General features: G+C 67.6%; 40 protein-coding genes and 2 rRNA genes (2 of these 42 running past the window's edge). 26 read left to right on the top strand and 16 right to left on the bottom strand.

The features are described from left to right. From OV287_RS35205 to OV287_RS35185, 5 genes are all read left to right on the top strand, one after another. Window positions 1-1,174 (top strand): 23S ribosomal RNA (locus OV287_RS35205) (it extends 1,795 nt beyond the left edge of the window). A 168-nt stretch (window positions 1,175-1,342) separates the two neighbouring features. Next, window positions 1,343-1,459: ribosomal RNA gene (gene rrf, locus OV287_RS35200) — 5S ribosomal RNA — on the top strand. A gap of 374 nt (window positions 1,460-1,833) precedes the next feature. Continuing rightward, entirely contained in the window at window positions 1,834-4,677 is a 2,844-nt protein-coding gene (locus tag OV287_RS35195) for a serine/threonine protein kinase (protein ID WP_267538420.1), read from the top strand. Between the two features lie 98 nt (window positions 4,678-4,775). Next, window positions 4,776-6,149: a KamA family radical SAM protein gene (locus OV287_RS35190; protein ID WP_267538419.1), complete on the top strand. Its 1,374-nt coding sequence runs from the start codon at window positions 4,776-4,778 to the stop codon at window positions 6,147-6,149. After that, window positions 6,149-7,360, top strand: coding sequence for a KamA family radical SAM protein (locus OV287_RS35185; protein WP_267538418.1), 1,212 nt, complete (start codon window positions 6,149-6,151; stop codon window positions 7,358-7,360). Before OV287_RS35190 ends, OV287_RS35185 begins: the two co-directional genes overlap by 1 nt. A gap of 10 nt (window positions 7,361-7,370) precedes the next feature. On the opposite strand, the gene OV287_RS35180 is transcribed toward OV287_RS35185, so the two are convergent. Beyond that, the gene (locus tag OV287_RS35180; protein WP_267538417.1) at window positions 7,371-7,904 is read right to left on the bottom strand and encodes a hypothetical protein; all 534 of its coding nucleotides are present in this window, start codon (window positions 7,902-7,904) and stop codon (window positions 7,371-7,373) included. A gap of 561 nt (window positions 7,905-8,465) precedes the next feature. Then, complete coding sequence (locus OV287_RS35175; protein ID WP_267538416.1) at window positions 8,466-9,005, bottom strand: hypothetical protein; 540 nt, start codon at window positions 9,003-9,005, stop codon at window positions 8,466-8,468. A 71-nt stretch (window positions 9,006-9,076) separates the two neighbouring features. Between OV287_RS35175 and OV287_RS35170 the strand changes: the two genes are divergently transcribed. The 6 genes from OV287_RS35170 (at window position 9,077) to secF (ending at window position 16,104) form a co-directional block, all read left to right on the top strand. After that, a complete protein-coding gene (locus OV287_RS35170) occupies window positions 9,077-10,183 on the top strand; it encodes a SpoIID/LytB domain-containing protein (protein WP_267538415.1) in 1,107 nt (368 codons plus the stop codon). A gap of 49 nt (window positions 10,184-10,232) precedes the next feature. After that, entirely contained in the window at window positions 10,233-11,318 is a 1,086-nt protein-coding gene (gene queA, locus OV287_RS35165) for a tRNA preQ1(34) S-adenosylmethionine ribosyltransferase-isomerase QueA (RefSeq protein ID WP_267538414.1), read from the top strand. A gap of 13 nt (window positions 11,319-11,331) precedes the next feature. Beyond that, on the top strand, window positions 11,332-12,516 hold the full coding sequence (gene tgt / locus OV287_RS35160) for a tRNA guanosine(34) transglycosylase Tgt (RefSeq protein WP_267538413.1): 1,185 nt from the start codon (window positions 11,332-11,334) through the stop codon (window positions 12,514-12,516). A gap of 275 nt (window positions 12,517-12,791) precedes the next feature. Continuing rightward, on the top strand, window positions 12,792-13,145 hold the full coding sequence (gene yajC / locus OV287_RS35155) for a preprotein translocase subunit YajC (RefSeq protein WP_267538412.1): 354 nt from the start codon (window positions 12,792-12,794) through the stop codon (window positions 13,143-13,145). After that, on the top strand, window positions 13,145-14,911 hold the full coding sequence (secD, locus tag OV287_RS35150) for a protein translocase subunit SecD (protein WP_267538411.1): 1,767 nt from the start codon (window positions 13,145-13,147) through the stop codon (window positions 14,909-14,911). The genes yajC and secD overlap by 1 nt, the downstream gene beginning before the upstream one ends. A 20-nt stretch (window positions 14,912-14,931) precedes the next feature. Next, complete coding sequence (gene secF / locus OV287_RS35145) at window positions 14,932-16,104, top strand: protein translocase subunit SecF (protein ID WP_267538410.1); 1,173 nt, start codon at window positions 14,932-14,934, stop codon at window positions 16,102-16,104. Window positions 16,105-16,190: 86 nt separating this feature from the next. Here the strand turns inward: secF and OV287_RS35140 are convergent, their stop codons facing one another. Beyond that, window positions 16,191-16,778 (bottom strand): outer membrane beta-barrel protein, encoded by a 588-nt coding sequence (locus OV287_RS35140; RefSeq protein ID WP_267538409.1) that lies wholly within the window; start codon window positions 16,776-16,778, stop codon window positions 16,191-16,193. Window positions 16,779-16,991: 213 nt separating this feature from the next. Between OV287_RS35140 and recJ the strand changes: the two genes are divergently transcribed. Beyond that, complete coding sequence (gene recJ / locus OV287_RS35135) at window positions 16,992-18,704, top strand: single-stranded-DNA-specific exonuclease RecJ (protein ID WP_267538408.1); 1,713 nt, start codon at window positions 16,992-16,994, stop codon at window positions 18,702-18,704. A 4-nt stretch (window positions 18,705-18,708) separates the two neighbouring features. Here recJ and OV287_RS35130 read toward each other — a convergent pair whose 3' ends face one another. Further along, window positions 18,709-18,930: a YHS domain-containing protein gene (locus OV287_RS35130; RefSeq protein WP_267538407.1), complete on the bottom strand. Its 222-nt coding sequence runs from the start codon at window positions 18,928-18,930 to the stop codon at window positions 18,709-18,711. 279 nt (window positions 18,931-19,209) lie between these two features. Between OV287_RS35130 and OV287_RS35125 the strand changes: the two genes are divergently transcribed. Next, complete coding sequence (locus OV287_RS35125) at window positions 19,210-19,845, top strand: tetratricopeptide repeat protein (RefSeq protein ID WP_267538406.1); 636 nt, start codon at window positions 19,210-19,212, stop codon at window positions 19,843-19,845. A 126-nt stretch (window positions 19,846-19,971) separates the two neighbouring features. Here OV287_RS35125 and OV287_RS35120 read toward each other — a convergent pair whose 3' ends face one another. The 3 genes from OV287_RS35120 to OV287_RS35110 all read right to left on the bottom strand — a co-directional run bounded on the left by OV287_RS35120 (window position 19,972) and on the right by OV287_RS35110 (window position 22,862). Beyond that, the gene (locus OV287_RS35120; RefSeq protein WP_267538405.1) at window positions 19,972-20,817 is read right to left on the bottom strand and encodes a hypothetical protein; all 846 of its coding nucleotides are present in this window, start codon (window positions 20,815-20,817) and stop codon (window positions 19,972-19,974) included. Then, window positions 20,814-22,091: a hypothetical protein gene (locus OV287_RS35115; protein ID WP_267538404.1), complete on the bottom strand. Its 1,278-nt coding sequence runs from the start codon at window positions 22,089-22,091 to the stop codon at window positions 20,814-20,816. Before OV287_RS35115 ends, OV287_RS35120 begins: the two co-directional genes overlap by 4 nt. A gap of 144 nt (window positions 22,092-22,235) precedes the next feature. Continuing rightward, on the bottom strand, window positions 22,236-22,862 hold the full coding sequence (locus tag OV287_RS35110; protein ID WP_267538403.1) for a hypothetical protein: 627 nt from the start codon (window positions 22,860-22,862) through the stop codon (window positions 22,236-22,238). Between the two features lie 54 nt (window positions 22,863-22,916). On the opposite strand from OV287_RS35110, the gene aspS reads away from it, so the two are divergent. The 4 genes from aspS (at window position 22,917) to OV287_RS35090 (ending at window position 30,389) form a co-directional block, all read left to right on the top strand. Next, on the top strand, window positions 22,917-24,737 hold the full coding sequence (aspS, locus tag OV287_RS35105) for an aspartate--tRNA ligase (RefSeq protein ID WP_267538402.1): 1,821 nt from the start codon (window positions 22,917-22,919) through the stop codon (window positions 24,735-24,737). 96 nt (window positions 24,738-24,833) lie between these two features. Beyond that, the gene (locus OV287_RS35100) at window positions 24,834-25,751 is read left to right on the top strand and encodes a diacylglycerol/lipid kinase family protein (protein ID WP_267538401.1); all 918 of its coding nucleotides are present in this window, start codon (window positions 24,834-24,836) and stop codon (window positions 25,749-25,751) included. A gap of 307 nt (window positions 25,752-26,058) precedes the next feature. Further along, a complete protein-coding gene (locus tag OV287_RS35095) occupies window positions 26,059-27,243 on the top strand; it encodes an efflux RND transporter periplasmic adaptor subunit (RefSeq protein ID WP_267538400.1) in 1,185 nt (394 codons plus the stop codon). Between the two features lie 11 nt (window positions 27,244-27,254). Continuing rightward, complete coding sequence (locus tag OV287_RS35090) at window positions 27,255-30,389, top strand: multidrug efflux RND transporter permease subunit (RefSeq protein WP_267538399.1); 3,135 nt, start codon at window positions 27,255-27,257, stop codon at window positions 30,387-30,389. Window positions 30,390-30,412: 23 nt separating this feature from the next. On the opposite strand, the gene OV287_RS35085 is transcribed toward OV287_RS35090, so the two are convergent. From OV287_RS35085 to thiM, 3 genes are read right to left on the bottom strand one after another with little or no spacing between them, the layout of a single operon-like run. Next, a complete protein-coding gene (locus OV287_RS35085; protein ID WP_267538398.1) occupies window positions 30,413-32,038 on the bottom strand; it encodes a HEAT repeat domain-containing protein in 1,626 nt (541 codons plus the stop codon). A gap of 24 nt (window positions 32,039-32,062) precedes the next feature. Continuing rightward, window positions 32,063-32,719 carry a thiamine phosphate synthase gene (gene thiE, locus OV287_RS35080; RefSeq protein ID WP_267538397.1) on the bottom strand — a complete coding sequence of 219 codons (657 nt, stop codon included), beginning with the start codon at window positions 32,717-32,719 and terminating at the stop codon, window positions 32,063-32,065. Window positions 32,720-32,732: 13 nt separating this feature from the next. Continuing rightward, on the bottom strand, window positions 32,733-33,527 hold the full coding sequence (gene thiM, locus OV287_RS35075; RefSeq protein WP_267538396.1) for a hydroxyethylthiazole kinase: 795 nt from the start codon (window positions 33,525-33,527) through the stop codon (window positions 32,733-32,735). A gap of 301 nt (window positions 33,528-33,828) precedes the next feature. On the opposite strand from thiM, the gene OV287_RS35070 reads away from it, so the two are divergent. The 3 genes from OV287_RS35070 to OV287_RS35060 all read left to right on the top strand — a co-directional run bounded on the left by OV287_RS35070 (window position 33,829) and on the right by OV287_RS35060 (window position 35,535). Then, window positions 33,829-34,884, top strand: coding sequence for a DUF72 domain-containing protein (locus OV287_RS35070; protein WP_267538395.1), 1,056 nt, complete (start codon window positions 33,829-33,831; stop codon window positions 34,882-34,884). A gap of 86 nt (window positions 34,885-34,970) precedes the next feature. Next, window positions 34,971-35,219 carry a hypothetical protein gene (locus tag OV287_RS35065; protein ID WP_267538394.1) on the top strand — a complete coding sequence of 83 codons (249 nt, stop codon included), beginning with the start codon at window positions 34,971-34,973 and terminating at the stop codon, window positions 35,217-35,219. Then, complete coding sequence (locus tag OV287_RS35060) at window positions 35,209-35,535, top strand: Smr/MutS family protein (protein ID WP_267538393.1); 327 nt, start codon at window positions 35,209-35,211, stop codon at window positions 35,533-35,535. The genes OV287_RS35065 and OV287_RS35060 overlap by 11 nt, the downstream gene beginning before the upstream one ends. Here the strand turns inward: OV287_RS35060 and OV287_RS35055 are convergent. Continuing rightward, window positions 35,517-38,285: an SNF2-related protein gene (locus tag OV287_RS35055; protein WP_267538392.1), complete on the bottom strand. Its 2,769-nt coding sequence runs from the start codon at window positions 38,283-38,285 to the stop codon at window positions 35,517-35,519. The genes OV287_RS35060 and OV287_RS35055 overlap by 19 nt on opposite strands. A 504-nt stretch (window positions 38,286-38,789) precedes the next feature. On the opposite strand from OV287_RS35055, the gene OV287_RS35050 reads away from it, so the two are divergent. From OV287_RS35050 to OV287_RS35030, 5 genes are all read left to right on the top strand, one after another. Then, window positions 38,790-41,075 carry an McrB family protein gene (locus OV287_RS35050; RefSeq protein ID WP_267538391.1) on the top strand — a complete coding sequence of 762 codons (2,286 nt, stop codon included), beginning with the start codon at window positions 38,790-38,792 and terminating at the stop codon, window positions 41,073-41,075. 372 nt (window positions 41,076-41,447) lie between these two features. Next, a complete protein-coding gene (locus OV287_RS35045) occupies window positions 41,448-42,698 on the top strand; it encodes a DUF2357 domain-containing protein (RefSeq protein WP_267538390.1) in 1,251 nt (416 codons plus the stop codon). Beyond that, on the top strand, window positions 42,695-43,024 hold the full coding sequence (locus OV287_RS35040; RefSeq protein WP_267538389.1) for a hypothetical protein: 330 nt from the start codon (window positions 42,695-42,697) through the stop codon (window positions 43,022-43,024). The genes OV287_RS35045 and OV287_RS35040 overlap by 4 nt, the downstream gene beginning before the upstream one ends. Continuing rightward, window positions 43,011-43,352, top strand: a complete 342-nt coding sequence (locus tag OV287_RS35035) for a hypothetical protein (RefSeq protein ID WP_267538388.1) — start codon at window positions 43,011-43,013, stop codon at window positions 43,350-43,352. The genes OV287_RS35040 and OV287_RS35035 overlap by 14 nt, the downstream gene beginning before the upstream one ends. 228 nt (window positions 43,353-43,580) lie before the next feature. After that, window positions 43,581-43,733: a hypothetical protein gene (locus OV287_RS35030; protein WP_267538387.1), complete on the top strand. Its 153-nt coding sequence runs from the start codon at window positions 43,581-43,583 to the stop codon at window positions 43,731-43,733. Window positions 43,734-43,828: 95 nt separating this feature from the next. On the opposite strand, the gene OV287_RS35025 is transcribed toward OV287_RS35030, so the two are convergent. From OV287_RS35025 to OV287_RS35005, 5 genes are read right to left on the bottom strand one after another with little or no spacing between them, the layout of a single operon-like run. Beyond that, window positions 43,829-44,278 (bottom strand): DUF4265 domain-containing protein, encoded by a 450-nt coding sequence (locus OV287_RS35025; protein WP_267538386.1) that lies wholly within the window; start codon window positions 44,276-44,278, stop codon window positions 43,829-43,831. Window positions 44,279-44,295: 17 nt separating this feature from the next. Then, window positions 44,296-44,832: an HNH endonuclease gene (locus OV287_RS35020; RefSeq protein ID WP_267538385.1), complete on the bottom strand. Its 537-nt coding sequence runs from the start codon at window positions 44,830-44,832 to the stop codon at window positions 44,296-44,298. A gap of 43 nt (window positions 44,833-44,875) precedes the next feature. After that, on the bottom strand, window positions 44,876-46,201 hold the full coding sequence (locus tag OV287_RS35015) for a DUF58 domain-containing protein (protein ID WP_267538384.1): 1,326 nt from the start codon (window positions 46,199-46,201) through the stop codon (window positions 44,876-44,878). Beyond that, window positions 46,198-47,166: an AAA family ATPase gene (locus OV287_RS35010; protein WP_267538383.1), complete on the bottom strand. Its 969-nt coding sequence runs from the start codon at window positions 47,164-47,166 to the stop codon at window positions 46,198-46,200. The genes OV287_RS35015 and OV287_RS35010 overlap by 4 nt, the downstream gene beginning before the upstream one ends. Continuing rightward, window positions 47,163-48,212, bottom strand: a complete 1,050-nt coding sequence (locus tag OV287_RS35005; protein WP_267538382.1) for a hypothetical protein — start codon at window positions 48,210-48,212, stop codon at window positions 47,163-47,165. Before OV287_RS35005 ends, OV287_RS35010 begins: the two co-directional genes overlap by 4 nt. Before the next feature lie 83 nt (window positions 48,213-48,295). Here OV287_RS35005 and OV287_RS35000 point away from each other — a divergent pair, with 83 nt between their 5' ends. Further along, window positions 48,296-48,357 carry the 5' end (the start) of a peptidylprolyl isomerase gene (locus tag OV287_RS35000; RefSeq protein WP_267538381.1) on the top strand. It continues 1,996 nt past the right edge of the window, so only the first 62 of its 2,058 coding nucleotides appear in the window; it begins with the start codon at window positions 48,296-48,298; its stop codon lies off the right edge, out of view.

Genomic DNA, 48,357 nt, shown 5'->3' with positions numbered 1-48,357 from the left:
TACAGCCGAAGCCGAGAGAGGTTGCAGAGAAATGGCGGTAGCGACTGTTTACCAAAAACACAGGACTCTGCGAAGGCAAGAAGCCGACGTATAGGGTCTGACTCCTGCCCGGTGCTGGAAGGTTAAGGGGATTCGTCAGCCGCAAGGCGAAGCGATGATCCGAAGCCCCAGTAAACGGCGGCCGTAACTATAACGGTCCTAAGGTAGCGAAATTCCTTGTCGGGTAAGTTCCGACCTGCACGAATGGAGTAACGACTTCCGCACTGTCTCGGAGAGGGACTCAGCGAAATTGAAATAGCTGTGCCGATGCAGTTTACCCGCAGCAAGACGGAAAGACCCCGTGAACCTTTACTACAACTTGACAGTGACACTAGGGTTCGACTGTGTAGGATAGGTGGGAGCCTTTGAAGCCGGGCCGCTAGGTTCGGTGGAGGCAACGGTGAAATACCACCCTGTCGGATTCTGGTGTCTAACCACGCCCCCTTAACGGGAGCTGGGACACTGTCTGGTGGGTAGTTTGACTGGGGCGGTCGCCTCCCAAAACGTAACGGAGGCGCGCGATGGTTCCCTCAGCCCGATTGGAAACCGGGCGTCGAGTGCAATGGCATAAGGGAGCTTGACTGCGAGACCGACAGGTCGAGCAGGTGCGAAAGCAGGTCATAGTGATCCGGTGGTCCTGAATGGAAGGGCCATCGCTCAACGGATAAAAGGTACTCCGGGGATAACAGGCTTATCTCCCCCAAGAGTTCACATCGACGGGGAGGTTTGGCACCTCGATGTCGGCTCATCGCATCCTGGGGCTGGAGCAGGTCCCAAGGGTTTGGCTGTTCGCCAATTAAAGCGGTACGCGAGCTGGGTTCAAAACGTCGTGAGACAGTTTGGTCCCTATCTGCTGTGGGCGTAGGATACTTGAGAGGCTCTGACCTTAGTACGAGAGGACCGGGTTGGAGACACCGCTGGTGTACCAGTTGTCTCGCCAGAGGCATCGCTGGGTAGCCATGTGTCGATTGGATAACCGCTGAAAGCATCTAAGCGGGAAACCGACCTCAAGAACAGGTATCCCGGGCGCAAGCCCCTGAAGACCCGTCGAAGACTACGACGTTGATAGGCCGGGTGTGTAAGCGCGGTAACGCGTTGAGCTAACCGGTACTAATTGGTCGTGAGGCTTACTATACCTCAATCTCTCACAGGCTCCACCCCACCAGGGGAGAGCTGAGGGATTCGAGTCCAAGGTCGAGGCCCCGAGCGCGCTCCAAAGAGAGCGGCGCCGGCCCGGAAGAAGGCACAAGCTTCTCTAAAGCAGAATTGAAAACTACCCTTTGTATGCACGAGTCACTCAGTTTCCGGTGGCAATGTCGGAGGGGTCCCACCCGTTCCCATCCCGAACACGGAAGTTAAGCCCTCCAGAGCCGATGGTACTCCGCGGGAAACCGCGCGGGAGAGTAGGTCGCTGCCGGATTTTTTTTGAAGGCCCCGAGTCCTCACACACGTGAGGACTCGGGGCCTTCGCCTTTGCGGGCTATGGGTCATCGTGCCCAGGCCGACTTCGTCCAGCCAGGCGTGGCGCGACGTGCCGCTTCGGCCAGGCCCGATTCCGGGAGCTCTCGAGCCGTGTGAGGGAGTCCGGTTGCTGCGGCTGGTGCTGCGTTCGCGGGCGACCCTCGAGCGCCGGCTTGCATGGCTCAAGTGGCTGGAACTCTTGAGGAATCCGCCATCCGGGGTGGTTTGACTCCCCGTCCGTGCTCCGACTAAAGTCCCGGATTCGTCCGGTTTCCCACCCAATGCTCCCCCCGAGCGGAACTGTGGCCTTCCGGGTGCGGGCGGATCCACGCAATGAAGAAGCCGACCTCATTTGGGAAGTACCTCCTCCTCGAGCGCATCAACGTTGGCGGCATGGCGGAGGTCTTCACGGCCAAGGCCTTCGGCGTCGAAGGGTTCGAGCGGATCCTCGCGATCAAGAAGATCCTCCCGACGATGGCGGAGGATGAAGAGTTCATCACGATGTTCATCGACGAAGCGCGGATCAGCGTCGAGCTGAACCACGCCAACGTCGTGCGCATCGACGAGCTCGGGAAGCACGAGGACACCTACTTCATCGCAATGGAGTACGTGGCCGGGCGGGATCTGCGCACGCTCCTGGAGCGCTACCGGCGGCGCAAGGAGATCATGCCTACCGCCCAGGCCGTCTTCATTGCTTCGAAGATGTGCGAGGGCCTCGACTATGCGCACCGCAAGAAGGATGCGCGCGGGCAGGACCTGGGCATCATCCATCGCGACGTCTCTCCGCAGAACATCCTCATCTCGTACGAAGGCGAGGTGAAGATCATCGACTTTGGTATCGCCAAGGCGGCGAACCGGTCGCAGAAGACGCAAGCCGGTATCCTCAAGGGCAAGTTCGGCTACATGAGCCCGGAGCAGGTCCGCGGCCTGCCCATTGATCGCCGCAGCGACGTTTTCGCCGTGGGGGTCATCCTCTACGAGATGTTGACGGGCGAGAGGCTCTTCGTCGGCGAGTCGGACTTCTCCACCCTGGAGAAGGTCCGCAACGCGGACGTGCCCATGCCGCGGCAGTTCAATCCCAACATCCCGTCGGGCCTCGAGAAGGTCTTGATGAAGGCCCTCGCCCGGGATGCGGAGGAGCGCTACCAGTGGGGCTCGGACCTCCAGGAAGATTTGATGCGCTTCCTCCTGGCCGGCGATGCCATCTACTCGTCCAAGCACCTCTCGGCCTACATGAAGGAGGCGTTCGCGGAGGACATCGTCCGCGAGGCCGAGAAGATGGAGCGCTATGCCTCCGTCGAGCGTCCGGATCAGATCGAAACCACCGGGGTCACCGGCGAACTGTCTCGTCCGCCGCGCCGGCACCAGTCCCTCCCCGCGGCGCCCATGGCCGGCCGCTCTCCCACTGCTCCGGCTCAGCCCGCCGTGAACAGTGGCTACGTGCCTCCCCCTACCGACGAGGAGCTGGCAGAGCTCGATGGGGCGGCGGACAAGACGCAGATCTTCGATCCTTCCCTGGTGGTCCCTCGGCCCGATGCCTCTGGCCAGGGGTCCTCGTCGAGCGTGCTGGTCGATGACAGCCTGACGGGCGAGACGAGCTATCCCCCAGAGAATGACGCCCCACCGCCTTCTGCTCGCGACAGGGGCCGCGGTGGCAGGCAGCAGGTCGTCATCGGCGAGGAAGAAGGAGAGGGCTATGCGGGCGCGACCGTCGTCGGTCCCGCTCCCACGGCGCGTCCGACTCCCGAGCCTCAGGAGTCCAATGCTACCCGCGTCGGGCAGGTCGAATCGGGGAGCACCATGCTCAGCCCGATGCCCACGGGGCAGCGCAGGCGGCTGACGATGGAGGCGGAGCAGCCCTCCTCCCATGACGAGGAGGCCGCGCACGACGAGCAGGACGAGCAGCACCTGGCCGAGCAGGATGCTCCTGACGAATACGGCGACCAGCACTCGTCAGATGAGGTGGACGATCCTCAAGAGGAGGAGACCACCGGCCCTATCGCCATCCCGCAGGAGGCTCAGGAAGCTGAGGAGCCCGCCCCCCAGAAGTCGAAGCCCGCGCCCCAGAAGAAGGCTCCTCAGAAGGCTCCTCGCGCTCCCGTGGCCGGCAAGAAGCTGCCTCCCAAGGCTGTCCTCGGCATCGCCGCGGGCGCCCTGGTGCTCGTGCTTGTGGTCCTGGCGGTCGTGATGTTCTCCGGGCCCAGCACTGGCAGCGTGATGATCTCCGTCCAGCCCGCCGAGGGCGCGGAGGTCCGGATCGACGGGCAGTTGGTCGCGCAGAACCAGGTCATCGAGCTGCTCGAGGGCGCCCACAAGCTGACCGCCACCGCTCCAGGTCATTTGCGCACGGAGCAGATGGTCACCGTCACCAAGGGCCAGCGCGCGCAGGTGCTGTCCGTGACGCTCGAGGCCGAGCCTCCGCCCGATCAGCCCGACAAGCCGGCTGCGAATGACGCCCAGGTCGCCAGTGCGACAGGGACGGGGACCGGGACGGGAACTGGCACCCAGGACGCAGCGCCGACCGGCTCGCAGCCCGAGGAGGGCACTCCCACGCAGGATCCAGCCCCGCAGACCGCGGCGGCCACTGACCCCGCTCCGGAGACTGGGACCGGGACCGGTACCCCGCCAGCGGCCGTGGAGCCTCCCAAGCCGACCACGTTCGAGGCGGTGTTCGTGGGAGACTCCGGTGCAGAGATCGAGGTGGGCGGCAAGCGCTTGGGCAAGACACCCGACGTCAAGCTCGCTGACCTCACCATCGGGAAGACCTACTCCTTCACGGCCACGCGCGTTGGCTACAAGCGCTACTCCGGCAAGTTCCGCTCCACCGGCGAGACGGAGCTGGAAGTGTCGTTTGAGCTCGAAAAGGAAGAGCCCGCTCCCGAGCGCACCGTCGTCAAGCAGTCCACCCCCTCCAAGAGCACCGGCACCAAGTCCTCTTCTTCCCGGTCGGTGGCCAAGGGCAAGCTCGCCTGCAGCTCTCGTCCTCCCGGCGCTCAGATCTGGGTCGACGGCAAGAACACCGGCCGGGAGACGCCTGTGGCGCTCGGCAATCCGCTGCTCCTCCCGGTGGGCAGCCGCACCGTCATCTTCAAGCTCGGCGGCAAACAGAGCAAGCCCCAGAAGGTCACCATCTCCGAGGGGGATGTGGCCAAGCTCATCAACATCCCGCTCGAGTAATCACGCATTCGTTGCCCTCTTTTTAATGTTGGGTAAAGAGGGGCTTTCATCCGGGTGCCCGCTTTCCGGGCCCTGGTTCCCTTTCAAGGTGGATCGCCATGACGACGACGCCCATCCGCGGAAAGGCCGCTTCGGCCGGGCCCGCGCAGCAGCCTTTCTCCTATCCGCTCCGCCGTGAGTTCGTGGAGCCCGACTGGCGCCGCCTCCCTGGCTACAAGGACGTCACCCAGGCCGAGTGGGAGAGTTCCGTCTGGCAGCGCAAGCACACCGTCAAGAATCTCAAGGAGCTCAAGGCCACCCTCGGCCACTTCCTGCCGGATGACCTCCTGGCCAGCATGGAGCGCGACCAGCAGGAGCGGGCGACGATGTCCATCCTCGTCCCGCCCCAGATGCTCAACACCATGGACGAGACGGACCTGTGGAACGACCCGGTCCGCCGTTACATGCTGCCCGCCTTCGACGACCGGCACCCCGAGTGGCCCAACCACCCCAAGGCCAGCCGCGACAGCCTCCATGAGGCCGACATGTGGGCCGTGGAAGGGCTCACCCACCGCTACCCCACCAAGGTGCTAGCGGAGATGCTCCCCACCTGCCCCCAGTACTGCGGCCACTGCACCCGCATGGACCTCGTGGGCAACGACGTTCCCCAGGTCCAGAAGCACCGCTTCAACATCGGCCAGAAGGAGCGCTACGAGCAGATGCTCGACTACCTGCGCCGGACGCCCACCGTCCGCGATGTGGTCGTCAGCGGTGGTGACATCGCCAACCTCCCCATCCAGGCCCTCGAGCCCTTCGTCAGCGCCCTGCTCGACATCCCCAACATCCGGGACATCCGCCTGGCCTCCAAGGGCCTCATGGCCATCCCCCAGCACTTCCTCCAGGACTCCGTCCTCCAGGGGCTGGAGCGCCTCGCCAAGAAGGCCAACGAGCGCGGCGTGGACCTCGCGCTCCACACCCACGTCAACAATGCCCGCCAGCTCACCCCGCTCGTGGGGAAGGCCGTGCGCAAGCTGCTCGACATGGGCTTCCGCGATGTGCGCAACCAGGGCGTGCTCCTGCGCGGCGTCAACAGCACCCCCAAGGATCTCCTCGAGCTGTGCTTCACCCTGCTCGATCACGCGAAGATCCTCCCGTACTACTTCTACATGTGCGACATGATCCCCAACTCGGAGCACTGGCGGCTCAGCGTGGCCGAGGCCCAGAAGCTCCAGCACGACATCATGGGGTACATGCCCGGCTTCGCCACCCCGCGCATCGTCTGCGACGTGCCCTTCGTCGGGAAGCGGTGGATCCACCAGATCGCCGAGTACGACCAGGAGCGCGGCATCTCCTACTGGACCAAGAACTACCGCACCGGCATCGAGGGCAATGACCCCGACGCCCTCTCGCGCAAGTACGAGTACTTCGACCCGATCTACACGCTGCCCGAGTCCGGTCAGCAGTGGTGGCGTGATCAGGCCAAGGCGGCGTGATGCTCCCCCCAGTGCCGCCCTCCAAGGGCGCTCTCGCGCGTCCGGCCTCCGAGGCCGGGCGCCGTACTCTTTTTCCCGACGCCACTGATGCCGAGTGGTCCGACTGGCGCTGGCACCAGCGCCATGCTGTGCGCAACCTCGCGCAGTTGGAGAAGTACGTCCTCCTCACCCCCGACGAGCGCGCCGGTGTGCAGGAGACCTCCGAGCTGTTCCGCATCGGCATCAGCCCGTACTACCTGTCCCTCATCGACCGCGATCATCCGTTCTGCCCCATCCGGATGCAGTCCATCCCCGTGCGCGCCGAGGCCCGTATCCGCCCCGGTGAGCTCGAGGACCCGCTCGGCGAGGACAAGACCCGGCCCGAAGAGGCCATCGTCCACAAGTACCCGGACCGCGTCCTCTTCCTCGCGCTCGACACGTGCTCCGTCTACTGCCGCCACTGCACCCGCCGCCGTATCACCAAGGGCGGCGAGGCCGAGCTCACCAAGGAGCAGATGCGGCGCGGTCTCGAGTACATCCGCCGCCACCCCGAGGTGCGTGACGTCCTCATCTCCGGTGGAGATCCGTTCCTCCTCTCCGAGGAGCGGCTGGAGGAGCTGCTCGCCCCCCTCCACGAGATTCCCCACGTGGAGATGGTGCGCATCGGCACCCGCGTGCCCGTGTGCCTGCCCATGCGCGTCACCGACTCGCTGGCCCGGCTCCTGCGCCGCTACGCCCCCGTCTACGTCGTCACTCACTTCAACCACCCGAAGGAAGTGACCCCCGAGGCCCGTGAGGCTTGTGAGCGGCTCGTGGACCACGGCGTCCCCGTGGAGAACCAGGCTGTCCTCATGCGGCAGCTCAACTCGGATGCCCGCATCATCAAGGAACTCTCCCACGCCCTGCTGCGCATCCGCGTCCGCCCCTACTACCTCCACCAGATGGATGTGGCCCAGGGCTGCGAGCACCTGCGCACCCCCATCTCCAAGGGCATGGAGATCATTCAGCAGCTGCGCGGCCACACCACCGGGCTCGCCGTTCCCCACCTCGCGGTGGACCTTCCCGGCGGCGGCGGCAAGGTGACCCTCCAGCCCGATTACGTCGTGGAGCGCGGCGAGCACGAGACCGTGTTCCGCAACTTCAAGGGCGAGCGCTACGCCTACCCCGAGCCCGAGCAGACCGACTGCACCTGCCCCTACGACGCTGTGTGGCAGGCCCGGCGCTGGGGGTAGGGCAGGGCGCTCATTCCTGCACCGATGGGGCTTCCGCCGGGGTTTCCGATGGGCCTTCCTCTCCCACGGGAATGCCATGCTCCACCAGCACCTGCGTCGCTCCCTCCTGATCCTCCAGCACCACCGGGTTCTCCTCGCTGAATCCCTCCTGGACCTGGATCTCCCCGGGCTCCTTGGCACGCCCGGACTTCCCGGCCGCCGCGGCCTTCTCCTTCGCCGCCAGATCCTTCTCCGCCGCCGCGACCTCCTTGTTCCCCTTCGGCCCCATCCGGGCTGATTGGCGCGCGTAGTCCTTCGCGGACACCCCGTGCTCGTCCATCACCTTCTGCACGGCTTCCTGCTGCTCACGGATCATCTGCCGCCGCTCGGCCGCGCTCAGGTCGGACGACTTCTTGTTGCCGTGTGCCGCGTTCACCTTGTCCACCGCTGCCTTCTCGTCTCGGCGGATACGAGCGAGTTGCTCGGGGGTGAGATCCTCCGCGAGCACGAGGCTCGGCGTCATGAGCCAGGTCGAGAGCAACAGCACGGACAGACGGCGGGACATGGGGACTCCTGGATGGGCCCTTTCATCGTACGGGAGGTCGGGGGCTCTCGGGTAATCCGGTGTGGCGCGGTTCGTGTCCTCGCGGGGGCAATCCGAGGGACGGATACCCTCACCCCGACCCTCTCCCAGGGGGAGAGGGAGAGGAGGTGGGCGGAGTTGCTCTGGGCCAGAAGGGAGGGCTCCGGGCAGCTTGATTCAGCGGGTACGGCAGCGCGTGCAGCCGTCCGTTTTCTCCGCACAGGACTCTCTCGCTCGGGCGCATCGTTGCGGTAGGTCCGTCCTGTCTGGATTGCGGTCCACCACCCCGCAGAGTGCCTCCGCTACGTCACATGTCTGCGAGGAGAGGGTGCACTGGTCCGAACACGATAGCTCTTCCGCCGCGCCTCGGGCCCGCAGCTCCTCGAGCCGCGCCTCGTAGGTGGTCAGTTGATCATCGTCCGAGCCGGCCACTCGGGTGTCCATCTGCTTGGGACATCCCATGAGAGCCAGAGTGAGCAGGGCAAGGCTGGCAACGCGCATACCTCACCCTTATGCACCGCCGCCCCCTTCCTTCCAGGGGCCTCAGCGCTCCTTTGACCGCGGTTGGACACGCCGCTCCTGTGTCTCCTCGGGGCGATTGCAGTACAGGAAGGCCGTCAGCCCCAGCAGCGCCAGTACCGCCAGCCGTCTCAGCCAGTCCGCTCGCTGCCCCTTGGGCGACTCTTCCTGCTCGCGCTCGGCGGCCTCCAGCGCCGCCGCTACCTCCGGCCCCAACGCACGCAATCGCCGGAGCAACGCCACCGTCTCCGTCAACGCCGCAGGCACCGCCGCCGTTTCTCGCTCCAGCGCCTCGGCGAGTGCTCTCGCCCAGACGTCCTCCTCTACGTCGTTCTCTGGCTCCCGGCAGGAGAGGCCCGCCGCGGTGCCCAGGGCCAGCCCCGCACGCAGCAGGTGCACGGAGAAGGACTCCGGGGTGATGCCGTAGAAGGTCGCGCTCTCCTGCAACGAGCGGCCCTGGGCCAGCCGCGTCAGAAGGAAGGCGGCCTGGCGGTACGGCAGCGCTCGCAGCGCCGCGCCAAGCTCTGCGGTCGAAAGGCGGGTGACGTCGGGGGCAGGGGACACAGGCGCGGCATTCTCCGTTATCCGCCGGCCGATTTCTTGAGCCGCAAGCACCACCCCCTACACTTGCCGCCATGTTGCGTCCTGTTGCACTCCTCCTGCTCCTGCTCTCGCCCCTCCACGCTCTCGCTGTGGAGACCATGCGCATCGCCATGGGCGACTCCCAGAGCCAGGTGCGCGTGAGCGGCAAGGGCCTCTCCTTTGGCTCAGACACCGAGGATGCCCGCTTCACCCCGCTCGACCAGGACAGCGTCGTCGTGCGGCGCCGCGGCTCTCGGCTGGAGCTCAACGGAGCCCCCGTCATCGGCACCGCGGTGCGCTTCCGGGCCGGCGAGGCCGACCGGGATGCCGGCGTGCCCGGCTCCACACCTCTTCGCGCCGGTGACATGCAGGTCCGCGGCGACGTCGTGGTGCGCCTCTACAAGGACGGGCTCCAGCTCATCAACGTCATCCCCCTCGAGGACTACCTTGCCGCCGTGCTCGGCAGCGAGATGCCCGTCTCCTTCCCCCCAGAGGCCCTCAAGGCCCAGGCCGTGGCCGCCCGCACCTACGCCCTCCAGAAGAAGCTCGAGACCTACGGCGCCCCCTTCCACATGGGCAGCAGCGTGCTCCACCAGGTCTACGGCGGCGTCAATCGCGAGGACCCTCGCTCCCTTGCCGCCGTCGAGGCCACCCGCGGCCAGGTTCTCACCTACGAGCTCGCCCCCATCGAGGCCTACTTCCACGCCTCCTGCGGCGGTCGCACCGAGTCCGGTCAGGACGCCCTCCAGCGCAATCTCCCCTACCTGCAGGCCGTGGATTGTCCGTGCGGCAGCCTGCCCGCCAGCCGTTGGAGTGCCACCATGTCCGACTCAGAGCTGCAGGCCGCTCTCGGCCAATCCACCGAGGGCTTCCGCGTCACCTCCCGCACCGCCACCCGCCGGGTGAACCGGGTGGCGACCTCGGGTGGCCTCTCGCTCGATGGGGCGGTGTTCCGGCGCAAGCTCGGCTACACGAAGCTCAAGAGCCTGGAGTTCGACGTGGAGCGCACCAGCAGCGGCTGGCACTTCAACGGCCGCGGCTACGGCCATGGCGCCGGCTTCTGCCAGTGGGGCGCCAAGGCGCTCGCCGACGAGGGCCGCTCCTACCGCGACATCCTCCTGCACTACTACCCGGGGACCGAGCTCCAGCAGCTCTACTGACACATCCCGTTTCGTCGGGGCGCCCAGGCTGTTAGAAGCGCCTCCTCCCGTGTCCTCCCTGCTCTCCGACTACGATTTCGAGCTCCCCGAGGCGCAGATCGCCCAGGCTCCCCTCGCGTCCCGTGATGCCTCCCGCCTCCTGGTGGTGAGCCGCTCCTCGGGCGCCTGGGACCACCGCCACTTCTCCGATCTGCCCGGCCTGCTGCGCGAGGGCGACCTGCTCGTCGTCAACGACGCCCGCGTCATCCCCGCTCGCCTGCTCGGGAGCAAGGCCGGGACGGGCGGCCGGGTGGAGCTGCTCGTCGTCCGTCCTTCCGCCCCCACGCTCACCTCGCAGGCTCTCGGTGGCGCCGCCGAGGCGCTCGAGTGGATCTGCCTCGGCCAGGCCTCCAAGGGCCTCAAGCCCGGGGCCCGCGTGTCCTTCCCCGAGGGCCTGGAGGCCGAGGTGCTGGAGGCGCTCGGAGGAGGGGAGTACCGGGTGCGCTTCCATGCCGCGCCGGGAACGTCGCTCGCCGAGGTGCTGAACAAGGCCGGTCGCCTGCCACTGCCGCCCTACATCACCCGTGCCCCCGAGGCCGCGGATGCCGAGCGCTACCAGACGGTGTACGCGCGGGCCTCGGGCGCGGTGGCGGCTCCCACGGCGGGGCTGCACTTCACCGACGCCACCTTCGCGGCCCTGGCGGCCCGGGGCATCCAGCGTGTCGAGGTGACGCTCGACGTGGGGCCCGGCACCTTCCTCCCCGTCCGGGAGGAGAACCTCGAGAAGCACCACATGCACCCGGAGCGCTACTTCGTCTCCGAGGCCACCGCGCGGGCGGTGAATGCCGCGAAGGCCGAGGGCCGTCGGGTGGTGGCGGTGGGCACCACGGTGGTGCGCACCTTGGAGTCGGCCACGGACCCGAACACGGGCGCCCTGCGCTCCGGGCCGGGCGAGACGACGCTCTTCATCCGCCCCGGTTTCCGCTTCCGGCAGGTGGATGTGCTGCTCACCAACTTTCACCTCCCGCGCTCCACGCTGGTGGTACTGGTGAGCGCGCTGCTCGGCCGCGAGCGCACCCTGGCTGCCTACCGGGAGGCCGTCGCCGCCGGCTACCGGTTCTTCTCGTACGGCGACGCGATGTTGGTGACGGAGTAGGAGACACGACGCAATGGCAGAGCCGCGCAAGGAGAAGGGTGACACCCGGGTCCCACCGAGCCTGGTGCGCTATGAGCTGCTGCACGAGGACGCCTCGGGCACACGCGCGCGCCGGGGCCGGCTGCACACCCCCCACGGCATGGTGGAGACACCCATCTTCATGCCCGTGGGCACCGTGGGCAGCGTCAAGGGCGTGGGCCCGGATGAGCTGCTCACCCTGGATGCCCAAATCATCCTCGGCAACACCTACCACCTGATGCTCCGGCCCGGAGATGACCTGGTGGGGGAGATGGGCGGCCTGCACCGCTTCATCTCCTGGGACCGCCCCATGCTCACCGACAGCGGCGGCTTCCAGGTCTTCAGCCTCGCCGAGAAGCGAAAAATCACCGAGGAGGGCGCGGCCTTCCAGTCGCACCTGGACGGGCGCCACATCCTGCTGACGCCCGAGCGCTCCATCGAGATTCAAGAGACGCTCGGCGCCGACATCATCATGGCCTTCGACGAGTGCCCGCCCTCCACCGAGGATCGGGCCTACATGGAGAAGTCCCTGGCGCGCACCACGCGCTGGTTGCAGCGGTGCGTCAAGGCCTGGAGCCGCGAGCGCTCCTCCCTCTTCGGCATCGTCCAGGGCGGGCTGAACAAGGACCTCCGCAAGGCCCATGCCGAGGAGGTGTGCGCGGTGGACCTGCCCGGTTACGCGCTCGGAGGCTTCTCCGTGGGGGAGACCCCCGAGGCCATGCACGAGGGCGTGGCGTTCTCCGCCCCACTGCTCCCCCGGGACAAGCCGCGCTACCTCATGGGGGTGGGCACGCCCGTGGACCTGGTCACCGGCGTGGAGCACGGGGTGGACATGTTCGACTGCGTGCTGCCCACTCGTTGCGCGCGCAACGGTCTGCTCTTCACCTCCGAGGGCAAGGTCGTCATCCGCAACGCCACCTACGCCAAGGACCCCCGGCCCGCGGACCCGGCCTGCACCTGCTACACCTGCCGCACCTTCAGCCGCGCCTACCTGCGCCACCTCTTCGTGGCGGGGGAGATCCTCGCCATGCGGCTCAACACCCTCCACAACCTCCACTACTTCCTCAACCTCATGAAGGACGTGCGCCAGGCCATCGCCGAGGACCGGTACGCCGCCTTCGCCCGCGACTTCCGGGAGAGGGCTCGTGCCCAGGAGGCCGAGCGCACCCGCTCGAAGTAGGTGCTGGCGGTACACCCCGGCGGCCATCCAGACGGCCGGTTCCTGCTGGGGCCCACCGGGGCCTCGCCTGAGTGGTGGACGGAGCCTCCCAGGGAGGCTCCTGTCCAGGGAGGGAACAATCGGGCCCGACGCAAGCCGGAAATTCCGGGGCTTTCTCGTCGTTCTCTTGCCGGGGGTGTGTGCCTGCTGCTAAGAGGCCCCCCTTTCCGGTTTGTCCGTTGTCCAGTGGTGGACGGCGGCGTGGGCGGAACCCTCTCCAATCAACGAGGCGGTTTGTGGCAGACAGCTTTCTGATCCTGGCTCAGGCGGCGGGCGCCCCCAGCGGGATGATGAACATCGTCTTCATCATCGGCCTTTTCGCCATCATGTACTTCATGATGATCCGGCCCCAGCAGAAGCAGCTCAAGACGCACCGTGAGCTGGTCGCTGGGCTGAAGAAGGGCGACGAGGTCCTCACCCAGGGCGGGCTGATCGGGCGGATCCAAACGGTTTCCGAGCGCGAAGTGACGCTCGAGGTGGCCAACGGGGTGCGCATCCGGGTGCTCAAGTCGTCCGTGGCCGGCAGGTACTCGGCGGCGGGCGAGTCGGCTCCGGCCGCGAAGACCGAAGATAAGAAGGAGGAGAAGTAATGGATCGCGGCTGGTACTGGAGGCTGGGCCTGGTCATCGGCGTGACGCTGCTGACCTTCTGGCTCCTCATTCCCTCCTATTATTCGCTGTTCGTCCTCGACAGGAGCGACCGCAACAACCTGGCTCTGCTCGAGGAGAAGATGCCCAAGTGGGCGCCCCCCGCGAAGTACCGCATCAACCTGGGGCTGGACCTGCAGGGCGGCATCCACATGGTGATGCGGGTGGACACCAAGACGGCGCTGCAGAAGCGGACCGAGCGCCGGGGTGATCAGATCGCCCGCTACATCAACGAGAAGCAGCTGGGCCAGGTGACCGTGAACACGGATCCCATGGCGCTGCGGCTCTCGCTGACGGCCACGGACCCGACCACCATGGACGCCATCGAGAAGGAGGTGCTCGCCACCTTCACCGATTTCGTCAAGGTGTCGCGCGAGGGTGCCACGCTGGAGCTCGCCCCGGACGAGGGCCAGGTGACGCGCTTCCGCGAGGAGTCCGTGGACCAGGCGATGCTCGTCATCCGCCGCCGCATCGACAAGTGGGGCGTGGCCGAGGTGGACGTGCGCAAGCTGGGCACCGATGCCATCCAGATCTCCCTGCCGGGCCGCAGCGACCCCGAGCAGGCCAAGGAGCTGGTGGGCACCACGGCGCAGCTCGAGTTCCGCATGGTGGACGACACCACCGACTTCTTCCGGCAGACCTTCACGCAGACGCCGCCGCCGGAGGGCAGCAACATCACCCTCGACACCGCCGAGGGCTTCCCCCAGCTGGTGGGCCCCAGCCGTGAGGCGCTGCTGGCCTACGTGAAGGACAAGACGCCCGCGGATCGCCAGGTGCTGATGGAGTGCATCCCCAACGCGACCAGGAAGGGCGTGTGCGACAGCTACCGCACCTACCTGGTGGAGAAGGAAGTGCCGCTGACGGGCGAAAACCTGACGGGCGCGGATGCCAACCTCAGCCAGCTCAACGAGCCGGAGGTGAACATCAGCTTCGACGCGGCCGGTGCCCGCGAGTTCGAGCTGCTCACCGAGAAGGGCACGGGCCGGCGCATGGCCATCGTGCTGGATGACTACGTGCAGTCCGCCCCGCGCATCAACGAGCGCATTGGCGGCGGCCGGGCCCGCATCACCATGGGCCGCTCGGGTGGCCGTCCCCTCGAGGTGTGGCTGGCCGACGCGCAGACGCTGGCGCTGGCCCTCAAGGCGGGCGCGCTGCCGGCGCCGGTGACCATCGGTGAGATCCGCCAGGTAGGCGCCTCGCTGGGCGACGAGCTCATCCGCAAGGGCAGCCTGTCCGCCCTCGTGGGCCTGGTGCTCGTCATCGCCTTCATGGCCATCTACTACAAGATGTCGGGCCTCATCGCCGACGTGGCGCTGGCGCTCAACGGCCTGCTCATCCTGGCCGGACTGGCGCTCTTCAACGCCACGCTCACGCTGCCCGGTATCGCCGCCTTCGCGCTGACCCTGGGCGTCGCGGTGGATGCCAACGTGCTCATCAACGAGCGCATTCGCGAGGAGCTCGGCCATGGCAAGACGGTGCGCATGGCGGTGGAGCAGGGCTACGACCGGGCCTTCTGGACCATCTTCGATGCCCACGTCACCGCGCTCATCGCCGGCTTCATCCTCTTCTTCACGGGGACGGGCCCGGTGCGTGGCTTCGCCACCACGATGATCATCGGACTGCTGGCGTCGCTCTTCACGTCCATCCTCGTGACGCGCGTCTTCATGAACTACTTGGTCCACCGTAACGCCCAGACGCTGTCCGTCTAGAAGGCCCCGGGGAACAGCAGATGCAAATCTTCAAGAACCAGCAGCTGAACATCGATTTCATCGGCAAGCGTAAGCCCGCCGTCTTCATTTCCACGGTGCTCAACCTGATCATCCTGGTGGGCATCGCGGTGTGGGGCTTCAACCTCGGAGTGGACTTCGCCGGCGGTACGGTGGTGGAGGTGAAGTTCAACAAGGACGTCTCCGCGGCGGACGTGCGCAAGCGCGCCGAGGCGGGCGGGCTGCCCGACGTGTCGGTGCAGAGCATCGGCGCGGCCGGGGAGAACTCGTTCCTCCTGCGGCTGGGCGGCGTCACCCAGCTCACCGAGGAGAGCGCGGCCAAGGCCAAGGAAGCCCTCCAGGCGCTGGGCCCGACGAAGAGCCTCTACCCGGACCTGGCCAACGGCATCATCAACCTGCGCTCCGAGCAGCCGTTCACCGCCGAGCAGATCAGCAAGGCGGTGGAGGGTTCGGGCACGGGCGTGGAGGAGGTGCGCGTGCTGGGCCAGGCGCAGTCCGGTGGCTTCGACTACCAGATTGTCGCCAGTGGCATGGCGGACCGCATCCGCGCCGCGCTGATGACGGGCCTGCAGGACGGCCAGCCGGACTTCGAGATGCGCCGCACGGAGTACGTGGGTCCGCAGGTCGGCAAGCAGCTGCGCAACCGCGGCGTCGCCGCGCTGCTGTACTCCATGATCGCCATCCTCGTGTACGTGGCGTTCCGGTTCGACTTCAAGTTCGGCCCGGGCGCGCTGCTCGCCATGCTCCACGACGTGGTGATGGTGGCCGGCTTCTACCTGTTCAGCCGCGCTGAGTTCGGCCTCACCGCCATCGCCGCGCTGCTCACCATCGTGGGTTACTCGGTCAACGACACCATCGTCATCTACGACCGCATCCGCGAGGACATGAACAAGTTCAAGGGCAAGCCGTTCGCTGAGGTGATCAACATCGCCATCAACGACACCGTGGTCCGCACCATCCTCACCTCGGGCACCACGGCCCTGTCCCTCATCGGCCTCCTCATCTTCGGCGTGGGTGAGATCCGTGACTTCGCCTGGGCGATGCTCGTGGGCATCATCGTGGGTACGTACTCGACCATCTATATCGCCAGCCCGCTCACCATCTGGCTGGATGAGCGCGAGGCCGCCCGTCAGGCTCGTGAGAAGGCCCGCATGGACCAGCCCAAGACGGCCTGAGCCACCTGGGCTGTACACACCGAGGCCCTCGTGCTCCGCCGCTGCGCGGGGCCGAGGGCCTTCGGTGTTTCAGGGCTTGCGCGTCGTCAGAAGCGGCCACCCACCGTGAGGCTGCCGTCGACCAGCGCCCCGCTCGCGTCGTCCGATACCGCCGCGTCCGCGAAGTTGTCGTCCACCAGCACCCGCCACGTGCCGCGGATGCCCGCTGTCAGCGCCCCAGCGTTGAACTCGATGCCCGCCGCCAGCGGCACCTCCTCCATCAGGTCCGAGGTGTACGTATCCCCCGAGCCTCCCCGCACGTACACGTAGGAGACGCCCAGCCCCGCGCCTACGAAGGGACGGATCTGCTCGAACGGTGGCGATATCTTCAGCAGGGTGGTGGCGCCATGGCGGATGAACGAGGGCGCCTCGGCGGCCCGGAAGCGGTCATCCGTCACGTCGTTCTTCGAGCCTTCGTAACCCATCTCGAAGCCCAGCACCTTGTTGGGCTGCAGGCTGAGGGTTGCACCCCAGGTGGGCCCCGTCGCGGACAGCTCGCCGAGATCGCCCGTGTACCCGCCGATGCCGCCATCCACGAAGATGTTCACATCTCCTTGCTTGTCCTGCGCCATCGCGGTACCCGCCACTCCCAGCCCCAACGCCAGCGCCGCCAACCGGATGCCCCTGCGTGTCATGCAGCCCTCCTTGTCCACTGCTGTGCAATCCAAGCTGTGCATCCCGCGAGACGGGTGCGGACGGTGGGCATCCCTGGAGCGCCTGGCCGCTCGTCTGCTGTGTGGACGGGGCACCGAGCGTCAGGTCGGGTTTCTTCTGACAGACTTCCAAAGTAGACTGTGGGTGTATTGGCCCGGAAGCCCATGGGGGGCATCCGAGGAGGGTAGGCGAACGTGCGTTGGTTGATGCCGGAGGTGCCCCAGGACCAGGCTGCAGTGCTGGCCGCTGAGCTCGGGCTGCATCCGCTCTCCGCGCGTGTGCTCGTGCACCGCGGTCTGCGCACCCCCGAGGCCGCTTCGGCCTTCCTGTCCGACAAGCTGGCAGATCTGCCCGACCCGTTCCGGATGAAGGGCATGGTCGCCGCCGTGGAGCGCCTGTTCCGCGCCATCCGCGAGAAGGAGTCCATCACCCTCTACGGCGACTACGACGTGGACGGGGTGTGCTCCACGTCGCTGCTGGCCCTGTTCCTCCGGGAGCTGGGTGCGCGGCCGGCCACCTACATCCCCCACCGGTTGGACGAGGGCTACGGCCTCAACCTCCAGGCGGTGGAGAAGATCGCCGCGGACGGCACCCGCGTGCTGGTGACGCTCGACTGCGGCATTACCTCCGTGGCGGAGATCTCCCGGGCTCGGGACCTGGGCCTGGACGTGGTGGTGGTGGATCACCACACCGTGCCGCCCACGCTGCCTCCGGCCGTGGCGGTGCTCAACCCGCACCAGCCTGGCTGCGAGTACCCCACCAAGCACCTGTGCGCCGCGGGCGTGGCCTTCAACCTCTGCATGGGCCTGCGCAAGAAGCTGCGCGAGGACGGCTGGTTCGCCACCCGCAAGGAGCCCAACCTCAAGTCCCTGATGGACCTGGTGGCCATGGCCACGGTGGCGGACGTGGTGCCGCTCACTGGTGCCAACCGCATCCTCGTCCACCACGGCCTCCAGGAGCTGACGGCGGGCCGCCGTTACGGCGTGCGTGCCCTCAAGGAGGTCGCCGGCCTGGAGGCGGACAGCCCCGTCACCGCCGGCCAGGTGGGCTTCCGTCTGGGGCCTCGCATCAACGCCGCCGGCCGGCTCCATGACGCCTCGCTGGGCCTGCAGCTGTTGTGCTCCGAGACCCTCGATGCGGCGCGCTCGCTGGCCCAGGTGCTGGACCGGGCCAATGCCGAGCGGCAGGGCATTGAGAGCAGCATCCTCACCGAGGCGCTCGCCCAGGCGCAGGAGCGCGCCGAGCATGCGCGCGGCTTCGTCCTCTACGCCGAAGGCTGGCACCCGGGCGTCATCGGCATCGTCGCTTCGCGCGTGGTGGAGCGCTTCCACCGTCCCACGGTGATGGTGGGCGTGAAGGACGGGGTAGGGAAGGGCTCGGCGCGCAGCATCGAGGCCTTCCACCTCTACGACGCGCTCAGCGGCTGCGCGGACCTGCTTGCCCGCTTTGGTGGGCACAAGCACGCCGCCGGCCTCACCATCGAGGCCAAGAACCTGCCCGCCCTGCGCGAGTCCTTCGAGCGCATCGCGAAGCAGCGGCTGACGCCAGAGGACCTGATTCCCCGCTGCAAGGTGGACGCGGTGGTGGGCGTCAAGGAGCTGGACGAGTCCGCCGTGGAGGCGCTGCAGAAGCTGGGGCCCTTCGGTCAGGGCAACCCCGAGCCCGTGCTCGTGCTGCGCCACCAGGTGGCCCGCCCACGCGTGCTCCCGCACAAGTCCGGAGGCGCTGGCCACCTCAAGCTGGCCCTGGTGGACGCGCCCGCCGTGGATGCCATCGGCTTCGGTATGGCGGATCGGCTGGCGCTCACCGAGGGACCGGTGGATCTGGCCTTCCAGGCCAGCTTCGACACCTTCCGCGGTCAGCGCCGGCTGTCCCTCAAGCTCAAGGATTTGCGCGTCGCGGCCTGAGTCCTCAGGCGATGCCCCAGCGCACCCGTCCCGGCGTCAGCAACGCGCCGGCTCGGGCCAGGTCGTTCATCCGGAAGCGCTCCGCCTGCTTCTCGAACGCCGTGCGGCACCGCTCCGAGCAGAAGAAATACCGCCGCTTCTTGTACTCCGTGGACGGCCGCCCATCGGGCGCCTCCAGGTGCTTGCCACAGACCGGATCCAGGTGTTGCTTCGCCACGTCCTTCATTCCCCGCCTCCCCAACCAGACTCACCATCCTGCCCGGGCTCAAAGCAGCGCGCATGCCAGCGCCGGGCCTCGTGGATTCGCGGGGTTGCGGGCGGGCAGGTGTGACGAGAGGTGGCGGGCTCACCCGCGAAGGTGAAAACTTTTCCCAGCCCGCGGGTGCTGGTGGCGCATGGCCCACGGGCTCTCTGTCCTTGGTACCAGCACTTGCACTGTGTCCTTCGTCACGAATCGGGGCGATAGTCCCCGCCCACTCCCACCTCTTGTTCCTCCGAGTCCGTTATGTCCGCTGCGCGCTTGTTGGCCCTGGCCTGTCTTCTCCTGCTTGCCGCGTGTAGCTCCCGGGCGGACAAGGCGCCGAAGGGCCCTCTGGACGACATCTCCGCCGTGTACCGGAGCGGCGCGGTGGAGGAGGCGGTGACCCGCCTGCGCTCGCACGTGCAGGCCGAGCCGCGTGATGACCTGGCCTGGACGATGCTCGGCCATGCCTTGCTGGACCTGAACCAGGTGGACGAGGCCGACGCGGCCTACGCCAGGGCCGTCGAGCTCAACCCCCGCCGCATCGAGGCCATCACCGGCCAGGGACGGCTCTTCCGCATCCGCGAGCAGTACGACAAGGCCATGGCCGCCTATGAGCGGGCGCTCGCCATCGACGACTCCTACGCCCAGGCCTACTCGAGCATGATGGTGGTGGCCCTGAAGCTGGGCCAGCTCGACAAGGCCATCGCCCACGGCGAGAAGGGGTACTCGCTGGACAAGGCCGACCCCGTCATCGCCGCCAACCTCGCCATCGCCTACCACTACGCCGGCAACACCGAGAAGCGCGACCAGATGACCCAGGCCGCGCAGCAGCTCGGGTTCAAGGGCATGGACATGCTGCGGAAGGTCTACGCGGGGGAGGTCGACGTCAGAAAGTGAGGCGGGCTCGCGGGCTCAACCTGGGGCCCTCGATACCCTCACCCCGTCCCTCTCCCGAGGGGAGAGGGGTTGTGGGTCTTGATGGAGCAGGGGGGGCTGGGAAGAGGCAGGGACGGGGCAGGGTACTCAGAACGCGGTGCCGAGGCTCGCGCCCACGAACGTGTCGTCCTGGTAGCCGCGGCGGAAGCGCATCAGCTCCACCCGCCACGCCAGCCGCACGTTCGACTCCATCGACACCTTCGTCCGGCCTCGCAGTCCCAATCCGTACTGGATCAGCGGCTTCATGCCGTCCATCGGCGTCAGCTTGCCGCCAATCTCCACCGTCGTCTGCTCGTACGCGAAGCCGCCGCCCACCTGCGCGTAGAGCCCGTAGTCCGAGGACTCGCCGAACGTCAGCTCGTACGCCGGCGCGATCGTCGCGTAGTGCAGCTTCGTGTCTCCCACGATCAGCTTCGTGCCCTCGCGCACTCCGGCGAACGAGTAGCGCACGTCGAACCAGAGCGCCTCGCGCAGCGTCTCCGAGCCCAGCAGCCGCCCGTACTCCCACGTGAAGCGGCCGCCCACCGCCGGCAGCGCATCGCCCAGGAGCTGTCCGCGCGGACTGCTCAGCATCAGCACGCCGCCCAGGGCCTCGAAGGCCACGCCCGTGTTCGGGTCGTCCACGCGCGCCATCCGCTGGTAGCCCTGCTCCTCCTCCCCCTCGGCGGCCCGGCGGAATTCCGAGGCCGTGTCCTCCTCGACCCGGCGCCGGCGCTCCTCCCTCGTCTGCCGCGGCTTCTCCTCGTCCGGGTACTCGTAGGGCGTGTCCTCGCCCTGCAGGCGCTGTCGGCGCGCGCTGTTCTGCTGCCCGGACTCCTCGTCCGGGTACTCGTAGGGCGTGTCCTCGTCCTCCTGGGCGAACGCAGGCGTGGCGAGGGTGAGCCCCCCCAGGAGACAGGACAGGAGCCAGGAATGCGGGTGGGCGGTCTTCATGGGGTGTAGATCGAGGGGCAGGCGGAGGTGGTGGTGGTGCTTTCCGGGCAGGAGTCCTCGTCACCGGTGAGCTCGGTGACGGGGATCTGCAAGTGCGTCACCAGGTTGGTGCACACCGCGTTCTTCAGCGTGACGTTGCCGCGAGGAATGTGCCGGACGATCGCCCTGGCTGCCTTGCTCAGCGTGAACTCCGACTGGTTGTCCAGGTACATCCGGGTGAGCTCGTACAGGCCCGGCTTCAGCGGATCCGTATCCGCGTAGGCCGCCACCAGCGCGCGCGCCAGCACCTGGCGGTCCGCCGCCGACGTCGAGGCCTTGTAGAGCGCGCTCGCGAGCATGGTGCCCACCTGGTACTCACGGCCGGAGAACGTGGTGTTGAAGTTGCCGCCGTAGAGCTGGGTGTACAGCTCCTTGCTCATGCACCAGTTCTTCGACAGGTCGCGGTCCTCCACGAGCTGCCCCTCGAAGGAGGTGGACAGCACGCGCGTGTTGCAGCCGAAGCTCGTCTGGCACGAGGCCACGTAGGCATGGAAGTCCGCCAGGCCCTCGTCCAGCGACTTGAGGACGTTCAGGCCCGGCGTGCTCCCTCCGACCCCTCCCCATTGCTGGATGGGCGCGGGGATGCCGCTGCCCCGGTACACCCTGCGGTTGAAGACCAGGTGCGCGTACTCGTGGGTGAGGATGGAGGCGTTGAGGGCCAGCGGCGCCTTTTCGATGGCCTTGAAGGGCAGCACCAGGAAGGACTTCACCGGCGAGAAGAAGATGGCGTTGTCCACCAGCGGATCGTCGCTCGTGTCCGCGAGGACGAACTCGGGGAAGTAGTAGGCCGTCGTCTGCGGGAGATCCGCCTGCTTCACCTCGGCGATGGTGGTGAAGTACTCCCAGGCGCGCTCGAGGTTGTAGTACGTGGTGACGAGGTTCCACGTGTGGAAGTCCGCCGGCCACAGCACTCCCGCCGTGTCGGTGTTGTAGCTGGCGGTGACGGGACGGCCCGCGTCCTTCAGCAACGCGCGCAGGTACGCCTCCTCGTCCTTGGCCGCGTTGGCCTCGGGATCTTGCGAGTCCAACCGGATGTGGGCGCCTCCCACCATCTTCAGCACCGTGCCTTCCATGGCCACGATGTCGGTGATTGTCTTGAGCTCCACTTCCGTCGGCGCGTACTCACCATTGCTGGAGAGCACGAGAGCTCGCACCTTCATGGGACTCTGGGTGGGCGGCGCGCACGACACGGTCAGCGTCGCGAGCGCGGCGGCGGCTGTCAGCTTTCGGACCATGTTGGCCTTCTTACTACGGGTCCGGTGGCCATCTGAAGCCGGGTCAGAAGGTGAGCGCGGAGCCCAGCGTGGCGAGCCCCGAGCGCAGGGGCTCCTCACCCTCCATCTCGAAGTGGTCCGACTGGAGCGACAGCGAGGCCCACATCACTTGTCGAAGAGGAGCAGCCGGGCGCCCAGCGAGGGGCGGGCCAGGAAGAGCGGCTCCTCCTGGCGGAAGAGGGTCGCGTCCTGCCGATCCTCGCGGGTGAACACCTGGCGTCGCAGCCCGTAGCGGGTGAGCCCCAGGCCCAGCAGGTCCAACCCGTACTCCATGTCCGAGAAGCCCGCCGAGTCATAGGCCGCCGCGAGCTGCACCCCGAGGCTGGAGTAGCCGGTGCGGGCGGACAGCGCCGGCAGGCCGAGCAGCGGCCGGGCAGGCGCCAGCGCGGTGGTGCTCGTCTTGGGCAGGCCCCCGTTGACGAGGCCGGAGAGGAGCCAGTGTTCGGAGAGGGCGTGGTCCACGCCCACCGAGAGTTGGTGGGACAGGGCGGTGTCCGACTCCATCCGCGCACCGGTGTAGCCGAGGGTGAGGAAGGTCTCGTCCTTGTGCAGCTCCACGTCGCTCAGCAGGGCCCAGGTGCGCATGGAGCCGCCAGCGCTCACCTCGGCCATTACCGCGCCCGCGCGAGCCTCCGAGGCTGTCAGCAGCAGGGCCCACGCGCTCCAGATGGCGGTTGCCACCTGCTTCACGTGCAGTCCCGGGCTTCCTTCTCGGATTCCTTGACGCACCATTTCCACGCTCTCTATGGTGCCGCCCTTCCAACCCCCCTCCGTGCAGGCGGTGTCATGGCGGTCCCGTTCATTACCGAGGTCAAGCGTACTCATACCTGCGGCCAGCTCACCAAGGCCAACATCGGCGAGGAGGTCGTCCTCTTCGGCTGGGTGCAGAACAGGCGAGACCACGGTGGCGCCGTCTTCATCGATCTGCGTGACCGGGAGGGCCTGACCCAGGTGGTCTTCGAGCCGGACATCGCCAAGGAGGCCCACGAGCTGGCCGGGCAGCTGCGGCTCGAGTACTGCATCGGCATCAAGGGCAAGGTCGCCTCGCGCGGCTCCCAGGTGAACCCCAAGCTCAAGACGGGTGAGATTGAGATCAAGGCCACGGACCTGACCATCTTCAACCGCTCCGAGCCCACGCCCTTCCTCGTCGAGGACAACATCGACACGGCCGAGGACAAGCGTCTGGCCTACCGCTTCCTGGATCTGCGCCGCAAGCCGCTGCAGCAGTCGCTGATGACGCGTTCCAAGATGAACGCCATCACCCGCTCGTACATGGTGGACAACCGCTTCCTGGAGCTGGAGACGCCCTTCATGGGCAAGTACACCCCGGGTGGCGCGCGCAACTTCCTGGTGCCCAGCCGGCTCAACCCGGGCAAGTTCTACGCCCTGGCCGAGAGCCCCCAGCTCTACAAGCAGCTCTTCATGGTGGCGGGCTTCGACCGCTACTTCCAGATCGTCAAGTGCTTCCGCGACGAGGACCTGCGCCTGGACCGGCAGCCCGAGTTCACGCAGATCGACGTGGAGATGAGCTTCGTCACCCAGGACGACATCTTCACCATCATCGAGGGGCTCATCAAACGGCTGTGGGGCGAGGTGCTCGGCATCGACGTGCCCACGCCGTTCATGCGGATGGACTTCTACGAGTCCATGGCGAAGTACGGCAACGACAAGCCGGACCTGCGCTTCGGGCTGGAGCACATCGTGCTCACGGACCTCATCAAGCAGCACGGCGCCGCGGGCGGCGTGCCGATGATGTGGGAGGCGGTGGAGCAGGGCGGAATCGTCAAGGCCATGGTCATCCCCGCGGACAAGCCGATGAGCCGCGCGGAGAGCGACAAGCTGGAGGACTTCGCCAAGCAGAACGGCGCGAAGGGACTGGCGCGCGCCAAGGTGGGCGAGGGCGGTGAGTGGACGCAGTCGCCGCTGTCCAAGACGATCACCCCGGCGCTGCGCCAGGCCATCAACCAGGCGTGCAACGCGAAGACGGGAGACCTCCTCCTGTTCCAGTTCGGCCGCGAGTCGCTGGTGCACACGGTGATGGCCAACCTGCGCGTGCACGTGGCCAAGAAGCTGGGCCTCATCCCCGAGTACGGCAGCGGCGGCGTGTGGAAGTTCCTCTGGGTGGTGAACCCGCCCCTCTTCGAGTACGACGAGGAGACGAAGACGTGGGCGGCGGCGCACCACGCCTTCACGCGGCCGCACGACGAGGACGTGCAGTACCTGCTGACGGATCCGGGCAAGGTGAAGTGCCACCGCTACGACGTGGTGCTCAACGGCTTCGAGATCGGCGGCGGCTCCATCCGTCTGCATGACCCGAAGGTGCAGGCCGAGGTCTTCAAGGCGCTGGGCATCTCGGACGAGGACGCGCGGGCGAAGTTCGGCTTCCTGCTGGACGCGCTCAAGTTCGGCGCGCCGCCGCACGGTGGCATCGCGCTGGGCATGGACCGGCTGGTGATGCTGCTGACCGGGGCCGAGTCGCTGCGTGACGTCATCCCGTTCCCCAAGACGAAGATGGGCACGGACCTGATGACGGGAGCGCCGGGCGACGTGGACGACAGGCAGCTGCGCGAAGTGCACGTGCGCCCCGTGCCGCCTCCCCAGAAGTAGTCAACTTCCCCTCTCCCCCTGGGAGAGGGACGGGGTGAGGGTGCCCGGGCCCGAGGGCTCGCGAGCACCCTCGTTCCCCAGATCTGGAACCCTCGGATGAAGACGTTCCTCGTGGTGAATCCGCGCAGTGCCGGAGGCCAGACGGGCAAGCGCTGGGCGGAGATCTCGGGCCAGGTGACCCGGGCGATCGGCGACTTCGGCTTCGGATTCACTGAGCAGGCCATGGATGCGGTGCGCCTGACGCGCGATGCGCTCCGGGATGGCTACGAGTGCATCGCCGCCGTGGGAGGCGACGGTACCGTCAACGAGGTGGTCAACGGCTTCTTCGCTGATGGCAAGGCCATCAACCCCAACGCGGCCCTGGGACTCATCCCCCGGGGCACCGGTGGCGACTTCCGGCGCGCCTTTGGCTGGGAGCTGGATCTGGACTCGGCCCTCGAGCGGCTGCGCACCGACAAGACCGAGCCCTTCGACGTGGGGCTCGTCGAGTACGTCAACCACGAGGGCAAGAAGGAGTCGCGCTACTTCGCCAACATCGCCTCCTTCGGTGTGAGCGCGGCGGTGGCCCACGAGGTCAACATCGGCAGCAAGGCGCTCGGCGGTAACCTGAGCTTCCTTTGGGGCACGGTGAAGACCATGGCGAAGTACAAGGACCGCCGGGTGCGTCTGCGCGTGGACGGTGGCGAGCCCGAGGAGATGGGCATCACCGTCGTCGCCGCCTCCAACGGCCGCTACTTCGGCAGCGGCATGTGCGTGGCCCCGAGGGCCATCACCCACGATGGTCTGTTCGACCTGACCATCTGGCACGACTACGGCCTGTCCGACTTCATCATCAAGTCCAAGGGCGTCTACAACGGTGACCACATCACCTGGAAGAAGACGCGCTACCTCCAGTGCCGCACCCTGGAGGCCGAGACCGACGAGGAAGTGTTCCTGGAGATGGATGGCGAGGTGCCCGGCAAGCTGCCGTGCCGCATCTCCATCCTCCCTGGCGCCATCCGTCTGAAGGTGTAGTCCGCACTCCCGGTGGATTCGCATGCTCCTTCTCCCTCTGGGAGAGGGGACATCCAGGCCATTCTCCGCTCGCTCGTCCGGGTCGCCCGAAACCGCGAAACTCGGGCTGAGAGGATGAGAAGGCCGTGAATCGAGCCACAACCCGATTCGATTGACCCTCGATCATCGGGCCGCTAGGTAGGGGTGCTTTTCGAAAGACCGAGCCCTACCTCCTGACCGCGCTCCCCCGCGTGGTTGGTGTGCGCTCTGGCTCCGTTTCACCCTCACTTGTCAGAGTTCAGGTCCTGGATCGTCCAGGGAACGCCCCATGCAATCCGCTCGAAACCGGACGCCCTTCTTCTCCACCCTCGCTCTCGTTTCCGTCGTGGTGGGGGGCACGGCTTGCAAGCCACCCGAAGCGCCCCCTCCGGCCGCTCCTCCGGCGGTGGAGGTGGGAACGATCACGGTGCAACCCTCGAGCATTCCGGTGCTCGATGAGTTGCCGGGACGCATCGCTCCGATGAGGAGTGCCGAGGTGCGTCCGCGTGTGTCCGGCATCATCGTCGAGCGCGTCTTCCGGCAGGGAGGCAGCGTGAAGGCGGGGGACGTGCTCTTCAAGCTCGACGCGTCGATGTACGAGGTCGAGCGTGCCAGCGCGAGGGCCGTGTTGGAGAGAGCCGAGGTGACGGCCGTGGAGGCCCGCCAGCAGGCGGAACGGGGCGAGAAGCTCCTGGCCAGCGGCGTCGTCACCCAGGAGCAGCACGAGACGCTCCAGGCGGCCCTCCGGCGTGCCGAGGCCGATGTGGCGGCGGCCCGGGCGGCGGTGCGCCGTGCGGAGCTCAACATGGAGTACACGACGATCCGCGCACCCATTGGAGGAAGGATCGGCCGGGCCCTGGTGACGGAAGGCGCGCTCGTGAACGCGGGAGATCCCACGGCGCTCGCGCTCATCCAGCAGCTTGATCCGGTCTACGTGGACTTCACCCAGCCCGCGATGGAGCTCCGCCGCCTGCGCCAGGCCTTCAAGGACGGGCGCATCCAGGGCAGCACCCCCGAGCAGGCGAACGTCCAGCTGCTCCTCGACGATGGCTCCCACTATGAGAAGGCGGGGCGGCTGCTCTTCTCGGACGTGACGGTGGATCCCGGCAGCGGCCAGGTGACGCTGCGCGGTGAGTTCCCCAATCCGGACGCCGAGCTCCTTCCTGGCATGTACGTGCGGGGACGCGTCGAGCAGGGCACCCTGAGCGAGGCGCTCGTCGTGCCTCAGCAGGCCATCCAGCGCGACAACGCGGGCAAGTCCCAGGTCTTCGTGGTCGGGGGCAAGGGCACCGCCGAGGTGCGCCCGGTGCGCGTCTCCCGCACCTACCAGGAGCAGGCGGTGATCCAGGACGGCCTGAAGGCGGGCGATCAGGTCATTGTCGAGGGCTTCCAGAAGATTGGCGCGGGCGCACCGGTCAAGCCTGTGTCCTGGATCGCGCCTGGAGCCGGCATCAATCCCTCCCAGCCTCGATAGGGCCCACCGCCATGCCTCGTTTCTTCATCGACAGGCCCATCTTCGCCTGGGTCATCGCGCTGTTCATCATCATGGGGGGCGTGCTCGCCATCCCCAACCTGCCGGTGGCGCAGTACCCCAGCGTGGCGCCGCCGCAGATCACCATCTCGACCTTCTATCCGGGCGCGTCGCCCGAGGAGCTCTACCAGAGCGTCACGCGCATCATCGAGGAGGAGCTCAACGGCACGAAGTCGTTGCTCTACTTCGAGTCGACCAGTGAAGCGACGGGAGCGGTCACCATCACCGCGACCTTCGCGCCGGGGACGGATCCCGCCCTGGCCGCCGTCGATCTCCAGAACCGTGTCAAACGGGTCGAGCCCCGGTTGCCGCTCGCCGTGTCGCAGCAGGGCCTGCAGATCGAGGAAGCGAGCAGCGGCTTCCTCATGCTGGTGACGTTGCAATCCACCCATGGCACCTTCAATGAGATCGGCCTGGGGGATTACCTCTCGCGCAACGTGCTCAATGAGTTGCGGCGAATCCCGGGCGTAGGCCGGGCGCAGCTCTTCTCTTCCGAGAGCGCCATGCGCGTCTGGGTGGACCCAACCCGGCTGCGGGGCGTGGGCCTCACTGCCCAGGATGTGACGAACGCCATTCGCGCGCAGAACGCCCAGGTCGCGGCGGGCTCGCTCGGCGCCCAGCCCGGACCGTCGACCCAGAAGGTCGCGGCGACCGTGCTGGTGAAGGGCCAGTTGACCTCGCCCGACGAGTTCGGCGCCATCGTGCTTCGCGCGAACGCGGATGGTTCCTCCGTGCGCCTGCGGGACGTGGCCCGCGTGGAGCTGGGCGGGCAGAACTATTCCATCTCCTCACGCCTCAATGGCCAGCCGAGCGCGGCGATCGGCATCCAGTTGTCCCCCACGGGCAATGCACTCGAGACCTCGACGGCGATCCGCGCGAAGATGGAGGAGCTGTCCCGGTTCTTCCCGGCGGGCATCGCCTACGACATTCCCTATGACACGGCCCCCTTCGTGGGAGTGTCCATCGAGAAGGTCCTCCACACGCTCGCCGAGGCGGTGCTCCTGGTCTTCCTGGTGATGTTCCTGTTCCTCCAGAACATCCGCTACACGCTCATTCCCACCATCATCGTCCCCATCGCCCTGCTCGGTACCTGCGCGGTGATGTTCGCCATGGGCTTCTCCATCAACGTGCTCACCATGTTCGCCATGGTGCTCGCGATCGGCATCCTCGTGGACGACGCCATCGTGGTGGTCGAGAACGTGGAGCGCATCATGAGCGAGGAGGGCCTGTCTCCGCGCGAAGCCACGCAGAAGGCCATGAAGCAGATCACGGGAGCCGTCATCGGCATCACGCTCGTGCTCAGCGCCGTCTTCGTGCCCATGGCCTTCTTCCCCGGCTCCGTCGGCGTCATCTACAAGCAGTTCTCGCTGACCATGGTGGTGTCCATCCTGTTCTCGGCGCTGCTCGCCCTGTCCCTGACGCCGGCGCTCTGCTCGACCTTCCTGAAGCCCGTCACTCGAGGGCACGCGCACGCGAGCTCGGGGTTCTTCGGCTGGTTCAATCGTGGCTTCGAGCGCACGTCCCACGCCTATCGTGGACTCGTGGGCCGTACCCTGCACCGTGCCGGCCGGTTCATGGTCATCTACGCCGCGGTGCTCGCGGCCCTCGGCTGGCTGTTCGTCCAGCTCCCCTCGTCCTTCATCCCGAGCGAGGACCAGGGCTTCATCATCCTCGGGGTGCAGGGGCCACCGGAGGCCACGGTCAACCGGACGCTGGACGCGGTGGTCCAGATGGAGAAGACGCTGCAGGCGGAACCAGGTGTGGACCGGGTCGTGGCCATCCTGGGGTTCAGCTTCTCCGGCCAGGGTCAGAACGCGGCCTTGAGCTTCGCGACGCTGAAGCCGTGGTCGCAGCGAGGCGCGGATGACAGTGCCGACGCCATCGCCGCACGGGCGAACATGGCGCTCTCGGCGGTGCGGGATGCCTTCATCTTCGCGCTCTCGCCCCCGCCCATCGAGGGACTGGGAAACACGGGCGGCTTCTCCTTCAGGCTGGAAGACCGGGCGGGCCTGGGACAGGAGGCGCTCGCCGCCGCGAGGGATCAACTGCTGGCCGCCGCCGCCCAGAGTCCCATCCTCACCGGCGTGATGTTCGAGGGGTTGGGGAACTCGCCGCAGGTCGAGCTCCGCATCGATCGTGAGAAGGCCAGTGCGCTCGGAATCACGTTCGCCGAGATCAACGAAACGCTCTCCACCAACCTGGGCTCGGCCTACTCCAATGACTTTCCCAACGCGGGCCGGATGCAGCGGGTGATCGTCCAGGCAGAGGGAAGCCGACGCATGCAGACGGAGGATCTCCTCTCGCTCAACGTGCGCAACCGCGAGGGGACCCTGGTGCCCTTCTCCGCCTTCGCCACGGTGGACTGGCGGGTGGGGGCGTCCCAGGTCATCGGCTACAACGGCTACCCCGCGGCCCGCATCAGCGGCAACGCGGCTCCCGGCCATTCGAGCGGTGAAGCCCTCCTGGAGATGGAGCGTCTGGCGAGTCAGCTCCCGCGCGGGTTTGGTTTCGACTGGAGCGGGCAATCCCTGCAGGAGATCCAGTCGGGCTCGCAGGCCCCGTTCCTGATCGCCCTGTCCATGTTGTTCGTGTTCCTGTGCCTGGCCGCCCTCTATGAGAGCTGGTCCATTCCCCTGGCCGTGTTGCTCGTCGTTCCCCTGGGAGTGCTCGGCTCGGTACTGGCCGTCATGTTCCGGGACATGAGCAACGATGTGTATTTCAAGGTCGGACTCATCACGATCATCGGCCTGTCGGCGAAGAACGCCATTCTGATCATCGAGTTCGCCAAGGAGCTCCGGGAACAGGGCAAGCCGCTCCTGGACGCGGCGCTCGAGGCCGCGCAGCTGCGCTTCCGTCCCATTCTCATGACCTCGCTCGCCTTCACGCTGGGCGTGGTTCCGCTCGCCATCGCGAGTGGGCCCGGCGCCGCCAGCCAGCGAGCCATTGGCACGGGAGTGCTCGGGGGAATGCTGTCCGCCACGGTGCTCGCGGTGATCTTCGTGCCGGTCTTCTACGTCTTCATCATGCGGCTGCTCAGCGCGCGGACCGTGGAGACCGGAGAGGCGCGCCTCCCAGAAGCCACGAATTGATGGCGTCTACAACGGCGACCCCATCACCCCCGGGCCGCCGCGAGCAGTTCTCGCCGGCGGCGCAGGGGCTCCTTCACGGGGTCCCACGTGCCACAGAGCCAGGGCAGCAGCTCGGTCCGGATGGCCTTCACCACCTCCTGGGCGGCCTGCTCCGGGGGGAGCGGAGGCGGTGAGTCCGCGCTGGAGCCAAAGGACATGGTGATGACGGCCATCCCGGAGAGCGCTCGGCACACGGCGTGGAGGCAGGAGCCGAGATAGCCCCCGGGCATGTGCCGTGGTTTGCCGTTCGGGTTCCATTCCTCCGGCGGTTCCTTGGAGGTCACACACATGGTGGCGTAGGTGATGGCCCAGGAGGCCGAGAACGCATCCGGGGCGCAGAACATCTGGCTGGGGACGTTGTTGCCCAACCGCACCGCCTGCTTCGCGTTCTCCTCGGTGGGAGCGACTACCCAGTCCTCCAGGGCGATGAGGCCACTCCGGGGCCCCTCGTCGTCCGGGTACTTGTCGTCCCAGAGCGCCACCACGCGGCGCGCGGCGGCCAGCGCCATGCGGACACACAGCTCGCGCCCGAAAGGCAGGAAGCCCTCGGCCCACCGCGCGAGTGCCCGGGCCGGGGTCTCTTCCCCTGGCGGAAGTCCTTCCTGGAGCAGCCTTGCGATGCGCTCGTCTCCCGCTGGGTCCGGCGAAGGCGCGGGCCTGCTCCGGTACAGCTGATCCCGCAGGATGCCGTCGACGACTGCCTCCACGTGGGCTCGTATCACGGCACCGCCCTGAAGCCGGCCCAGTATGGGAATGAGGGACTCGCCCCGGGCCCCCAGTCCCTCCACGAGCCGGAGGGCCTTCAGGCCCGCTTCCATGCGCTTCGAATTCGCCTCGCTGCCCTCTACTTTCTGGATCTCCTCCACCAGCAACGGGAAGGCGCGAGCTGGGTCGGCTCTGGCGAGGAGGCGCAGGGCGGGAATCCGATTGTTGTCGTCCAGGATGACCTGCTCCGTGAGCGCTACGCACACCTCGTCATCCCACTCCGGAAGCTGGCCGAGGATGCGGAGGGCGTACCAGCGCACCCACTGGTACGAATCTCCCAGCCGCTCGAGTGCTGCGCGTCGAACTTCGGGCGGCAGCGGCCCATCGAGCTGTGTCAGCACATGCGCGGCATGGAGGCGGGTCTTCGGCTCGTGTCTGCTCGCGAGACACACGAGGAGCGCGCGGATGAGCACGCCATCCGGCTGGGGCCGCAGTTTTGCCAACACGTCGAGCGCCTGCCTCTGCACGCGGGGACTGCGCACGCGGAGCGTCCTCAAGAGCGCCGGAATGACACAGGTCGGCGCGGGCTCCATGAGCCCCAGCGCTTCGAGACAGAGGGAACGAATCCGCAGGTCCTGCTTCGGTCTGGGGGCCAGCCGCTCCGTGTACAGCGTGTCCACGAGTGCCGGAACCGCCGCCAGCCCGATTCGGGCCACCATGTTGACGGGAGCCGTCTCCGCCTCCGAGTCTGGAGGCCGGGGGAGGGCGAAGGCGGCCACCCACTCCCGGGGAGTTCGCCCCTCCATCCGCCACCCGGTCCGTTGGAGCTCGTCCTCCAACCGCCGCAGTGACGAGAGGTCGTCTGGCCTCGCCTCTGGCCCGAGGTTCTTGAACTCCTCGCTCATGAAGCGAAGGTTAATCCATGCGGTCTACGGTGAGGACCTGAGCGCGCGCCCCTCCCGAACGGCCCTGACGAGGGCGCTTGCGGCCACCTCGCAGTCATCCGCTGAGCAGATGGCAGACACCACCGAGACGCCGTCTGCCCCCGCGGCGATGACGGCCGCGGTGTTGGCGGTGGTGATGCCACCGATGGCCACGACCGGGATGGGCAGTAGGCGGCGCAGCCGGGCGAGCTCCTCCAACCCGAGCGCTGGAGTGGCGTCCGACTTGGAGCCGGTAGGGAAGATGGGGCCTAGGCCCGCGTAGTCCACCACCGCCGGGTCCAGCGTGGGCAGGTCTGCCGGCCCTGTGATGGACAGGCCCACCAGTGCGTCGGGTCCCAACAGCCGTCTGGCCACCTCGGGCGGCAGGTCTCCCTGTCCCACGTGGACTCCGTCCGCGCCCAACGCCAGCGCCAGGTCCACTCTGTCATTGACGATGAGTGGCACCCCAAGCGGCCGGAGCCGTTCGAGCAGCGCTCGGCCCAACTCCAACGTCTCGCGCGCCGAAGCCTCCTTCTCGCGCAACTGCACCACGGTTGCTCCGCCACGCACCGCGGCGAGCACCACGTCTACCAACTCGCGCCCGCGCGATAGCAGGCGGTCAGTGACGAGATAGACGGACAGATCTGGGACACGGCGAGGCATGGCGGGAGTCTCCTCAGCGCACGCGGGCGCGGGCCCGCACGGTGGCCTCGTCCAAGGTGTAGAGCGCGTCCAGCAGGTGAAGCTGCAACGAGCCCGGTCCCTTGGACTGCTCGGCGGCGAGCTCTCCGGCCAGACCCAGCACGGCGAGGGCACGCGACGCGGCCAGCACCGCATCGGGCTCCACCGCGAGGAAAGCGCCCACGAGCGCGGACGCCGTGCACCCCATGCCCGTTACCCGGGACATGAGCGGGTGGCCGTTGTCCACCGCCACCACGCGGGAGCCGTCGGTGATGTAGTCCGTCTGGCCCGTGACGGCCACCACGGTGCCCAGGCTGGAGGCCAGCCGCCGTGCCGCCTCGAGCGAGGCCTCAGAGGATTGGGTGCTGTCCACCCCGCGCGTGGCGCCTGCCTCGCCCGCCACCGCGAGCACCTCCGAGGCATTGCCGCGGATGACCGCCGGAGCTTGTCTCATCAGCTCGGCGGCGGTGGTGGTGCGATAGCGCGTGGCTCCGGCACCCACCGGATCCAACACCCAGGGCACCCGGGCCTGGCGCGCGGAGTCGATGGCCAGCCGCATGCCCTCCACCCAGTGCGGTGAGAGGGTGCCGATGTTCACCACGAGCGCCTGCGAGATGGCCGCGAAGTCAGCCACCTCCTCACGTGCATGCACCATGGCGGGCGAGGCCCCCACGGCGAGCAAGGCGTTGGCCGTGTTGTTCATCACGACGTAGTTGGTGATGTTGTGCACGAGCGGAGAGCGCTCCCGCACCGCCTTCAGCGACTCCCACACCCCTGAGATCAGATCCACCGTGAGTTCCTCTCCAGCCATTCCCGTCCGGCCAGCGGTTTTGACATAGCAGGCCGCCTCTCCCTGTTCCTCATACGACGTGCTTCGCGCGCGGCCTCATGCACGGTGGAGCCCTACCGTTGGACGGTGCCGGAATAGCCCGTTGCGCCCCAGGCACGCTCCGTATGGGAGGCCTCCGTATCGGATGTGGTTCGCAGGTGCCTGGCCCCCCGCACGTCAGGCGGGCGCGCGGCGTGCGACTTGACCTTGGAAGTTCGGCCGTTACGACTTACTCTAGGAATAGAGTACGCCGGAGCGCGCCATGCCAGACCGTGACCCCTCCCAGCTCGATCTCTTCACCGGGGCTCCCAGCCCCACGCCGCCCCGCGGGCGCCGCCGTGGCCACGCGGAGCCCGTGGGCCCTGCCGAGCAACCCGAGGAGGTGAGGGCGCTCGGGGAGCAGCTTCCTCCGGGCCTGCACCTGGGCACCTCGTCCTGGACCTTCCCGGGCTGGACGGGGCAGGGGCTCGTCTACGACCGTGAGGTCACCCCGGCGCGCCTCTCCCGCGAGGGGCTCGCCGCGTACGCCCGGCACCCTGTGCTGCGCACCGTGGGCGTGGATCGGACCTTCTATGCCCCCATCCCCGCTGCCACCTTTACCGAGTACGCCGCCCAGGTGCCCCCCGGCTTCCGCTTCCTCGTGAAGGCGCACGAGGCCTGCACCCTCTCACGCTGGCCCCTGCACCAGCGCTATGGCGACCTGCGAGGTCAGCCCAACGACCGCTTCCTCGATGCCGCCTATGCGCGCGACCTGGTGGTGGCTCCCTTCGTCGAGGGGCTCGGTGAGAAGGCCGGGCCGCTCGTCTTCCAGCTCCCGCCGCAGGATCCGCAGGACCTCGGTGGGGCGGGGCCCTTCGTGGAGCGGCTGCACGCCTTCCTCGCCGCGCTGCCCCGCGGGCCCCTCTACGCTGTCGAGCTGCGCAACGAGTCGCTGCTGACGGAGGCCCTGGCTCAAGCGCTCGCGGACGTCGGCGTGTGTCCTGTGCTTGCCGCCTGGAAGAACATGCCTCCCGTGGAGCGTCAGGCCGTGCGCTTGCGTGCGCTGCAGGCCCCGGCCCTCGTGGTGCGCTGGATGTTGCCTCCGCACCTCGAATACGAGGAGGCCCGCAAGCGCTTCTTCCCCTTCGACAAGCTGGTGGAGGAGGACGTGCGCACCCGTGATGCCATTGCCCGTGCCAGTGCTGCCGCGCTGCGCTCTGGCCGGCCCGTCTTCGTGACGCTCAACAACAAGGCGGAAGGAAGTGCACCTCTTTCCGCCGTGCTTCTGGCGCGAAGCGTCATGTCACGCACACGAAACATGCCCAGTGTGGACTCTTGATCCATCCAAGTGTGCGTCTATGGTGTCAGGTGTGGGATCAAAAACACCCATTTAACTGAGCACGCAGCTTGCTTGGAGGGGCGGTCATGAGATCGGTCCTTGTTGCAGCGCTCGTGGCACGCATGACGGCGGCCGGAGGGGCGGGCGCTGGTGTCGAGGAAGAAGCGCGACGCCAGCAAGCCGGCGACACCTGGGAAGACGTGCGTAAACACTTTTCCGCCCTGCGTAACGAGATTTCCACTCTGGAGTCCGAGTTCCGAGACGCCGAGGCGCGTCACAAACTCGAGGCCGAGCGCAGGAAGCAGGAGCTGGAGCGCCTTCGTCGTGGCCCCTGAGCAGGACTCCGACGCCGATTTTGACCCGGAAGCACCCGTCGAGCTCCCCCTGGATGGGAACCTCGATCTGCACCTGTTTCACCCCCGCGACGTGAAAGACGTCGTCACCGAGTACCTCTGGGCCTGCCGTCAGAAGGGTGTGCTCGACGTTCGCATCATCCACGGCAAGGGCTCTGGCGCGCTGCGGCGCACCGTGCAGTCGCTCCTCCCGAAGCTGCCCGAAGTGGAGTCGTTCCGCTCCGCCTCCGAGAGTGATGGCGGGTGGGGCGCCACCTGGGTTCGGTTGAAGCCCCTGGACTACGACAGCCAGAAGTAGGCGGAGGCGATCAGCGAGCGCTTCTCCGCGACCTTCGACTTGTTGGCCAGGTCCGCCACCTGCCGATCCTTCGCCGCGTAACGCTTCTCCTCCTCGTTGCGCAGCGAGGCCAGCTTCTTGCGGTACTCGCGCTCCAGCCGCTCCGCATGCGCCCGTGCCTTCACGCGCTCAGCGGGGTCCTCCTGCGAGCACACCACCTTGCGCGCCTCCTGCCAGGCCTCGCGCGCCTTCTCCACCTGCTCGCGCGACTCCAGCAGGCAGTCCTCCGCGTATCGGTCCGCTCGCTCCCGCGCCATGTCCATCTCCAGCGCGTTGCGCCGCTCTGCCATCCGGAGGAGCTCCTCCTTGGCCGCCATCAGCGCCTGCTCCTGCATCAGCGATACCGACACGGGAGGCGGCTGCCGGCGCCGCTCCTCCTTGGCCACCAGCTTCACGAAGTGCTCGCCGTCCGCGAGCGGCAGGGCCCGGAAGCCCTTGCCGTCCCGCTCCAGCATCAGCACCAGGTGCACCATCTTCTCTTCGGCCTTCAGGCCCGTCGTCTCGAACTTGTAGACGAACCACCAGCCCTCGCTGCCCGCCAGTCGCGCCAGCCGCGCCGGGAGTCCCGCCGCGTTGAGCTGCAGGTAGTTGATGGCGTCGTGCGTGCGGTCCCTCACCGCGTACGCCGCCTTGGCCACCTGGAGTCGGCCCGAGGCGCTGTTGTTGCCGAGCACCGAGCCTGTCAGCGCCTTGGCGCCCTGCTGGCGCTTCTCCAGCGCCTCCTTCGTCACCGCCCCGGCCATGCGCAGCCGCCGCCGCACGTCGCCGTCGAAGCGCTCCATCAGCGTCGAGCGCGCCTCCGTCATCCGCGCGCTGATGCGCCCCTCCATGTCCGAGCGCAGCTTGTCGAACGCCTTGTTGATGTCGTCCGGGTGGCGGCAGGACTGGTAGATGTCCAGCACCCGGCGCTCGAAGTCCACGCCGCTCTCCAGCGCGCCCAGGATTTCGTCCGACGCGCCGAAGACGCCGTCGAAGAGGTTCAGCTTCTTCTCCAGCAGCTCGTACAGCCGCGCGTCCGCGGCGTTCTGCCGGTTGAGGAAGTTGATGACGAGCACGTCCCGCTGCTGGCCGTAGCGGTGGCAGCGGCCAATGCGCTGCTCCACGCGCTGCGGGTTCCACGGGAGATCGTAGTTCACCACCAGGTTGCAGAACTGGAGGTTGAGCCCCTCGGCGCCCGCTTCGGTGCAGATGAGGATCTGCGACTTCTCGCGGAACTCCGTCACCAGCGCGCGGCGCTCCTCGGGGCCTCCGCCCGCGTCACCGGAGAGCAGGGAGATCTTCCCCGCGTAGCCGTTGGCCGACAGCAGGTTGAAGAGGTACTGCTGCGTGCGCTTGGACTCGGTGAAGATGAGCGCCTTCTCCGGCCAGCCCTGGCCCTTCATCACCTTGAAGGTCCGGTCCAGCGCGCGCTTGAGGGCCTCGCCCTTGGCGTTCACCTTGATGGAGTCAGCCAGGTCCGCGTACTGCTTCAGCTCCCACTGCTCGTTCTCGAGCGTGCGGATGCTGACGGGCTTGGCGGGGTCGTCCGACCACTCCTCGCCCTCCTCGACGTACTGCTTCGCCTCTTCCGGCTCGAAGAGTGCCAGGGCCCGCTGGCCCAGCTTCGCCGCCTCCAGGCGCTTGGCGAGGTTGTCCGACAGCCGCCGCAGGGTAGGGGCGATGGCGTACGTGGAGGAGGCCAGCAGCTTGCGGTAGCAGAGCGTGAGCAGCGTCTTCTTGCCCGGCTCGATGGCCGCGACCTCGGAGCGCTGCAGGTACTCGCTCACCTTCTCGTAGAGATCCTGCTCCTCGGGCGAGGGGGCGAAGTCCTCCACGATGGAGCGGCGGTTGGTGTAGCGCACGTACTCGCGCACCTGGCGGCGCAGCGTGCGCTGGACCACGGGGGCCAGCCGCTCTTTCAGCTCGTTGACGGCGTCCGTCTGCAGCCCGCCCGTCTCTGCCTCCAGGCGGTAGCGGCTGCGGAAGGCGTGCTCGGGGCCGAGGATCTGCTCGTCCAGGAGCGTCACCAGCCCGAACAGCTCCATCAGATCGTTCTGCAGCGGCGTGGCGGTGAGCAGCAGCTTGGGGCGGTTGCTGAGCGCGGAACGGAGCGCCTGGCCCGTCTTGTGGCCCGCGCGGTAGGCGTTCCGCAGGCGGTGGGCCTCGTCGATGATGACGACGTCCCAGGGAATCTCCGCTACGAGCTGTGCCTTGTTGGCGGCGAACGGGTGCGAGCAGATGACGGGGAAGGGCTGATCGAAGCAGTTGCCCGTGGCGCGCACCGTGCGGCCATCCACCATCACCGACTCCAGGTCGAACTTCTCGCGCAGCTCGCTGTTCCACTGCGCCCGCAGCACGGCCGGGGCGAGGATCAGAATGCGCGTCTTCCCCTCGGCCACGAGCTGGGCGATGACCATGCCCGCCTCGATGGTTTTTCCGAGGCCCACCTCGTCCGCGAGCATGCAGCCGCCGCGCGACAGAGAGTCTATCGCGAAGCACGCGGCCTCGAGCTGGTGCGGGTTGAGATCGACCTTGGCCTCGGCGAGCGCTCCCGCGAGGCGCTCTCGCGAGTCCGAGCTCTTGATGGTGAGCTCCTCGGCGAGCAGCCGCTCGTGGAAGGCCGTCAACGGCTGTGACTGCTGCTCAGCGTTCGCGCGGACCTCCGTCCCCGACACCGCCGCCGCATCCACCGCCACCCGCAGCTCCCTGAACTCCCTCGCGACCTCCGGCAAGACCCTTCTCCCAACCGTACGAAACGTGCTCGCACAGGCGTGTAGCACGAAAGAGGGGCCATTTTGGGAAGTGAGATCGCTGTGTAAAGGGGGTCTTGTCCGGAGCCGAAAAATCGGCCCCGGAGCGATTGGCACGCTTTTTCTTCAGGAGCATCGCCGCAGGAGCCAGTGGACGCGGGGATGCGAGGAAGGACTTGACGGCGGCGACAGGACTCCAGCAGTCCGCGTGCCGGGGGCTGGAGCCGAGGGGCCTGGCTCCATCGAAATACTCCCCACGTCCAACCGTGCTGCTGTGGCGTCGTCCCAGTGGCCATCGCGCGACGACGCCGGACGGAGTTCCACGCAAGGCGCGGCCCTCGTTCGACACGTGGCGTGAGCGCATACGTCATGGAGGGCTCGCGAAGGAGCTGCGGGTTTCATGGTTTGTCGTTTCCGGAATCGTTGTGGCATCTTCCCTGTCCGCGCCGCGCTTAGAGACCACGGCAGCGCGAAGAGGGGGCCACCGTGTTGAACGACGCGCAGGTGACGGAGCTTTGGAGGAAGGCCTATCCCTTCTCCGAGTGGGAGCACTGGCAGAAGAATTACCGGGACCTCTTGATGAAGGTTCGCGACCTGTCGGACACGGAACTGGCACAGCCGGAGAACCAGCAGCTCATCTGGTCCGCGGACGCCATCACCACCCTGGGTCCCGGAGGCACTGTAAAGGTGAGCGGGGCCTTTACGGACCCGGAGATCGTCAACGCCGTCGTCGCGCTCCGTCGCCGTCAGTGGCCGGAGGACCCGAACGAGCGCGCCGATGCCATGCACGATGAAGGGGAGCGCATCCTCGCTCTGGTCTCTCCGCGCCATGGACCCCGCCGCCCCCAGGCGCGGCTGTGGCGTCTGTTCGCGGCACTCCTGCCGGCGGACTTCCATTGCGTCTTCAGCTACGGGGCTCACCTGCGCGTGACGGAGTTGCTGCTGCCCGAGGGCACCTGGGCCAGCCATGTGCTCATCCGGGACAGGCTGCGGAAGGTGCTCGGGCCGGAGCCTGATGAGGGCGAGCACGTCCGCCGCTCCATCTTCTGCTGGTGGCTCTACGAGAACTACGACGCCATCAAGGCCGGGCAGACGGACATGGGCAAAGCAACGGCCGCGCCGGTCGATCGCAAGCCCTCCACGATTACCCTCTGGGCCTATGGCAAGCAGTTCAAGGGCAACTTCGCCGTCAAACGCATGGTGGAGGCGTATCGTGACGTAGTGCAGACCACGCTTGCCGGCATCTCCCGGAGTGATCTGCTAGAGGAGTTGGGAGACAAGGAGGAGTTCAAGACCCTGTCACTGTCCTCCCGGCGAGGGCTCGTCGCGCGGGTGACGGGGCTGGGGCTGATAGAGGAGCGCGAGGGGCTGCTCCGCCCGACGCGCGAAGGGGACGAGCTCCTGGAGAATGACGTGCCCGACGTCCTGGTCCAGAGGATGCTCGAGCGGGTCTTCCCCATGGCCGCCGTCCTCCGCTTCCTGAAGGACACGTCTCACTCCAGCGGGGAGATCGTCAAATACCAGCAGCAGCTCTACCCGAGCTGGACCGGAGCGATGGGGCCCACCTCGACCCTCGCGTGGGTAAGAGCACTGGACCTCGTGGATCAGACACAGGGCGGGAAGTACCGGCTCAGCGAGTACGGTGCCGCCTGGGAGGCGCGTCTGCCTCACGAGTTGCCGACGCGTCCGGCGGAAGCGGCGGGGTCGATCGATGTCCTGGCGGACGTCGAAGCAGCGGTGGAGGAATTGAAGAAGTCCCAGAGCGCGGCCCTTGTTGTCCCCTGGCCCGACCTCGCCACACTTCGCCAGCGCTTCCTCAAGGATGAGCAGGCACGCGGCTTCGTGCTGGACGACTCCCAACTCATCGCACTCCACCACGCGTGGCACTGCAACCCGCAGAAGCGCTTCGTCATCCTCTCCGGGCTGTCGGGCACGGGGAAAACGGCGCTCGTGCGGCACTACGCGCGCATCTATTGCGAGGCCATGGGCCTGGAACCCGGCAAGCACCTGGAGGTGGTGGCCGTCTCGCCGGACTGGAAGGACCCCACCGGGCTGTTGGGCTACTACAACGCGCTGCACGAGGTGCCCTCCTTCCAGGTGGAGCCCGCGCTCCGGATGCTGCTGGCCGCCGCGCACAATCCCTTCAAGCCCTACTTCCTACTCCTGGATGAGATGAACCTTGCCCGCGTCGAGCAGTACTTCGCGCCGTTTCTCTCCTCCATGGAGTCAGGGCTGCCTGTGGCGCTGCACGGCCAGGACGAGGCCGTCAACGGCGTGCCGCCTCGCCTGGAGTGGCCGCGCAACCTGTTCATCGCCGGCACTGTGAACATGGACGAGACCACCTTCCCCTTCAGCGACAAGGTACTGGACCGAGCCTTCACGCTGGAGTTCTGGGACGTCAACCTCGCCGCCTTCTTCGAGGCGCGTCCGGCGGGCCGTCAGCCGGAACTCGAGGGTGCCATCCAGGCCTTCCATGACGCACTCCGGCCCATCCGCCGCCACTTCGGCTACCGGACCGCTGGGGAACTGCTGGCCTTCGTGGAGGCCGCGGGCTCGGAGGCTCCCATCGAGGTGAAGCGGGGCCTGCTCGACCAGGGAGTGTTCTCCAAGGTGCTGCCGCGGTTGCGCGGTGAGGCGAGCCCGGAACTGCGCAAGGTCTTCGAAGCGCTCCGGAGTCTGTGCAAGACCCACGAGCTGAATCGCTGCAGCGACAAGCTAGCCCAGATGGAGGCCACTCTCCATCGCGTGGGCCTCACCCGGTTCTGGGCGTGACATGGAATTCCGGGACGCGAAGGGTAGACGTCTCGACCTCATCCAGGACGGCATCGCGCGACTCGAGGAGAATCGCGACTACTGGTTCGCCGTTCAGCTCGGCGAGGCGGCGCGGGAGGGTTGGCGGGCTTGGTTCGGAGAGATCGAGCTGGCGTGGGATCGGAACAGCGCCACGTTCGCGCTGCGCACGGACCAATGGGTGGGCAACCAGTCCCTGCGCATCCAAGGTCCCGAGGGCGAGCAATTCCTGTCGGTGCAGGTGCAGCCACGCAGCGAGAAGCTCTCTGGCGACGCGTGGGCGCACCTGCTGAGGGATTTACATAACTGGCTGGAGGGCAGCACCGTCGGGCGGGGGGGGGGCTGCACGGCGAGGTGGGCTTCTCCGGCTGTGACGTCGCGGGCGTGGCCGCGGTGCTGGGCGAGCTGGTGCCCGCCTTCCTCTCCGCGCTGGAGACGTTGCTGCGGGCACCCCGGGAGCGCTCGGTCGAGCACTGGACGGAGGCTCCGGTGCACGCGGTGAGGCAGGCGAACAGGGAGACGCTGCGGTGGCTGGTGCGCCACCCGGATGTCTGCCAGAGCGTCCTGGGGCGCACTGAGGAGCGCCGGGAGGGACGCGAGGTGCTGGTGCCCCGACGCGCGTGGCGCGGGGACCTGGACCATGCCGCCAACCGCTATGTCGCGTGGCTCGTCAGGCAGGTGGCGCGCCGGCTGCACGAGACCGCCGAGTGCATGAGGAAGGGTCGAAACCGACGCAAGTCGATGGATCCGGACCTGGCACTCTGGTGTGAGGGCAGAATCCAGCGGCTCGTCGGGGGAGCGGACGCTCTCGAAACCTTGTCTCGCCGCGAGCCCCTGGCGACCCTCTCTCCCGAGCCGCCCTCGGACTCGGCGCTCCTCACGCTCGCTGACGACCCGGCATATGCACGGGTCCATGCGTTCGGACAGCTCTTCCTCTCCCCGCGATTCCAACTCCCTGAGGACGAGTCGCTGCTGGAGGCACCGGTCCGCCCGTCCTACGAACTCTACGAGTTGTGGACCTTCCTGGCCCTGCGGAAGCTGCTGGGCGAGCACCTGCCGGGAGCACACTGGACGAGTGAAGGCATCGACAGGCTGCGGTTCTTCGACCAGAACCCGAACGGTGCCAGCTACACCGCCCACTGGCCCGGGCGTGGGAGGCTGGGGCTGTACTTCAACCTGCCCTTTCCTGGCTTTCTCGCCCAGAAGAAGGACGAGCGCTGGAGCATCTCCGGCGCGAGGCGTCCGGATCTGGTGGTGACGTGGAGGCCCGAGAGCGGACAGGGCTGCTGGCTCTGTCTTGACGCGAAGTACCGCACCGGGGAGCGCAACATGGCGGAGGCCTTCGAGTCCGCTCACCTCTACCGCGATGCGCTCCGGTGGCGGGGACTGGGCGAGCGGGGGCGCTGCGCCGGGGCTGTCCTGCTCGTTCCAGCCATGGACTCTGACACGGCCCCATGGTTCGAGAAGTCCTTCCGGGACGAGCACGGTGTCGGGGCCTTCTGCCTCACACCCGGACAGAGTCCACCAGCGGGTCTTGTCAATTGGTTTCGGAAACAGCTCGGGTGGGACGAACCCTCCTCGGCCACCACGACGGGGGGAGCATGAGAATCCTGCAGGGAGACAGCGTCATCATTGGCAGTGGCAAGCGCGCGGTCGGCATCGTCGAGCGGCGGAGTGGCAACCAACTCGTCGTCCGGAGGCCCGATGCGGGCAACCAGCGGGAGCACGTCGGCCGCAACGAGGTCTCCTCACTCGCCGAGTTCATGTACACCGCGCGGAAGAACGAGACCCGGTTCCGCAACGGATTGAGTCTCGTGGGAGATTCGACCCTGGCCGAACTGGTCGAGGCATTCGGCTACTCCGTGGGCCAGATGCCTGACCACCGTGGCGCTGCCGGAGACGTTCTGGCCGGCAGCCATGGGGCTTCATGATGGACGCGAGCTGGTGTTCCTGCGCGCGCTCACCGGCCGGGAGCCACTGCTCTGCCTGCTGCGTCTCCCGGCAGGGGCTTCTCCCCAGGGATGGCTGCAACAGACCTGGGAGGGACTCACCTCCTGGTCCTTCCGCTCCGCGCAGCGCTTCATCCGCGCCCCCTCCGGGGAGGGTAGCGCTCCAGAGGTCCGGATCGGACCCGAGGCGATGCTGCATGGTTTCTTGAAGCCCTCGGCCATTGGCTCGGAAGGGTCATCACTGGCGCTCCAGTCCCACAGCCTCAACCTCATCGCATCTGGCGCAGTGGCTCAATCGACGAGCTCCTAAGCTGGTCCTGCGCTTCGAGGACCGGAAGGTAGAGGACCGAGGCGAGGACAGCCGGACCACCCGCATCGATCTGGCCATCGAGGGACAGGATTTCGAGGTGGAGACGATGGCTGGCTCGGGGCCTATGGAGGACTTCTACCACCGGAAGGTCTTCTCCAGGCTCCGGCGGGACACGAGATTCTCCCTCGTGGTTCCCGGTGAGGCGCTGCAGAGGCCGAACTCCGTCCCATGGTCGAGTCCCTGCACTCGGAAAACGTGCGCGACCGGCGCTTCTTCTGCGGCGCGGACCTCGAGGCCGCTGTCAATGACGTCGAGCGGTTCTGCGGGCCGGGCTTGCGCCGACAATTGCTCGCCTGCTTCGGGCCGCACTCTGGCATGTGAGGTCGTGCGAACCCTGGCATGGGTCACTCTGCACCGCCGTGTCCAGCCGGGGCGAGCGCCGCACTCGCCAACCGGTTGCCGCACAACCCGCTACATCAACGAAGGCCATCATGGCGAATGCAGGCGTCCTCGAACTCCAAGGAGCCCAACGACTGCTTCTCCATGAGCCATGCGCGCACTGCCTGCAGGTCCGTCTTGGCGGGCACGTCCACACCCAGCATCTTGGAAACGTTCAGCTCCGTGGAGCAGCCGAGAGCCTGGAGTCGGCTGCGGACATCCTCCACGTGTGTTGCGTCGAAGACGATGACGCGCAGCGTGCTGCTGCCCGACGCACGAACCAGCTCGGAGAACACGACTTCTCCCTGTCCTTGCTGTGCAGCGACCACATCTCCGACGCTGATACCCCGTACGAAGAAGGGGATGTTATCGATCTCGAAGAGGCCCTCCGCCAGAGGTCTGGCCCAGAGTCTCTCGTAGTCGACGGGGGGATAGTCCTCTTCTTCCTTTTCGAGCTTGAAAAGAACCCGCACGTATTCATTCGACATGAGCGAGGGCTCCGGGGTCAAAGCTTGTCGCTCTTCGCGTTGTTGCACTCCCTACACAACACTTGTCCGTTTGAAGGCGAGCCATCTCCACCTTTTGCCCTCGGGATGACGTGATCCACCTGGGTTTCATTGCCCGGTGGAGTCACGCCCTTCTGGCTCTTCTGGGCATCAACGGTCGGGACATCACAGTTCTCGCAGCGTTTCTCGCCATCGTATTCTTTGGCGTTCTCATCTTTTACGTCCTTCTTGCCCTTTGGCGTGAAGCGCATGTACGCCCGATCGCCATTTGCAGTGCCCTTCGGAGGCGGTTGTCCTCCTTTCTTGCCTGCCGCGATGGCTATGGCGTCAGCAGGCAGAACCTGTTGTGCGAGAGGCTCGAGCACAGTGGCTTCTGCGATTCGAGCCACTTCTATCCCGGTGCCCAGGGACGGCTGCGCGAAGGACGGTATGGCCGCGAGCCCTGCAATCAGCAGCAGTAGGGGCATCCTCTGGAGCAGGTTCCTCGGGAATGCAGACATGCCGTGTTGAGCCCGCCTCATGTCGTGTTCGTTCATCTCGTTCTCTATCTCCACGCGGCGTTGTAAAGGCGGATGGCAGCTACAGCAGCCCGCGCGACTTGACGTGCAGATAGGTGTTGACGGCGGCGGCGCCGAAGCCCTTCGCGGGGGCTCGCACCACCAGTGCACCGGAGTCTCGAAGGGTGAGAGCCGTGCGCTGATAGTCCTCCTCGAGGCGGGCGGCGGCCTGGCGCGCGTAGGCGTCCTGCTCGGAGACGGGGACGGCGGTGGCGGCGGCCTGGAGATCCGGATCCAGGAGCGAAGCCACCACGGGCAGATGGCGGGGGCGCAGGGCCAGGGTACGGGCCAGCAGCGTGCCCGAGGCGTCCGGGTCCACCAGGTCCGTGAAGAGCACCACCAGCGAGCGGCGCGAGGAGCGGGCGAAGGCGAAGTCGTAGGCGCGACCGTAGTCGCTCTCCTCGAGGGCGGCCTCGGCGCGGTAGAGGGACTCGGTGAGCAGGCGCAGGTGCTCGTGGCCTTTGCGCGGCGGGAGGTAGGCGCGCACGTCGCTGGCGAAGGCGAGCACCCCCACCATGTCCCCTGCGTCCAGACTCACCCGGGCCAGGCGCAGCGCCGCGTCCACCGCGTGGTCCAGCTTGCGGCGGCCGTCCACCCGGCCGGCCATGTGGCGCCCGCAGTCGAGCAGCAGCAGCACCGGCTGGTTTCGCTCGGGCTGGTACACGCGCACCATGGTGCGGGCCCGGCGCGCCGAGGCCTTCCAGTCCACGGTGCGGTAGTCGTCTCCGGTGCGGTACTCGCGCAGGGACTCGAACTCGCGGCCCTCGGCGGAGCGGCGCAGGGTGCGCTCGGCGGGGGCGTCCGAGGCCATGGCGAGCGCCAGCGCCTCGCGCGTCAGGGCGGTGAGGTCCGGGTACACCTTCACGGCCTGGGCCGCGGGTAATTTGACCTGGCGCGCGCACAGGCCCAGTGGTCCGAGCAGACGCAGGTGCACGTCCCCGAGGTGCAGGTCTCCGCGCGAGGGCGGGGTGAGGGCGTAGGAGATGGTGGCGTGGGGCGCGTCCGGCGAGAGGGAGAAGGGCTGCTGGTGCCCGCGCACGTCCACGCCTGGGGGGACCTCGTCACGCACTTGCCCGCGCACGGGCCGCTGGCCTCGCAGGCTCAACTCCAGGCGCACCGGGTTGGCGTTGCCCGAGGAGAGGACGGGCTCCACGGCGCGCCGCACCTCCACGTCCGAGGCGCGCGGGGCGGAGAAGAAGTCGAAGGCGCACAGCAGCAGCACGGCTGCGTCCAGGGCGATGGCGAGCCACAGGAAGACGGAGCCGGCCACGGCCAGGGCCGCGGGCACCAAGGCCGCCGCGACGAGCGCCACGGCAAGCCCCGTGGGGACGGGTCGGCCGGCGCTCACCGAGGAACCTGAACGCGCTCCAACGTCTGGCGGAGCACGTCGTCCGCGGTGAGACCCTCCACCTCCGCCTCGGCCTTGAGCAGCAGGCGGTGGTTGAGGACGCTGGGGCAGACGGCCTTCACATCGTCCGGGGTGACGAAGTCGCCGCCGTTGAGGGCCGCTCGGGCCTTGGCCGCCGCCAGCAGTGCCTGGGCCGAGCGGGGTGAGGCACCCAGGCGCACGCGGGGGTTGGCGCGCGTCTCGCGGATGAGCCGCACCGCGTAGGCGAGCACGGAATCGTCGCAGGCGACGCTCGCGGCCTGTGACTGGAGCTCCAGGAGGGTGGGGGTATCCAGCACCCGCTCCACCTGGGCGGCCTTGCCCGCGCGCTGGTGGAAGCCTCGCACCATGTCCAGCTCGGCCTCGGGCGACGGGTAGCCCACGCGCACCCGCATCAGGAAGCGGTCGAGCTGGGCCTCGGGCAGCGGGTAGGTGCCCTCCAGCTCCAGCGGGTTCTGCGTGGCCACCACGAAGAAGTGCGGCGGCAGGGCGTGCGTGGTGCCGTCGATGGTGACCTGCCGCTCCTCCATGGCCTCCAGCAGCGCGGCCTGCGTCTTGGGCGGGGTGCGGTTGATCTCATCCGCCACCAGCACCTCGGTGAAGACGGGGCCCTTCACGAGCTGGAATGCGTTGTCCTGGGGGCGGAAGACGTTGGTGCCGAGGATGTCGCTCGGCATCAGATCCGGGGTGAACTGGACGCGGGTGAAGCCGAGCCCGAGCGCGGAGGCGATGCTGCGCGCGGTGAGCGTCTTGGCCACGCCAGGGACGCCCTCCAGCAGCACGTGCCCGCGCGCGAGGAAGGCGGTGACGAGGTCCGCCACCACGTGCGGCTGGCCGAGCACCGTGCTCTCCAGCGCCTGGAGGAGGCGACGCAGGGCCGGGCCTCCGGAGGCCAGAGGGGCCGCGGCGGAGGGCGAGGGCGTCATGAGGTGGGCTTCTCCTTCAGTCCGAGCAGCGAGCCCGCGAGGCTCGTCAGCGCGCCCATGAGGCCGAGGAACACGCCGAAGCTGGGGGAGGAGTTCATGATGGTCGCGTTGCCCATGGGCGAGGGCACCTCGGTGGCGTCGTAGGAGATCTTCATGAAGATGATGCACCAGAGGATGCAGAAGACCGACAGACCGAGCTGCGCCAACCAGGGGATGAGCACGTTGAGGTGAGGCATCAGCCGGCGCACGCGCACGGTGATGGCGCCGATGATGCCACTGGCGGCCAGGACGGCGAGGAGGCCGAGGCTCATGAGGCCGAGGATGTCCCCCTCGGCAGCCGTCTCCTTCCAGGGGAGGAAGGCGGAGACGAGGATGGTGACCGCGCCCCCGAAGGCGATCTTGTCGGAGCGGCCCAGCACGCCCACGAAGTCGCGGAAGTCCTCGATGACCTCCTCGGGGGCGACGATCTGCCCGGTGCCGGTGTTGGTGCCGGAGGGATCGCGGGTCGGGACGTAGTTGATGTCGGCCGGGTCGAGCTCGGTCTGCTGCGGGCGCCGGGGAGCGGGAGCCGCAGCAGCCGCCGGACGGGAGTTGCCGCCAGCCGGGCGCGCCGCGGGACGGGAGCCGGAGGGGGCGCGAGCGCCGGCGGAGCGCTGGGGCGCGTTGCGGAGGATGTCCTCCATGGGCCGGATGTTGGTGGCGTCCTCGTCAGCGAGCGCTGGGGCCGGAGCGGCGGGACGACCCGGGGAAGTGGGCACCCGGGGGCGCGAGGCGGTGCTGGCGGTGCGGGCAGCGGGACGGGAGCCGGTGGGGGCGCGAGCGCCCGGGTTGTTGCGAGCCGCCGGGCGGGACGCGGTCTGTTTGCGAGGCGGAGGAGGAGCGTCCTCCGCGTCATCGCCCGAGTCCTGGGGGGCGTCCGTCGAGATGAACGAGGAGTCGATGATGTAGTCGCACGAAGGGCAGATGGACGTGCCATCCGCGACCTTGGTGCCACAGCCAGGGCAGTTCAGGACCGGCGCTCCTTGAGTCTGGGAAGCGCCGCTCATCTTCTGGTGCCCGATTGCCCAAGTCAAACGGCTTACGGGCTAACCCCTGGATTTTCGCGGGGAATTGGCCTAGGCGGGGCCCTATGGATTCTCTGCGCGCCGCCGTGCTCGCCTGCCTGCTGTGGGGGCTCGTGCTGTCGGGTTG

The organism is Archangium lansingense (assembly GCF_026626635.1).
Lineage (GTDB): Bacteria > Myxococcota > Myxococcia > Myxococcales > Myxococcaceae > Archangium > Archangium lansingense.
Note: the sequence above shows the minus strand (reverse complement) of the source record. Positions and strands in the feature narration are given on the sequence as shown.

What these genes read in the sequence shown, in the direction of transcription:
- OV287_RS35090 (WP_267538399.1), top strand. Translation starts at nt 27,255, where the DNA reads ATGCCTCGTTTCTTCATCGACAGGCCCATCTTCGCCTGGGTCATCGCG.
- OV287_RS35070 (WP_267538395.1), top strand. Translation starts at nt 33,829, where the DNA reads ATGCCAGACCGTGACCCCTCCCAGCTCGATCTCTTCACCGGGGCTCCC.
- OV287_RS35065 (WP_267538394.1), top strand. Translation starts at nt 34,971, where the DNA reads ATGAGATCGGTCCTTGTTGCAGCGCTCGTGGCACGCATGACGGCGGCC.
- OV287_RS35025 (WP_267538386.1), bottom strand. Translation starts at nt 44,278, where the DNA reads ATGTCGAATGAATACGTGCGGGTTCTTTTCAAGCTCGAAAAGGAAGAA.
- aspS (WP_267538402.1), top strand. Translation starts at nt 22,917, where the DNA reads ATGGCGGTCCCGTTCATTACCGAGGTCAAGCGTACTCATACCTGCGGC.
- OV287_RS35010 (WP_267538383.1), bottom strand. Translation starts at nt 47,166, where the DNA reads ATGACGCCCTCGCCCTCCGCCGCGGCCCCTCTGGCCTCCGGAGGCCCG.
- OV287_RS35100 (WP_267538401.1), top strand. Translation starts at nt 24,834, where the DNA reads ATGAAGACGTTCCTCGTGGTGAATCCGCGCAGTGCCGGAGGCCAGACG.
- OV287_RS35120 (WP_267538405.1), bottom strand. Translation starts at nt 20,817, where the DNA reads ATGAAGACCGCCCACCCGCATTCCTGGCTCCTGTCCTGTCTCCTGGGG.
- OV287_RS35185 (WP_267538418.1), top strand. Translation starts at nt 6,149, where the DNA reads ATGCTCCCCCCAGTGCCGCCCTCCAAGGGCGCTCTCGCGCGTCCGGCC.
- OV287_RS35035 (WP_267538388.1), top strand. Translation starts at nt 43,011, where the DNA reads ATGGGGCTTCATGATGGACGCGAGCTGGTGTTCCTGCGCGCGCTCACC.
- OV287_RS35125 (WP_267538406.1), top strand. Translation starts at nt 19,210, where the DNA reads ATGTCCGCTGCGCGCTTGTTGGCCCTGGCCTGTCTTCTCCTGCTTGCC.
- tgt (WP_267538413.1), top strand. Translation starts at nt 11,332, where the DNA reads ATGGCAGAGCCGCGCAAGGAGAAGGGTGACACCCGGGTCCCACCGAGC.
- OV287_RS35190 (WP_267538419.1), top strand. Translation starts at nt 4,776, where the DNA reads ATGACGACGACGCCCATCCGCGGAAAGGCCGCTTCGGCCGGGCCCGCG.
- OV287_RS35140 (WP_267538409.1), bottom strand. Translation starts at nt 16,778, where the DNA reads ATGACACGCAGGGGCATCCGGTTGGCGGCGCTGGCGTTGGGGCTGGGA.
- OV287_RS35005 (WP_267538382.1), bottom strand. Translation starts at nt 48,212, where the DNA reads ATGAGCGGCGCTTCCCAGACTCAAGGAGCGCCGGTCCTGAACTGCCCT.
- OV287_RS35110 (WP_267538403.1), bottom strand. Translation starts at nt 22,862, where the DNA reads ATGGTGCGTCAAGGAATCCGAGAAGGAAGCCCGGGACTGCACGTGAAG.
- OV287_RS35020 (WP_267538385.1), bottom strand. Translation starts at nt 44,832, where the DNA reads ATGAACGAACACGACATGAGGCGGGCTCAACACGGCATGTCTGCATTC.
- OV287_RS35115 (WP_267538404.1), bottom strand. Translation starts at nt 22,091, where the DNA reads ATGGTCCGAAAGCTGACAGCCGCCGCCGCGCTCGCGACGCTGACCGTG.
- thiE (WP_267538397.1), bottom strand. Translation starts at nt 32,719, where the DNA reads ATGCCTCGCCGTGTCCCAGATCTGTCCGTCTATCTCGTCACTGACCGC.
- OV287_RS35095 (WP_267538400.1), top strand. Translation starts at nt 26,059, where the DNA reads ATGCAATCCGCTCGAAACCGGACGCCCTTCTTCTCCACCCTCGCTCTC.
- OV287_RS35170 (WP_267538415.1), top strand. Translation starts at nt 9,077, where the DNA reads ATGTTGCGTCCTGTTGCACTCCTCCTGCTCCTGCTCTCGCCCCTCCAC.
- OV287_RS35180 (WP_267538417.1), bottom strand. Translation starts at nt 7,904, where the DNA reads ATGTCCCGCCGTCTGTCCGTGCTGTTGCTCTCGACCTGGCTCATGACG.
- OV287_RS35030 (WP_267538387.1), top strand. Translation starts at nt 43,581, where the DNA reads ATGGTCGAGTCCCTGCACTCGGAAAACGTGCGCGACCGGCGCTTCTTC.
- OV287_RS35085 (WP_267538398.1), bottom strand. Translation starts at nt 32,038, where the DNA reads ATGAGCGAGGAGTTCAAGAACCTCGGGCCAGAGGCGAGGCCAGACGAC.
- OV287_RS35195 (WP_267538420.1), top strand. Translation starts at nt 1,834, where the DNA reads ATGAAGAAGCCGACCTCATTTGGGAAGTACCTCCTCCTCGAGCGCATC.
- OV287_RS35130 (WP_267538407.1), bottom strand. Translation starts at nt 18,930, where the DNA reads ATGAAGGACGTGGCGAAGCAACACCTGGATCCGGTCTGTGGCAAGCAC.
- OV287_RS35040 (WP_267538389.1), top strand. Translation starts at nt 42,695, where the DNA reads ATGAGAATCCTGCAGGGAGACAGCGTCATCATTGGCAGTGGCAAGCGC.
- secF (WP_267538410.1), top strand. Translation starts at nt 14,932, where the DNA reads ATGCAAATCTTCAAGAACCAGCAGCTGAACATCGATTTCATCGGCAAG.
- secD (WP_267538411.1), top strand. Translation starts at nt 13,145, where the DNA reads ATGGATCGCGGCTGGTACTGGAGGCTGGGCCTGGTCATCGGCGTGACG.